A 57,671-nucleotide genomic window follows, 5' to 3' on the forward strand; every position below is an offset into this window, starting at 1 on the left:
ATCGGAAGACCTCGACGTCTATCCGCGCAGCGACTCGCCGTGTCCTGGAATCACCGATCTACACTCTCAATTACGAAGAGCCATCAAAACTTTACGAGCGCGACAGGTCTCAGACAGAAAGTCACTATCGTTCCAAGAACCACTAAAATCTCAGCCATCAATCTGGTGGCTTGCCCCTGTGTCGGCAACGAGACCGGCGTCTTCAGAAAATCCTCGGCCAGCTTCTTCAGTCCCTGACGGGCAGGAGACGACCCAGAGTCGGTGCCCGAATCTGGTCTGCAACTGGTTCGAAACCGATTCAATTGTCGGATCTGCGCACTTCTGTGGCAGGGACGAATCGGCAGACCCAGTGGAATTCCGCAACTACGAAAGCCCACTCCTGCCCTCGTCTGCCACGCGGTTCAAAGTGCTGTCGATGTCTCTGACGGCCTTCGTGAGATCTTTGATCGAGCTTCGTACGTGATGAAGCGATCCGTCAGGTGCATCTCTGGACAATCTGATCTGAGAGATATCGATCTCGATCTCCATAGCAGGCAATGCACCGAACGGGCCGTCGGCATCGACTCTCAGGGTACGGAGCTGCGGAGCCTCACTGGCCAACAGTTCATGGCCGTTGCCGAGCTGCCACCGAATCGTCCTTCCGGGCGCAAGGGACTTCAAACCCTCGGAAAGGACCTCCTGAGTCCTCAACACCTTCTCGGCATGAGACTCGCTGCTCGGCAACTGCGGGTCCACAGTGATTCTGACGTTCTGTGCGACCGTGGGCCCACTGTTTCCCACGACGAGCTGCATCGCAGTCCCCTGCTGCATGTCAGGCTGAATATCCGCCCACACATATGGCTGTGCTGCGTCGCGAGCAATCTCTCGCTGCAGCTGCGTCTGTTCCCGAGCAGCCGCGACTTGCTCCATTTGGACTGCAGTCTGGGCGGCGGCGGATGCCGCCTGTTTGGCAGCAGTCCTCGCAGCCCAAGCCGTGAAAAGCAGGGAACCGGCCGAAATCGCTAGGGCAATGATGGAGACGACGATCATGGACCGATCGTCTCAGCGACCACTGACACGGCCTACGTAGTCTGCCGGCGACCAGCTCGCTCGGCGAACGCATCGATGGCTGCAAGGATCTCGTCGCTGCGCCAGAACGGGCCCCGCTTGTGCTCTGCCTTCGATGTCACGATCCCGGCATCGGCCAGCGCTTTCAAGGGCGGATAGATATTCGGCTGAGCGACCCCCAACGCCTCTGCTGCAGCGGCTGAATTCAGCACCGGCTGCTCAACGAGGACATCGAGAAGTCGCCAAGCATTCGAGTTTCGCCTGACCGTGAGCTTCGAGTCCCAACCTCGCCGAATCCTCTGCAGGTCCGACACCAGTTGAGTGCTGTTGTCGACTGCTCTGAACGTCGCGTCCACGAAGATCCGAATGATGGGATCGACGTTGCCTTTGCGATACTCGGTCAATGCTCGATGGTACCGAGCGACATCCGCCAGAAGCCCTGCGGACACTGGAACAGCGACGTTTCTGGTGATCCCTCTTCGCCGCAGCATCGCCTGCACTATCGCCCGCCCGGTTCGTCCGTTGCCGTCCGTGAAAGGGTGGATGGTTTCGAACTGCGCGTGCGCGATCGCTGTCACCACCATAGGTGGAATGTCCACTCGCGCGCAGAAGGTCGACAGATCCTCGAGGAGGTCGGCAACCCGCTCGGAGTGCGGCGGCACGAACTCCGCACCCACCGGAGTGTCCGAACGACTGCCGATCCACACCTGTTCGGTCCTGAACTCGCCTGGAGTATGTCGCTCCTGAGGCGCCATCAGCACGCGGTGAATCCTCAGAATCGATTCTGCCGAGACTTCTCCTGAGTCACGCAGAGCAGAGACCAGCGCCCGAGTGTTCGCCACGATCAGTTCGGCATTGCTGCCAGGGCGAGCGCCGAGCTCCGCAGAGAATATTGCGCGTGCACTCGCTGTGAGGTTCTCGATCTGGGACGACGACGCCGCCTCCGAGCGCAGCAGCACGGGTGCGAACCCTGCGAAGTGTGATCCGAGTTCGGCGTCTAGACGACTCAGCTCCCGAGTCGCCTCTTCGGCATCTGCCGCCAACTCAGGATTCACCTTCGGCATAAGGTCCGAGATCAGCGGTGGAACCGAGGCCTCGTATCTCCGAATTCCCCCGCCGATCGTCGCAGCAGGACCGAACCCAGCACGCGACACCCAATCTCGGAACTCGGAACCGAGAGCAGGCCATGATGGAACGTCGTTGCCGCCTGTCGCGGTCGTCCCGGAGTCCATAAACACCACCCTTGAAAGTTATGAGTTGTGTAAGTTTCTCATAAAATCGGAAGGTGTTGTTTATGAGTTCTGCGCGCAGTTGACTCGGCCGCTCCTGAGTCCGCGCCTGCGGTGCAACGGAGGCGCGAATCGCCCCGCAGCCGTCCCCTACTTCACCACCAGCACCGGGCACGTCGCTTCGAGGATGACGCGCTGGACGCTCGAGCCGAGCAGCAGCTTCATCACCGCCGAGCGCCGCCTGGTCGAGAGGACGATGAGTTCAGCCGCCCACTCCTCGGCGAGATCGAGGACCTGGGAGGCGACGTCCGCCTCGGCGCGGAGGACTTCGAACTCGACGCCCGCCTCGGCGAGCTGACCGACCATGGCCGCGGTCTGGGCCGGGTCATGGTCGAGCGGACCCGCGGGACTGTCGGAGGCGAAGACGACGACCCGCAGCGCCGCGTCCTCGAAACGGGCCATGCGCAGCGCGGTGTCGAGCACGGCCGGAGGCGCATCGAGGCGCAGGGCAAGGACGACGGTGCGCTCCGCCTCGGCGAGGTTCTCCGAGGCTGCCACCTGCGGGGACGGCACGGGACGACGGTCACGCGGTGAGGAGTAGAGATCGGTCATGACGGACGCCCCCTATCCGATCGCGATGACGCCGATGAGGACGCCGACGGTGAGCATGACGAGCGAGACGAGCAGCGCCCGCCACAGCACCTTCTTGTGGTGGTCGCCCAGATCGACGCCGGCGAGGGAGACGAGCAGGAGGATCGCCGGGACCAGCGGGGACTGCATGTGCACGGGCTGGCCGGTGATCGAAGCACGGGCCATGTCGGCGGCGGAGATGCCGTAGTGCGCGGCGGTCTCCGTGAGCACCGGCAGGATCCCGAAGTAGAACGCATCGTTGCTCATGAAGAACGTCATCGGGATCGAGAGCAGACCGGTGATGACGGCCATGTACGGCCCCATCGACGACGGGATGACGTCGACGAGCCACGCGGCCATCGCATCGACCATGCCCGTGCCGCTCATGATGCCCGTGAGGACGCCCGCGGCCATGACCATGGCGACGACAGCGATGATCGCCGAGGCATGGGAGGCCAGCTCCGCCTGCTGATCCTTGATCTTCGGGAAGTTGACCATGAGGGCTACGACCATCGCGATCATGAACAGGTACGGCAGTGGCAGCACGTCGAGGACGAGCATGACCATGACGACAAGGGTGAGGGCGAGGTTGAACCAGAAGAGCTTCGGCCGCAGAGTCGGGCGGTTGGGGTCGAGTGCGGTGTCGGTCAGGGAGGATCCCGCCGAGGCGGCCGCAGGGTCCTCATCGGCACCGTCATCGGGTCCGCCGACGGAGGTCTGCGCACCGGCGCCGCCGGAGCCGGCGCCGGTGCCGGTGCCGGTCGAGCCAATTCCGGTGCCCGTCGAGCCGGCGCCGGAAGCAGTCCGCGCCACGGCACCGACGAGTTCGCGCCGCTTCCCGAAGCCCTTCGTGCGGTCCTCGACCCATGCGACCCCGTTCTTCGCCAGCCGGCGGCGTTCGGAGAGGCCGAGGAAGTACGCGAAGACGAAGCACACGAGCAGGCCCGCGGCGAGCGCGGGAACCATGGGCGCGAAGATCTCGTTCGCATCGATCTGCAGCGCCGAGGAGGCCCTCGCCGTCGGCCCGCCCCACGGGACGATGTTGAGCGTGCCGTTGATGAGACCGGCCACGCAGGTGAGCACCACCGGGGACATCTCGAGGCGCTGATAGATCGGCAGCATCGCGGCGGTGACGACGATGAACGTCGTCGACCCGTCGCCGTCGAGGGAGACGGCACCGGTGAGCAGCGCGGTGCCGAGGACGACCTTGACCGGGTCGTTGCCGGCGACCCGGAGGATGAATTCGACGAGCTTGTCGAAGAGTCCGACGTCGATCATGATGCCGAAGTAGATGATCGCGAACAGCAGCAGCGCCGCCGTCGAGGACATCGAGGCGATCGCCTCCATGACCATGTCGCCGATGCCGAGACCGGCCCCGGCGAAGAGACCGAAGATGGTCGGAACGATGATGAGCGCGAGGATCGGCGAGAGTCGCTTGGTCATGATCAGCGTCATGAAGACGACGATCATCGCGAAGCCGAGGATGACGAGCACGGACTTCTCCTTCGAAGACGTTTGTGATGCGCGATACACACATGTGAGGCGGGATACACGCTAGGCCCCGCACTGCCGTCGGCGCGCGTTTGTGTGCACTGATCGCGTTCTGCCCGTTCTGCCACTTTTGCTCATTCTGCTCATCACTGGCTACTGTGGAGACGTGTTCCGCTCGTCTCGAGCCTTCTCCCGCCGTGTCCTGCTCAGCCAGCTCGCGGTCATCATCGTGACCTTGGCCCTGGTCACCGGGGTGTTCGCGTGGATGGCGGCGCGCACCGTGACCGATGTCAGCGAGACCGAAGCGCTGGCCACCGCCCGTGCCCTCGCCTCCTCACCGGAGGTCCGCCGCGGCTCGACGATCGCCTCGGAGTCCCCCGAACCGATGCCGCCCGCCGAGGTGACCGACCCCCTGCGCGTCGTCGCCGACGAACTCAGGCGCCGGTCGGGCATCGAGTTCGTCGTCATCACCGACGACCAGGGGATCCGGCTCACTCACCCCAATCCCGCGCTCATCGGCAAGAAGGTCTCCACCTCCCCCGATGTGGCGCTCTCCGGTCGTGAGGAGGTCAGCCAGGAGGTGGGAACCCTCGGCAGCACGGTGCGGGCGAAGGTACCCGTCTACTCGTCCACCGGCGACGGCTCCGTCGTCGGCGAGGTGTCCGTGGGCATCCACACCTCCGTGCTCAACGCCGACCTCCGCCGCGAGTTCATCGCCCTCGGGTCCGTCGCCGTCCTCGCCCTCGGCATCGGGATCCTCGCCTCGATCGCGCTCGGCCGCAGGCTGCGCCGCGAGACCCTGGGCATCGGCCCCGAGGAGCTCGCGGAGATGGCCCGCGATCAGGGTGCGGTCCTCCGCGGACTCGACGACGGGGTCCTCGGCTTCGACTCCGACGGGCAGCTGACCCTGAGCAATGCCGCCGCGAAGGATCTCCTCGCCGAGGCGGCCCGCACCGACTCGACCGACCCCACGGCCGCACGGCGGCAGACGGCGATCGACGACATCCCCGAATCGATCCGCACGATGATGGCCGAAGCGCCCGAGCGTGGGGCCCTGCGCCGCCGGGTGAGCGTCGGTGACCGGATCCTGCTCGCCACGGCCGTGCGGGTGCGCCGCGACGGGGTGTCTGTCGGCGGTGTCGTCACACTGCGCGACGAGACGACGATGCTCACGATGGCCCGCCAGCTCGAATCGGTGACGACGATGGCCGAGGCCCTGCGCGCCCAACGCCACGAGTTCGCCAACCGCCTCCACACCGTGCTCGGCCTCGTCGGCACCGGAGCGACCGAGGAGGCGAGCACCTACCTCGAGTCGATCCTCGGCACCGGTCCCCTCGCCGCACCCGTCGAAGGCATCGAGGCGATCACCGACCCGTACCTGCGGGCCCTGCTCGAGGCGAAGGGAACGACCGCCGCCGAGGCGGGAGTGACCCTGAGGATCGCCCCCGACTCCCTCGTCGTCGGCAGCGTGCGCGACCCCGAGGACGTCACCCTCGTCCTCGGCAACCTCATCGACAACGCCGTGCGCGCCGTCGTCCGTCGTCGCCTCGACACCCGCGGAGGGCCCGAAGGCCACGAGGGAATCGACGCCGCCGAGGTCGTCGAGGTCTCCCTGCTCAGCTCGGGGCCCGAACTCCACGCGCTCGTCACCGACACCGGCGCCGGCATCGCCGCCGCCGATGCCGAGCGGATCTTCGACGAGGGCTTCAGCGGTGAGCAGGCGAATTCGGCCGCCAACGGTGAAGGCGCCGACGAAGCGAGCACGGGCGGAGGCGATGGCACAGAATCGGACTCGGACTCAGGCGCAGCTTCGGCTGCCGGCGCGGACCCCGTCCATGGTCACGGCCTCGGTCTCGCCCTGTGCCGGCGGGTCGCCCACCGACACGGGGGCCGGGTGTGGCTGAACAGCGGTCACGACCCCGAGCTCGGCGGAGCGAGCTTCGGCGTCCTCCTCCCCGACGTCATCGACGACACGACCCCGATGAACGCACCGGATCGCACCACCCGAGAGGAAGGAGAGCACTGATGGTCAATGTGCTCGTGCTCGACGACGATTTCTACGTCGGCCAGATCCACTGCAAGTACGTCAACGACGTGCCCGGCTTCCGGGCGCTCGATCCGGTCCAGGACCTGCGCACGGCCCGAACGATCCTCGCCGAGGAGGACGTCGACCTGCTGCTCGCCGACTACGTCCTGCCCGAGGGCACCGGCGTCGACCTCATCCGCGAGACGAACGTCGATGCCGCGGTGCTCTCCGCCGTATCCGATCCGCACATCGTCCGTTCGGCGCTCCGCGCGGGGGCGCTGACCTACATCGTCAAGCCGTTCACCGCCGAGCACCTCCACGGCTTCCTCCGCCGCTACGCCCGCTACCGGCGCTACTGGGAGAAGGAGAAGGTGGCGCAGGCCGACCTCGACCGACTGCTGCGCAGCCTCCACGACGTCTCTTCCCCCGGCACCGGATCGGCACCGGCGTCGGGGTCGACGACGACGGCGCGCATCCTCGACGCCCTGTCCGCGGCGAAGCAGCCCATGACTGCGGTGGAGATCGCCGAGGCGGTCGGTGCCTCCCGCGCGACCGCGCAGCGGCACCTCGCGAAGCTCGCCGAATCCCGGGCCGTCACCGTCACCCTGCAGTACGGGAGCACGGGACGCCCCGAGCACCTCTATCAGACCGGCTGAGACCCGCCTTCGCGAGGGGCCGGGCTCAGCTGCGGCTCAGCGTCCGAGGTCCTCGATCGACGCCCGGTCCTCGCGGTTGAAGCGGCTGAGCTGGGTGACGTGGCCCGGTTCGAGTTCGGCGATCGTCGAGACCTGGAGCAGCTTCATCGTCCGCTCGATCTGATCGCGGAGGATCTCGATCGTCCGGTCGACGCCTTCGCGTCCGCCGGCCATGAGGCCGTAGAGGTAGGCACGGCCGATGAGCGTGAAGTCAGCGCCGAGGGCGAGCGAGGCGACGATGTCGGCGCCGTTGCGGATGCCCGTGTCGAGGATGATCTCGACGTCGCCGCCGACCTCGCGGGCCACCGAGGGGAGTAGCTCGAAGGGCACGGGGGCCCGGTCGAGCTGGCGTCCGCCGTGGTTGGACAGGACGATCGCGTCGACGCCGAGGTCGGCGAGCCTCTTCGCATCGTCGAGGGTCTGGACGCCCTTGACCGCGAACTTCCCCGGCCACATCTTCCTGATCGTCGCGAGGTCGTCGAAGTCGATCGTCGGATCCATCGCGGAGTTGATGAGCTCGCCGACGGTGCCCCCGGTCTCCGAGAGCGAGGCGAATTCGAGCTTCGCCGTGGTGAGGAAGTCCCACCACCACCAAGGGCGCGGGATCGCGTTGAGCACGGTCTTGGCGCTGAGCTGCGGCGGGATCGAGAAGCCGTTGCGGCTGTCGCGCAGGCGCGCCCCTCCCACGGGAGTGTCGACGGTGAAGAAGAGGGAGTCGAAGCCGGCTTCCGCGGCGCGTTCGACGAGTCCGTAGGAGACCTCCCGCTCACGCATGACGTAGAGCTGGAACCAGTTCCGACCGTAGGGGTTCGCGGCCTTGACGTCCTCGATCGCGGTCGTTCCCAGCGTCGAGAGCGTGAAGGGGATGCCCGCCGCACCGGCCGCCGAGGCCCCGGCGATCTCACCCTCGGTCTGCATGAGCCTGGTGAAGCCGGTCGGGGCGATGCCGAAGGGCATCGACGAGCTGCCGCCGAGGATCTGCGTCGTCGTATCGACATGGGAGACGTCGTTGAGGATGGAGGGGTGGAATTCGATGTCCTCGAACGCCTGGACGGAGCGGGTCATCGAGATCTCGCCCTCGGCCGCGCCGTCGGTGTAGTCGAATGCCGCAGCCGGGGTCCGCCGCTTCGCGATCCGACGCAGGTCCTCGATCGTCAGCGCCGATTCGAGGCGGCGCTTCTTGGGATCGAGTTCGAGCTTCTTGAACTTCATCAGCTCGAAGATCTCCGCGGGCTTCGGGATCTGCCTTCTCACCATGGATGTGACTCCTTGCTCATCGGTGCGGCTGTGCACAGCTGTGGGTCTGTGGGGCTGCGGGTCCCCCTCGGTCGAATCCAGCCCGATCGTTCGGTACTGTATGACATCTATGAGGTCAGACCATTAATCTGAGCATAGGACCGCACCGAGACCGCGTCAAGGCTTCGCCGCAGATCGCGGCGGCAGGAGCAGTGCCGCGGGAGAGATCATGCGTCGGCAGGAACGACGCCGCGGGAGGACCACCGCCGCGGTCGGACGAGAAGAGGACAGACATGAGCGAGAACGCAGACAGCACCGGAACTGCCGCGCACGCTGCCCGCACGAGCACGGCCGCAGACTCTGCCGCGGCACGCCCCGAGTGGACGCCGGTGAGCCGACCGAGCACGCATGAGCTCGTCATCGAGGCGATCGAGGAGCAGATCATGTCCGGTACGCTCACCGTCGGCGATCCCCTGCCGGCCGAACGGGAGCTCGCCTCGAAGCTCGGGGTCAGCCGCGCGAGCGTACGGGAGGCCCTGCGGGTGCTCGAGAGCCTCGGCGTCATCCGCTCGAGCGGCGGATCGGGACGCGGCGCCGGCACGTTCATCGCCTCCCTGCCCAGCGAAGCCCTCACCCGCGTCCTCCGCCTCCACGTGGCGCTCGCGAACTTCAGCGTCGGCGAGGTCATCGAGTCGCGCGTCCAGCTCGAGCGCTCGAGTGCGGCACTCGCCTCGGCGCGGGTCACCGAGGACGCCCTCGCCCAGCTCAACGCCTCGCTGGCGATCATGGACACCCCCGGCATCAGCCTCGAGGTCTTCAACGACGCCGACACGGCCTTCCACGTCGCGATCGCCCAAGCCACCGGCAATCAGCTCTTCTCCGACCTCACGGGTGCTATCCGGAACTCCCTGCGCCGCCCGATCCTCGCAGCCTTCCGCGACGTCGACGATCCCGCCGCGCTCATGGCCGCCCTGCAGAAACAGCACCACGCGATCCGGGATGCGATCGCCGCCGGCGACGGAGCGCGGGCAGCTCAGCTGACCGAGGAGCACATCCACACCGCCGCCGAGGCACTGCCCGCACTCACCGACCTCTGAGACCGTCGCCGAGGCGCAGTCCCGACGGCGGACTGTCTCGCCGGCACGATCCGGCCAGGCACCGCCAGGCAGGCACCGCCCGGCCGGGCAGCCACCGACCGGCCGGGCAGCCACCGGCCGGGCTGGGAGTTCACTCGGCTGCGTGACGTCCGGTCACCTCGGCGGTCTCCTCCTCGATCCTTAACTCCTCGGCCTCCTGCTTCCTGGCCCTCTTCTCCGCTCGGCGGGCGGCACCCCGCTCCTTGCGCCGTTCGACGAGGAGGTAGAGGGTGGGCACGAGGATGAGGGTGAGCACGGTCGAGGAGGTCAGACCGCCGATGACGACGACCGCGAGCGGCTGGGAGATGAAGACTCCCCCGCCGGTGAGGCCGAGCGACATCGGCACGAGGGCGAACACCGTCGCCGCGGCCGTCATGAGGATCGGACGCAGGCGCAGGCGGGTGCCGTGGACGATCGCGTCGTCGAGTCCCATGCCGTGGTCGCGGAGTTTGTTGATGAGGTCGATGAGCACGATCGCGTTGGTCACGACGATGCCGATGAGCATGAGCAGACCGATGAGCGAGGGGATGCCCAGCGGAATGCCGGTGGCCAGCAGGAGCAGGACCGCACCGGTCGCAGCGAAGGGGATCGACACGAGCAGGATGAGCGGCTGCACGAAGCTGCGGAACGTCGCGATCATGACGAGGAAGACGAGCGCGATCGCCACGAGCATCGCCCAGCCGAGCTGGGAGAACGACTCGGCCTGTTCGGCACTGGCACCGCCGACGTCGAAGCTCACACCTGAAGGCAGATCCATCGACCCCGTCAGCTGTGAGGCGGCGGCGGTGACGGCGTTGAGCTGACCTTCGGCCGGGGTCGCGAACACCGTGACCTGACGTTTGCCGTCCTCGCGGGTGATCGTCGCCGGGGTCTTCGTCTCCTTGACCTCGGCGACCTCGTCGACCGTGATCGGTTCGCCCTTGAGGTCGGGGATCGCCTCCTGCTCATCGGCGAGGCGCTCGTCCTCGGCCTGCGTCCGACGCTGCTCGGACTGGCCGTCGATGAGGTCGTCGATGGCCTGGTTGGCCTCGCGCAGACCCTTCTCCGCGGCGGCGACTCCTTCTTCGGCCTGATCGATCGCATCCTGACGCATCTGCCCGGGGCTCTTCGGCGGAGGCGGGTTCTGCACGTCGCGCAGCGCCTGCCTGGCCTCTTCGAGCTGGTCGGCGGCATTGTCGCGGGCCTCGCGGGCGGACTTGAGCGCATCGGCCGCCTCGTCGTCGGCCTTGCGCTTGGCCTTCGCGGTCCGCCGGTCGGTCTCCTCCTTGATCCGGTCGGTCGCGTCCTCCTGCGCATTCTTCGTCTGCACCTCGGTGACGGGCAGTTCGAGCGCCCGGATCTCATCGGGGGTCGCGTCGGGGTTCGTGGGCGCGATGAAGATGTCGCGCTCCTTGCCCTCGAGGGTGACCTTGCCCGCCTCGGTGCCGCGCAGCGCCGCACCGATCGCCTGACCGAGCTCGGCCTGGCTGTAGCCGTAGTCGGCGGCCTTCTTCCGATCGACGTCGACCTGGATGATCGGCTGGTCGGAGGCGAGGTCGTTGCGGGCGTTCGTCACCCCCGTCGTCTCGCCCATCTTCGCCGTCACCGCATCCGCGGCCTTCCGCAGGGCGCCGAGGTCGGAGCCGGAGAGTTTGATCTCGACGTCCTCGTTGCCGCCGCTGCCGGCTCCCTGGACCTCGATCTCCCCGGCATCCTCACCGAGGCCCTCGAGCTGGCTGCGGATCCGGGTGATCGCGGCCGCCCCGTCGGAGTCCTCGGCGAGGGTGACGTTGAAGCTGTTCTCCGCTCCCGATTCGGGGCCGTTGATCGTCGAGGAGTACGTGTCGACCTCCCCGTCGGCGCCGAGGATCTCTTCGACCTTCTTCGCAGCGTTGTCACTGGCCTCCAGCGATGCGCCCGCGGGCAGAGTCTGGGAGATGTAGAGCGAGTTCTGTGCGGCCGAACCGAGCAGGTCGGTCTTGAGGAAGCTCGCGAGCATCATCGTGACGATGAAGACGACCACGGAGAACGCGATGGTCCGCCACGGGTGGCGCAGGGCCGCGAGGATCGCAGGCAGTCCCCGCTGCTGGAGCCGGTCGATCCGGTCCGAAGCCTCGCCGTCGCCGGGCATGGGCCGCGGCGCGGGCACGACCTGCGCTTCGGGCAGGGGCTCCTTGCCCTTCTCCGCCCGCTTCGCGTTCTTCTTCTCGATCTTCGCCTGACGACGTTCGGCACGCTTGGCCGACTTCGCCTCCTGCCGCTCGATCCACGCCTCGTAGCGCTCATCGGCGGCGAGCTGCCGTTTGGGTGAGAGCGGCTTCGGGCTGCGACGCAGCACCCAGTAGCTGAAGACGGGCACGATGGTCAGCGCGACGACGAGCGAGGCGAGCAGGGCGAGGGTGACGGTGACGGAGAAGGGCCGGAAGAGCTGACCGGCGATGCCGTCGACGAAGGCGATGGGGAGGAAGACGGCCACGGTCGTCAGCGTCGAGGCGGTGATCGCCCCGGCCACCTGACGCACCGAGGCGACGATGTCCTCGACCGTGAGCTCGCTCGTGCCCTGCCGTCTGCGGATGTTCTCGATGACGACGATCGAGTCGTCGACGACGCGGCCGACGGCGATCGTCAGGGCTCCGAGGGTGAGGATGTTGAGCGTGTAGTCGCCGACCATGAGCCCGATCATCGCGATGAGCAGCGACATCGGGATCGAGATCGCCGCGACGATCGTCGACCGGAACGAGCCGAGGAAGGCGAGGATGACGAGGACGGCGAAGAGAAGACCGAGTCCGCCTTCGACGGAGAGGTCCTTGATCGACTTCTCGATCTCCGGGGCCTGGTCGAAGATCGTCGTGAATTCGACATCGGATCCGAGGCTCGACTTCGAGGCCGCGAGCACCTCGCCCACCTTGTTCGAGACCTCGACGACGTTGTCGTCCTGGCCCTTGACCACCGAGACCGTGACGGCGTCCTTGCCGCCGGCCCGGGAGATCGAGGTCTTCTCGATCGCATCGAGGGAGACATCGGCGACGTCCTTCAGCAGCACCGTGCCATCGGCGGTCCGCAGCGGGGTGTTCTCGATCTGCTCGACGGCATCGACCGGGGTGCCGACCTCCACGGCCATCGAGGTGTCGCCGGTCGAACTCTGCCCGGCGGGCACGACCGTGCCTGCGGCTTTGAGCTCATCGGGCACCGAGGTCGTCACGACGCCTTTGTCGTTGACGTCCTTGGCCCGGAAGGCGATGTTGACCCGCTGCTCGGTCTGACCGGTGACGTCGACGCTGGCCACGCCTTCGACGGCTTGGAGTTTGGGCACGAGGTCGGCTTCGAGCCGGTCGCCCAGCGTCTGGGGATCGCTGCCGGAGACGGCGACCATGACGACGGGGAAGTCGTCGATCTGCTGGGACAGCACCTCGACCTCGGCGCCCTCGGGGAGGTTCGCCTTCGCCCCGTCGACCGCGGTGCGCACGGTGTCCGTCATCTTCTCGGAGTCCTTGCCGAACGGCCAGGTCACCGAGGCGGTCATCATTCCCGCCGAGGTGGTCGTCTGCACCGATTCGAGGTCGCCGACGGAGTCGAGCGCAGTCTCGAGCGGCTTCGTCACCGTCTCCTCGACGACGTCGGGCGAGGCGCCGGGGATGGTCGCCTGCACGGTGGTGCCGGGCAGGTCGACCGAGGGCATCGTCTCCTGGTTGAGCGAGGTGGTGGCGACGACGCCGAAGACGGCGATCACGAGGGTGAGGAGTCCGACGATGATGCGGTTCTTCAGACTCATCCTGGTCAGCTGGGACACGGGTTCCTCCGGGTCTGAGCGTCGACGGGGCGTCGACGGTCTTCGGGCGCACGGGATCGCGACCGAGGGTCAGTGGTCGTAGTCGGCTGCCGCAGCGAGAGCTGCGGCCGCAGATCAGTCTTTCAGTCCGAACGGTTTCGCGCGTCCCCCGAAGGTTGTGCTTCGCCTCCCCCATACGGGGGATATTCAGCGGCTTTACGGGGGATGCTCATGGTTCGATCCTAGAGACGGTCGGGCAGGTCCACAGGGGTGTTATCCCCCGTCTTCGACCTGCGGAAATGCTCCTGGTCCGGGAGTGGGGGACTCCGGATGCAGGGTTGGGGATGCGGGGATGGGAGGGGACGGATGCGAGGACGGAGCGGCGGGGTCGGTTGCCGGACATCGGGGCCTGTGACGCAGTTCTGCGGCATCGGGTCGTCCGCGGCAGTTCTGCCGAGTCGGGGGCGGCCGGGGGCGCGGAGTGCGGAGTCTCATCCCATCTCCTCCCAACGGATCGGGTGGTTGGGTCCGAGGACGAGGTGGGAGTGGGGTTCGGTGCCCCAGATCGCGGAGATCTCCCGTCTCAGCGTCTCGAGCACGGCTCCGACGTCGGTGACGGCGCCCTGGTGAAGGGCCTCGACGACGATGAGGCCGCGCTGCGTGCTCGCCCTCACCGCCGCGTGGGCGCCCTGACGGTTGGTCCACCGCCTCGAGTGCACGCGACCGGCGTCGTCGGCGAAGACCACCTCGCCGGGAGCAGGATGCTCGACGCTGCCGCCGAAGGTCACGTGCTCCTCGTCGCCGACGGCTTCACGGATGTGCATGTCACCGGCGACGAAGTCGCGGTCGAAGACGCCGACGGGGATCGCGTACCTGGCGGAGACGTGATTGCACAGGTCGATGAGCGGGTGGATCCGCGGCAGGTGCCCGTCCTTGCCGAGCCGGCGCAGCAGGGCCTCCGACGCGCAGCGGTACTGGGTGGGTTTGAGGCCCATCGCGGCGAAGCCGCGGCGCCAGGCGCGGATCTCGGGCAGATCGCTGACCGAGCGGGATTCGAGCCTCCGGCATGCGGCCTCCCGGTGGGGTCGGAGGCGGTCACCAACCTCGGCGGAGGCGTCGATGCCGTGGGCGTAGAGGATGCCGGCGACGAGAGTCGGATGGGTCTGCCAGATCTCACTGGAGTGGACGACGAGCATGGTCAGCGGGCCTTTCTCTCCGGTTGACGGGGACACTGCCCATCGTCGAGGGCACGAGCGGACGCGCACCGGTCCAACGGCGGACGGAGAATGCGGACCAAGTTCAGATCCATCCGTGCTCCTCGGCGAGGATGACGGCCTGCTGCCGCGTGGACACGGAGAGCTTCGCGAGGATCGCGGAGATGTGGTTGCGCACGGTGCCCGGCGCCAACGACAGCGACCGGGCTATCTGACCCGTCGTCTCACCCCGGCGGCCTGCCCGCAGGACGTCGAGCTCACGGCTCGTCAGCGGCGGCCGGTCGACGCTCAGCGCGTCGGCGGCGACCTCGGGGTCGATGTAGCGGGCACCGCCTGCCACCTGGCGGATGATCTCGGCGACCTCCTCGGCGCCGCGGGTCTTGGGCAGGAATCCGGCGACGCCCGCCGCCAGCGCCCGCCGGAGCACCCCGGGCCGGGCGTGCCGGGTGACGATGACGCACCGGGTGGGCACGGTCCGACGCAGCCGAGCAGCGACGTCGACGCCGTCGAGGCCCGGCATCTCGAAGTCGAGCAGGCACACATCCGGACGCAGGGCGACGGCCTCGGTCAGCGCCTGCTGCCCGTCGGCGCACTGGGCGATGATCTCGATGTCGGGTTCGAGGCTGAGAAGGGCGGCGAGCGCGGAGCGGATCATCCCCTCGTCGTCGGCGAGCAGCACGCGGATCACGGGCGAGCTCCCCGGGGCGGGGCCGGAATGGTGACGACGACGGTGAAGTCCTCACCGCGGAGCACCTCGACCGTGCCGCCGACGGCGAGAATGCGCTGCCGGATGCCCTCGATCCCGGATCCGGAGCCCTCCTCGGCACCCGGCCTGCGGTCGTTGACGATCTCGTAGCGCCACCCCTCGGGCCTGCGGGTCAGGGCGATCCGGGCCCGGGTGCCGCCGCCGTGGCGGATGGCGTTCGTCGCGGTCTCGCGGATGACGGGACCGAGGTCGTCGACGGGGGCGAGGTCGACGTCGGAGTCGTGGCGCAGGTCGACGCTCATCCCGGCTGCGGTGAGCAGGTCGCGGACGTTGGCGAGTTCGTCGCTGAGCAGGACGGACCGGAACCGGGCTGCGAGGTCACGGGTGCCCTGCCGGGCCTCATCGACGCTGAGGCGGGCGGCGTGGAGCTGTTCGCGGGCGGCCACGGGATCGGTGTCGCCGAGGCGGTCGGCGAGTTCGAGCTGGAGGGCGATGATCTGGAGGTGGTGGCCGTGGAGGTCGTGGACGTCGGCGGCCACGCGCAGCCGCTCCTGTGTGGCGGCGAGCTTCGCCTCGGAGGCACGCGCCCGGTCGAGGACGACGACGACGTCCCACCACCACAGAGAGCTCGCGGTGGCGACGGGCAGGAGGACCGTGAGGAGGAGGACCCACCGGTCGTCGCCGGCGATGCTCACCCCCTGGACCGCGTCGAAGACCGCGAGGCACACGAGCACGATGACGGCGATCGCGGCGAGGCGCAGCTTCGCCGCGGTCCGCCAGCTGACGAGGACGAAGGACTGGACGACGGGCAGCAGTCCGAGCAGGCAGCTGCCGGCGGCGATCCCGAGGGCGGCCCCGCAGGCCAGGGCGATCCCGAGGCCGATCCAGGTGCGTGTCGAGGGTGGGGTTCCGGTGCTCGTGGGAGCGAGGTCGGGGCGCGCCGAGGTGGGGGCAGCGAGGGATGGGTCGGAGGGGGCGGCGGCGGGGGTTTCGCTGCGGCGGTGGGAGGCCAGCAGCCACGCCGTCGAGAGCACCCACACGAGTCCGGCGGTTCCGAGGATCGCCGTCGTCGAATCGGCGGTGCCCGACTTCGCCGACACGATCACCCAGCCGGTGACGACGAGGACCTCGTAGACGATCACTCCGATGACCGTGTACCACCAGGTGGCAGAGATGCCTCTGGCCAACTGGCGTGCGCCGCGTGAGGGGTCCGCGGCACCGGGGAAAGTGCTCATGCGCCCCACCCTAAGCCCGTGACTTTTGTCATCGGACTAACCTGCGGAACGCATCCGATTCGATGACGTCGGGTCGTGGCCGATCCCGCGGTGACGCACTCGACCACGTCCGGGGCGAGGCCCGAGCCGGCGTGCGCGGCATCCGGGCGTCCGGGACACGCTGCGTCCCGAACACACTGTGGAAGGAAGTGACATGGTCATCATGGCGATGGTGGCCTCCCTGCGAGAGGCGACGATCGCAGGGAGCACGCTCCCGCACGACCTCGGCTCCGTCTGGGAGCACGACCTCGGCTCCGTCTGGGAGCACGACCTCGGCTCCGTCTGGGAGCACGACCTCGGCTCCGTCTGGGATGATGCCTCCATGAAGGGTTCGGATTTCCTCTCCCTCGATCCCGCCGCCGCACCGGTGCGCGGCCGGACCGACTGGCTGGCCGACCGGCTCCGCGAAGCCATCGCCGAGGGCGCACTCACCCCCGGAGTCCGCCTGCCCGCGACGAGGGATCTCGCCTCCGAGCTCGCGTTCTCCCGCGGCACCGTCGTCGAAGCGTATCGGCGACTCACCGAGGAGGGACTGCTGTCGACGAACCGGGGCGGGGGCACGGTCGTCGAGGCCCACCTCGGCGCCGGGACCCCGCTGCAACCGGGCCCGGGTCGGAGGACACGCCCTGGATCGGGGACGAGCGGAGGACCAGGGACGAGCGCCAGCTCGGGGACGGGCCCAGCGCCGACGGGAGCACCGGGCACGGCTCCCCCGGCAGGACACCTCCTCGACATCTCGAAGGGCGCCCCCGATCTCAGCGCCTTCCCCCGGGCCGCGTGGCTGCGCGCGGAGAGGGCGGTGCTCACCGGGGCCTCTCCCGAGGACCTCGGCTACGCCGACCCGCAGGGGGTGCCCGAACTGCGGGAGGCCCTCGCCGGCTGGTTGGCCCGCAGTCGCGGTCTCACAGTCGGTCCCGAGCGGATCATCATCACAGCCGGGGTCACCGGCGCCCTCAGCCTCCTGGCCCAGGTGATGCGGGAGCGCGGGGTGAGCGAATGCGCTGTCGAGGACCCCGGTGCCGAGGGCAACCGCCGCATCCTCGGCTTCTGGCTCGACCGCCTCCACCCGGTTCCCGTCGACGCCGAGGGCATGGACGTGGCTGCTCTGACCGCGTCCGACGCCCGCCTGGCGCTCGTGACCCCGGCCCATCAGTTCCCCACCGGGGTCACCCTCTCCCCTGACCGTCGCCGCGACCTCATCGCCTGGGCTGAGAGCACCGAGGGCCTCGTCGTCGAAGACGACTACGACTCGGAGTACCGCTACGACCGTGCTCCCGTGCGGGCGATGCACGCGAGCGCGACGGAGCGGATCGTCCACATCTCGAGCCTGTCGAAGGTCATCGCCCCGGCGCTGCGGCTCGGGTGGATGATCGCCCCGAGGCATCTCCACGACGATCTGGTCCGCAGGCGCTGGGCCACCGACCTCGGATCCCCCGCGCTCCCGCAGCTCACGCTCGCCGAGCTCATCACCTCCGGAGTCCTCGAACGACAGCTGCGCAGTCTGCGCAGGCGCCACCGCGACCGCCGCGACGCCGCCGTCGCGGCGATCGGACGCTGGCTGCCGGGCTCCCGCATCGAGGGCATCGCCGCCGGTCTCCATCTTCACGTCGGTCTCCCCGCCGAGGTCGACGACGCCGAGGTGTCCGCCCGTGCCAGGGAGCGCGGCATCGCCGTCCAACCGCTCTCGGCCCTGCGGTTCTCCCCCGGGTCCCCGGGGCTGATCATCGGCTACGGTCCGCATTCCCCGGCGACGCTCGAGCAGGCGATCAGGACGCTCGGGGAGATCGTCTCAGGTTGAGACCGGACCCTCGGGCGATGGGTCACGCTGCGTCAGCCGCACCGTTCACTGCTGGGTGAGCGCGAGCATGGCGGCGAGGCCGACGAAGGTGAGCGCGAAGCCGATGTCGATGCCCCGCATGACGGCCGGCCGTCCGATGACGAAGCGCCGCAGCCAGCCGGCCGCGAAGCCGTAGACGGCGAAGACGGCGAAGGTCAGCCCCATGAAGATCAGTCCGAGCCCGGCCATGAGACCAAGGGTGTCGGAGCCCGTGGGGTCGACGAACATCGGCAGGAAGACGAGGAAGAAGAGGGTGAGCTTGGGATTGAGCAGGTTGACGAGCACGGCCTGACGGATGATCCTGAGCGGCGACTCCTGCCGCTGGACGAGGTCGACGGCGATCGCCGAGGCGGGGGCACCAGACCCCCTCCACATTCCCCACGCGACGTAGAGCAGGTAGGCGACGCCGAGCCATTTGAGGACCTGGAATGCGATGGGACTCGCCGCGAGCAGCGCTGCTGCGCCGGTGAGCGCGAGGATCAGGTGGGGCAGTATTCCCAGCGCGCACCCGAGGGCCGCGATGAGGCCGGCGCGCGGTCCGCGGGAGAGTGCGGCGGCGATCGTGAACAGGGCGCCGGTGCCCGGCGTTGCGGTGGCGATGATCGAGGTCACCCAGAACTCCATACTCATATGTCCAGCGTGCGCGCCCGTTGGACCGGCGAGAAGTGCCAAACCCAGTGGTGTCAGATGGACCAAATCTGCGATGCCGAGAGAGGCAGACCGGCGGCGAACAGCGGTGGTGGGCAGCGGAGCAGCGGTCATCGTCCCCGCTGGCGGCCACCGCCCCTCTGACGGCGAATAAGCACGGTCGAAACCGACGCATGTCCCTCGGCCGCTGGCCTACGGTCGGTGCCCGAGGAGAGTGATATGGCCACGAAGTATTCGCACGAGCGCATCGAAGCGATGACCGAGGAGGTCCTCGCCGTCGCAGACGCACTCGGCGTGCCGTTCCTCGCGCCGCATCCCGGGCGTCCCGGAACGGGACCGGCCGGTGTCACGACGGCCGGCGAGGACGAAGCCGCAGCCCAGGACCTCGTCACCGCTCTGCTCGAGGCGAGCGCCGAGTGGGGCACCACGACCGGGTGCCGCGCCGTCGGACCGTTCGGGACCTTCCTCGCCGGCATGGTCTCGGGCCCCGAATGCTGCGGCCTCGCAGCCGTCTCCGACCTTGTGCACGCACTCGAACGTGACGACCATCCGGCCGCGGTCAGCTCCGGGCCGGAGACTCTCCACCGTCGGGCCGGGTGAGGACCTCTTCGACCCGGGCAAGCGCCTCGGCGATCGAGGTGTCCGGGGAATCCGCACGGAGCCGGCCGGCGAGGAAGGCCGCGACGACGGGACTGACCGTGGAGTCCGAATGCTTGATGTGGGAGGCGAACTCGAGGACGGCCGCGACATCGGCCTCCGAGATCGCCAGCTCTGCACCGGCGAGCTCTGTTCCGGCGAGCTCGCGCACCCTCATCACCTCGGCGGGAACCGGACGACGGGCTGAGCGTACGCCTTCGGTATCCGCCGCGCTGCCGACGGCTGCTCCGTCTTCCCCCGCGAAACCGCCCACGGCTGCTCCGTCTGCCTCGCCGAGCCTCCGGGCGATCCGCTCGTACTCCTCCCGGGTGTCGAAGTCGACGACCTCACCCGGATCGATGTCGACCGGGGTCACTTCGAGCCCGTCGAAGAGGAGCCGGACCGCCCGGTCCTTCGTCTCCCCGATGTCGTCGAGGCGGTCGATGAGCAGCGAGGTCGGCCATGCGGCGCAGAGGAACTGCAGCTTGCCGCGGTCGTCGCTGCCCGCGGCGGGCAGCCCGGACTCCGTGCTCGCGGTCACGAGATCACGCAGATGCGCGGCCGGGATGAGGGGCATGTCGCCGGCGAGGATCACCGTGGTCTCCGCCTCACCCATCGCCCGAACCACCGCATCGATGCCGGCCAGCGGCCCGGAGAACTCCGGGACCTCGCGCACGCTTCGCACTGATCCGGCCTCTGCGTCGGTGAGCCCGTCGGTGGGGCCGGCGAACCATACCTCCGCCTCGGGCAGCGCCGCACGGACGGTGGTGAGGATGCGTGAGATCACCGTCTGCTCGCCGAGGCGGACGCCGGGCTTGTGGACGCCGCCGAACCGTGAGGATCGGCCGCCGCTGAGAATCATCACCGTGATCGACATGGCATGATCATACGCCTTTCTACATTTCGTAGAAGAAGGATGCGGGACGCCTCTGCGGACGCCGGGGAACCACCTCGGCGGGCACCGAATAAACACGGTCGAAACGGCTCCGCGCGCGCGATGACTCTGATGACATCGGAGGCGGAGGACCCCTACCTCGAGAAGGACTCACGATGACTCAGCCCCATCCCCACCCCATGGCCGGACCACCGGCCGCAACGACGCGCGCGCAGCGGACCAAAGCGCTGGTCTTCGCCACCCTCGGGTTCACCGTGACCTTCTGGGCCTGGTCGCTCATCAGCCCGCTCGGCCCTCGCTTCGTCGAGGAGAAGCTCACCGACGACGCAGCCCTCATCGTCGCGATCCCCGTCCTCGTCGGCTCGCTGGGACGGATCCTCGTCGGCGCCCTCACCGACCGCCTCGGCGGCCGCCTGATGATGCCGTTCATCGCGATGATCACCGTCGTCCCGGTGCTCTTCGTCGGCTTCATCGGGCAGTACAACTACACCACCCTCATCATCGGCGGCTTCTTCCTCGGCGTCGCCGGCACGAGCTTCGCCGTCGGCGTCCCCTACGTCAACCGCTGGTTCCCCAAGGAGTCCCGCGGCTCCGCGATCGGCGTCTACGGCATGGGCATGATCGGCACCGCGATCTCCGCATTCACCACCGTGCCCCTGCACAACATCTCCCCGCAGCTGCCGTTCATCGTCGCCGCCGTCGTCCTCGTCGTCTACGCGATCCTCGCCTACACGATGATGCGCAACCCGCCGGACTGGCAGCCCGTGCGCCAGAGCCTCATCGCCACGCTCGGTCGGACCCTGTCGATCAAGCTGACGTGGCAGGCGGCCTACCTCTACGCCCTCGCCTTCGGCGGCTATGTCGCGTTCTCCGTCTACCTGCCGACGTTCCTCACCAACGCCTACGAGCTCGAACCCGCCGACGCCTCCCTGCGGATGGCCGGCTTCGTCATCGTCGCCGTCCTCGCCCGCCCCCTCGGCGGCATGCTCTCCGACCGGATCGGCGCGGTCAAGACCCTCGGTGTGGCCTACTCGCTCATCGCGATCTGCGCGATCGCCCTGTCCTTCGACCCGCAGCACATCGTCGTCTACACCACCGAGTTCATCCTCATGTCCGCCGGTCTCGGCCTCGGCTCGGGAGCGACCTTCGCCCTCATCGCCCAGCGCTCCGACCCCGCCCGGGTCGGCTCGATCACCGGGTTCGTCGGCGCCGCCGGTGGCCTCGGCGGCTTCGTCCCCCCGATCCTCCTGGGCGCCATGTGGTCAGCGACCCAGAGCTACTCCCTGGGTCTGCTCCTCCTCGCCGGCTTCACCGTCCTCGCCCTCCTCGTCACCCTCTGGGTCGGCACGGTCCCCGCCTCCGACCCCACCCCCGAAACCGCGCACCCGGACACCAAGGAGACACGGTCATGACCCCCGAGCACAGGCCGCAGACCGGCACCGACAACTCGCTCATGGATGCGCTCATCGGCAGCCGGAAGCTCTTCACCCCCAGGGCCGCGGTGTCCGCGGACAAGCGCGAGATCCACCTCAAGGGCGGCCGCCAGGGCGACTCCTTCTACCGCAACCGCTGGGCGCACGACAAGGTGGTGCGCTCGACCCACGGCGTCAACTGCACGGGTTCGTGCTCGTGGCACGTCTACGTCAAGGACGGCCTCATCACGTGGGAGTCCCAGGCCACGGACTACCCGAGCCCGGGACCCGACATGCCCGAGTACGAACCACGCGGCTGCCCGCGCGGAGCCTCGTTCTCGTGGTACACCTACTCGCCCACCCGGGTCCGCTACCCCTACGTCCGCGGCGCCCTGCTGCGGCTCTTCCGGGAGGCGAAGGCGAGCCACGGCGGCGACCCCGTGCTCGCCTGGCAGTCGATCGTCGAGGACCCGGAGAAGGCCCGCCGCTACAAGTCCGTGCGCGGCAAGGGCGGACTCGTGCGCGCCACCTGGGAGGAGGCCGTCGAGATCGTCGCCGCCGCCTACGTCTACACCGTCAAGCACGTCGGACCCGACCGGGCGACCGGCTTCTCCCCGATACCGGCGATGAGCCCCGTCTCGTTCTCCTCCGGCGCCCGCTTCCACCAGCTCATCGGCGGCTCGATGCTCTCCTTCTACGACTGGTACGCCGACCTGCCGCCCGCCTCTCCGCAGGTCTTCGGCGACCAGACCGACGTGCCCGAGTCCGGTGACTGGTGGAACTCCTCCTACCTCATGATGTGGGGCTCGAACGTTCCGCTCACCCGCACCCCCGACGCGCACTGGATGGCCGAAGCCCGCTATCACGGGCAGAAGGTCATCGCGATCGCCCCCGACTACGCCGAGAACGTCAAGTTCGCCGACGAATGGCTCGCCCCGGCCACCGGCACCGACGGCGCCCTGGCGATGGCGATGGGCCACGTCATCCTCAAGGAGTTCTTCGTCGAGGAGACCACGGACTACTTCGACGGCTACGTCCGCACGTACACCGACCTGCCCTTCATCGTCGAACTCGAGAAGCGTGAGGACGGCACGTTCGTCCCCGGGCGCTTCGTCACCGCGACCGACCTCGGACCGGAGATCACCGCCGAGGCGGACACCGAGCACGCCGACTTCAAACCCGCTGTCTGGGACCTCGCCACCGACGGTCCCGTCGTGCCCAACGGCACCCTCGGCCACCGCTTCTCCGCCGACGGCGAGGGTCGGTGGAACCTCGACCTCGGCGACATCTCCCCCGCCCTGTCCCTGCGCGAGACCCAGACCGCCGAGGCAGGGGCCACCTCGGCGGGCGCCGAGGCCGTCGAGATCCGTCTCCCCCGCTTCGACACCGCCGGCCAGGGCGAGCGCGACGAAGTGGTCCGCGGGGTGCCCGTCCGCCGCCTCGGCGACCGGATCGTCACCACCGTCTTCGACCTCCTGCTCGCCGAGTACGGGGTTGGTCGGGACGGCCTGCCCGGGCAGTGGCCGGTGAGCTACGAAGACCCGGAGAGCCCCTACACCCCGGCCTGGCAGGAGGAGATCACAGGGGTGCCGTGGCAGGCGGCGGCGCGCATCGCCCGGGAGTTCGCGACGAACGCCCGCGACTCCAAGGGCCGGTCGATGATCATCATGGGCGCGGGCACGAACCACTGGTTCCACTCCGACCAGACCTACCGGACGTTCCTCACCCTGACCACCCTGTGCGGCACGCAGGGCGTCAACGGCGGCGGCTGGGCCCACTACGTCGGGCAGGAGAAGATCCGCCCCTTCACCGGCTGGCTGCATCTGGCCAACGCGCTTGACTGGGCCCGGCCGCCGCGGCAGATGACGCAGACGACGTACTGGTACATGCACACCGATCAGTGGCGCTACGACCAGTTCGGCGCCGACATGCTCTCCGCCCGCGCCGGGCAGGGGAAGTTCGCGGGCATGTCGACGGCCGACGCCGTCGCCCAGGCCACCCGGCTCGGCTGGCAGCCGTACTACCCGACGTTCGACGTCAATCCCCTCGACCTCACCGAGGCGGCCGCCGAGGCCGGGAAGTCGAGCGTCGACCACCTCGTCGACGAACTCAAGGACGGCCGCGTGCGCTTCGCCGTCGAGGACCCGGATGCGGAGAACAACTACCCGCGCATCTGGTCGATGTGGCGGGCGAACACCCTGGGCTCCTCGGCGAAGGGTGACCAGTACTTTCTCAAGCACCTCCTCGGCGTGGACAACTCCGTCAGCGCCGAGGAGACGCCCGAGCATCTGCGGCCCCGCGACGTCGACTGGCGGGAGAAGGCACCGCAGGGCAAGATCGACCTGCTGCTCACCCTCGACTTCCGGATGACGACGACGACCCTGCACTCCGACGTCATCCTGCCGGCGGCGACCTGGTACGAGAAGCACGACCTGTCGACGACGGACATGCACCCGTTCGTCAACACGTTCAACCCGGCGATCTCCACGCCCTGGCAGTCGCGGACGGACTGGGAGACGTGGGCGACGATCGCGAAGAAGTTCTCCGAACTCGCCCGCACCCACCTGGGCACCCGCCGCGACATCGTCGCAGTCCCCCTCCAGCACGACACCCCCGATGCGCTCAATACCCCGCACGGGAGGGTCAGGGATTGGAAGTTCGGCGAATGCGAGCCGATCCCGGGGGTGACGATGCCCAAGCTCGTCGAAGTCGAACGCGACTACACGGCCATCCACGAGAAGTTCACGACGATCGGTCCCCTGCTCGAATCCCAGGGCATGACCACCCGTGGCATCCGCTACGAGGTCGACCACCACGTCGAACGCCTGCGGCGGATCAACGGGGTCGAGACGAAGGGCGTGGGCAAGGGGCAGCCGCGCCTCGACACGGACCGGCGGGCAGCGGACTACATCCTCGGGCTCTCCGGCACGACCAACGGACTGCTGGCCACCGAGGGGTTCACCACTCTCGAGCGGCGCACCGGGCGCCGGCTCGCCGACCTGTCCGCCGAACACGAGGGCAAGCAGGTCTCCTTCGAGGACGCCAAGGCCGCCCCCGTACCGGTAATCACCTCACCGGAATGGTCCGGGTCCGAGTCCGGCGGGCGCCGGTACTCGCCGTTCACGATCAACGTCGAACGGCTCAAGCCGTGGCACACCCTGACCGGGCGCTACCACTTCTACATCGACCACGACTGGTTCCACGAGATGGGCGACATGCTGCCCGCGTTCCGTCCGCCCCTGGACATGAACGCCCTCTTCGGGGAGCCGCGGGTCGGCGATTCCGACGGCACGTCGATCGCCGTGCGCTACCTCACCCCGCACAACAAGTGGGCGATCCACTCGATGTACCAGGAGAACTTCTTCATGATGTCCCTGGGCCGCGGCGGGCAGACGATCTGGCTGAGCGTCGAGGACGCCGAGGCGGTGGGCATCGCCGACAACGACTGGATCGAGGCGATCAACCGCAACGGCGTCGTCGCCGCCCGCGCCGTGGTCTCCCACCGGATGCCGAAGGGAACGGCGTTCATGCACCACGCGCAGGAGCGCACGGTCAACGTCCCCCTGACGGAGACGACGGGTCAGCGCGGAGGCATCCACAACTCGCTCACTCGGATCATGATCAAGCCCACCCACCTCGTCGGCGGGTACGGGCAGCTCGCCTTCGCCTTCAACTACTACGGCCCGACCGGCAACCAGCGCGACGAGGTCACCGTGATCCGCCGCCGCTTCGACCAGAACGTGGAGTACTGATGCACACGATGACGATGGGGAGTGATCAGCGATGAGGATCATGGCGCAGATGGCGATGGTGATGAACCTCGACAAGTGCATCGGCTGCCACACGTGTTCGGTCACCTGCAAGCAGGCGTGGACGAACCGCAAGGGCACCGAGTACGTGTGGTTCAACAACGTCGAGACCCGGCCCGGACAGGGCTACCCGCGCGGGTACGAGGACCAGGAGAAGTGGGAGGGCGGCTGGGCGCTCAGCCGCAGCGGCCGGCTCCGGCTCAAGGCCGGCGGGAAGCTGAAGAAGCTCGCGAACATCTTCTCCAACCCGAAGCTGCCGGGCATCGAGGACTACTACGAGCCGTGGAGCTACGAGTACGACAACCTGCTCTCCTCCCCCGAGCAGCGGAACATCCCCACGGCCCCGCCGAAGTCCCTGCTCACCGGGGAGCGCCTCGACATCAAGTGGTCGGGCAACTGGGACGACGACCTCGGCGGGACGTATGCCAAAGGCGATCTCGACCCGATGCTCAGGTCGATCTCGGACAAGGTCAAGCTCGAGTTCGAAGAGACCTTCATGTTCTACCTGCCCCGGATCTGCGAGCACTGCCTCAACCCCTCCTGCGTGGCCTCGTGCCCGTCGGGGGCGATCTACAAGCGCGAGGAGGACGGCATCGTCCTCGTCGACCAGGACTCGTGCCGCGGCTGGCGCATGTGCATCTCCGGCTGCCCGTACAAGAAGATCTACTTCAACCACCGCACGGGCAAGGCCGAGAAGTGCACGTTCTGCTACCCGCGGATCGAGAACGGCGAACCCACGGTGTGCGCGGAGACCTGCGTCGGCCGCCTGCGCTACATCGGCCTCGTCTTCTACGACGCCGACGCCGTCACCGCGGCCGCCTCGGTGCCCGATGAGAAGGACCTCTTCGCCGCGCAGAAGGACCTCATCCTCGATCCGTTCGACCCCGATGTCATGAACGCCGCCGAACGCGCAGGCATCCCGCACGACTGGATCATGGCCGCCCAGCGCTCCCCGGTGTACAAGCTCATCAAGGAGTTCGACCTCGCCCTGCCGCTGCACCCGGAGTACCGGACGATGCCGATGGTCTGGTACATCCCGCCGCTCTCGCCCGTCGTCGATGTCGTCAAGGATTCCGGCTACGACGCGGAGAACGCCGTCAACCTCTTCGCCGCCATCGACGAGCTGCGGATCCCCATCGAGTATCTGGCGAACCTCTTCACCGCCGGGGACACGGACGCCGTCGCCGATGTGCTGCGCCGGATGGCTGCAATGCGGGCGTTCATGCGCGACATCAACCTCGGCGCCGAACCCGATGAGCGCATCCCGCACGCCGTGGGCATGACCCCGGAGGCGATGGAGGACATGTACCGCCTGCTTGCGATCGCGAAGTACGGCGAGCGCTACGTCATCCCCGCCGGGCACTCCGAGCAGGCGCACAGCCTCGAGGGGATCGGCTCCGACTGCCCGCTCAACGCCGAGGGCGGACCGGGCATGGCCGACATCCCCGACATCGACAGTCCCGGGTTCTCAGGCACCTCGGGACTCGAGGATCCGCTGGCCGAACGCGGTGCCGAGGCGCCCGAGCGCTCGCGTCTGCGGGGACGGGTCAACCTGCTCAACTGGAACGGGAAGGGCCGTCCCGACGGCCTCTTCCCCTCGCCCGAGAAACCGCAGGGAGCCTGAGATGTACCGACCGCTCGCCTTCCTGAAGAAGTGGAGAACGCGCGCCGACGAATACGCCGACGGCGGTGAGGGCACGGCCGACGGGCTCGACGAAGCGGGACTGCGCACCGTGTGCGCGGTCGTCTCGTGGCTCATCGACTACCCCGATGAGCAGCTCATGGACCGGCTGCCGCAGATCCGGGCGCTGTTGGCCGCCGCCGATCTGCCCGACGGGATCCGGCAGGACCTCCAGGCCACCCTCGACCACCTCTACGAGGACGACGTCTACCGGCTGAGCGCGGACTACGTCGAGACCTTCGACACCCGGCGCCGCGGCTGCCTGTTCCTCACCTACTTCACCAACGGGGACACGCGTCGCCGCGGTCAGGCGCTGCTCGAGATCAAGGAGATCTACCGTGCGGCCGGCCTCGACATGGACGATGCGCAGCTGCCGGACCACCTCACGTGCGTGCTCGAATTCGCCGCCGGACACGACCTGCGTTCCGGGATCCGGATCCTGCTGGCCAACCGGGCGGGTCTCGAGCTGCTGCGGCTGCACCTGACCGAGATCGATTCGCCGTGGGCGGGCGCGCTGCGCGCCCTGTGCGCGATCCTCCCGCCGCTCGAATCCGACGACGTCCACGCCGTGGAGCGGCTGGCCGCCGAGGGGCCCGCCGAGGAGACGGTGGGCCTCGACGGACTCGGCGGGTACGGGGACGACCCGACCGCCTCGGCGCCGCCGACGATGATGCCCACCGGCACCTGCGGACCGGTGCCCGGCCCGGGACCGGACGAGTCGGACGGGTCTGGGCGGAACTCCGGCCCGGTCGGCGCCGCCCCACCCGATGCCTCACTCATTCCGCTCACCGACGTGACAGGAGATCGCTCATGAGCACGCCCACCGTCCTCGACACGATTCTGTGGCTGATCATCCCGTATCTCGCCCTCGCCGTCTTCATCCTCGGGCACATCTGGCGCTTCCGCCGCGACCGCTTCGGGTGGACGAGCCGGTCGAGCCAGATCTACGAGTCGAAGCTGCTGCGCATCGGCTCCCCGCTCTTCCACTACGGGATCATCTTCGTCTTCCTCGGCCACGTCATCGGACTCGGCATCCCGAAGACGTGGACGGCAGCCGTCGGCATCTCCGACCACGTCTACCACTTCATGGCGATCAGCATCGGCCTCGGCGCGGCAGCGGCGACCGTCGGCGGGCTCGGTCTGCTCCTCTATCGCAGACGGACGAACACTCGCGTCTTCGGGGCGACGACGCGCATGGACAAGCTCATGTACCTCATGCTCACGATCGTCATCCTCGCCGGCGTGTACTCGACGATCGTCGACTCCGCGATGGGCGGCTACGACTACCGCGAAGGCGTGTCCCGGTGGTTCCGCCAGTTCTGGATGTTCCAGCCCGACGTCATGCTCATGGCGCAGGCCCCACTGGGATTCCAGGTCCACGTCATGGCAGCGATCCTCCTCTTCGCGATCTGGCCCTTCACCCGACTCGTCCACGTCTTCGCCGTGCCGCTCGGGTACCTGGCCAGGCCCTACATCGTCTACCGCACGAAGGACCGGGACAGGCAGCCGGAGAAGCGCGGCTGGGAGCGCATCGACTACTGAGCAGTCTTGAAACAAGTTCACTTGTTCTCGGTTCGGGGTCGGCGACGGAAATCGTAGGGGCGCCTCGGTGCGGGTGGGCGATACTGGTGGGGCAGCCGCAGCACCGGAGATCCGAGAAGGAGCAGCCAGAATGACGAAGTTCGATGTGGTCGAGGCGTCCATCGCGACCCTGCGCCAGGCACTCGAGGACGGGGAGACCACCTCGGCGGAACTCGTCGATGCCTACCTCGAGCGCATCGCCGCCTTCGACGGCCCCGAGACCGAGACGAAACTCAACTCCGTCATCGTCGCCAACCCCGAGGCCCGCGCCGAGGCGGTCGCCTCCGATCAACGGCGTGCCCGCGGTGAGACGCTGGGTCCCCTCGACGGGATCCCGTACACCGCGAAGGACAGCTACATGGTCTCCGGGCTCACCGTGGCCTCGGGTTCCCCGGCCTTCGCCGACCTCGTCGCGCAGAAGGACGCGTTCACGATCGAGAGGCTGCGTGCGGGCGGGGCGATCTGCCTGGGCCTGACGAACATGCCGCCCATGGCCAACGGCGGCATGCAGCGCGGACTCTACGGCCGCGCCGAGAGCCCCTACAACGCCGACTGGCTGACCAGCGCCTTCGCCTCCGGATCCTCGAACGGTTCGGGCACGGCGACGACGGCGAGCTTCGGGGCGTTCGGCCTCGGCGAGGAGACCTGGTCGTCCGGCCGGGCACCCGCTTCGCACAACGCCCTCATCGCCTACACCCCCTCGCGCGGGGTGATCTCGGTGCGCGGGAACTGGCCGCTCGTGCCGACGATGGACGTCGTCGTCCCCCACACGCGCTCGATGGCCGACCTCGCCGAGGTCCTCGACGTCATCGTCGCCGACGACACCGAGACCCGCGGCGACTTCTGGCGGGTCCAGCCGTGGGTGGAGATCCCCGCAGCCTCGCAGGTGCGCCCCGACTCATACTCCGCGCTGCTGCCCGCCGACAGCGAGGCTGCGCGGGGCGTGCTCGCGGGCAAGCGCCTCGGCGTGCCGAAGATGTACATCAACGCCGACCCGGAGGCAGGCACCAACCCCGAAGGCGGGATCGGCGGGCCCACCGGGCAGCGCGTCGAGACCCGGGATTCGGTCATCGCCCTGTGGGAGGCAGCCCGCCGCGATCTCGAGGCCGCCGGCGCCGAGGTCGTCGAGACCGACTTCCCCGTCGTGAGCAACTATGAGGGCGACCGTCCCGGGGCCCCGACGATCGGCACCCGCGGCTTCGTGAGCCCCGAGTACCTCGAGAAGGAGATCGTCGACCTCTCGGCATGGTCATGGGACGACTTCCTGGCAGCCAACGGCGACCCGACCCTCAGCAGCCTCACCGAGGTCGACGGCGCCCTGATCTTCCCGCAGCCCGAAGGCGCCCTGCCCGACCGGTACACGGGCTTCGACGACGACATCGCCGAGTACCCGGAGCATGTGCGCACCCACCCCTACGCCGCGATGACGGACATTCCGCTCCTCGAGTCGGGGGTGCGCGGACTCGAGGAGACCAGGCGCGTCGACCTCGAGGAGTGGATGGACGACAACGGCCTCGACGCCGTCGTGTTCCCGGCCATGGCCGACGTCGGCCCCGCGGACATGGACGTCGACGAGGCTTCGGCCGACCTCGGCTGGCGCAACGGCACGTGGGTCGCCAACGGCAACCTCGTGCCGCGGCATCTCGGAATCCCGTCGGTGACCGTGCCGATGGGCACGATGGCCGACACCGGCATTCCCGTGGGCCTGACGATCGCAGGGCGCGGCTGGGACGACTCGGCCCTCATCGCGCTGGCCGCGGCCTTCGAAGCCACCGGCGAACGCCGCGAGGTCCCCCCGCGCACTCCGCGCGTCTGAGCGCAGCGGCTCCGTGTCGCTGGCCGTGCGCTGCCCACCCGCGGCCCCTGACATTCGGACGCTCAATGTCGATTCTGGACTCGAAAATCGACACCGAGCGTCCTTTAGTCGCGGGCGTCGCGCACACTCCACCAGCTGTGCACCTTCGCGACCAACGCGCTGCGCGACCCTAGTCGCCGAGGCTCTGCTCGCCAGCACCCCGTTTCGAGGACGCTGAGTGTCGATTCCGGGCTCGAGAATCGACACTCAGCGTCCATTAGTCGTGGGCGCCACGCCGCCGCCCGCGCACCCTGTCCCTCCGCGCTGTGCTCCATCCCAGCCCCTCGGACCTCGCCGCGAGTCTGAAATCTTCGGGTGAACTGCGGTCGGGTCTGGCGCAGGAGGCGGCAGTGGTGGAACAGTGGGCTTCATGACTGATCTCACCGTTCTCGCCGACCGCGCCGCAGCTCTGCTCGATGCCCACCACCAGGCGAAACCCGTGGTTCTGCCGACAGTGTGGGACGCATGGTCGGCCACTGCGATGGTCGACGCCGGCTTCTCCGCGCTCACCATCGGATCCCATCCTCTCGCCGATTCGCTCGGCTTCGAAGACGGGGAGAACATGCGCCTGGCGGACGCCCTCGCCGGCATCGCGCGGATCACCGCGTCGGTCGACGTGCCCATCAGTGCGGACCTCGAATCCGGCTACGACACCCCCGCTCCCGATCTCATCGCCGGACTCCTCGACGCCGGCGCCGTGGGGCTCAACATCGAGGACACCGTCCACAGCGAAGGGCGACTGCGCAGCGCCGAGGAGCACGCCGAGTACATCGGCGACCTCCGCCGAGCCGCCGAGGCTCAGCGCGTCCACGTCGTCATCAACGCCCGCACCGACGTCTTCAAATCCCCTCAGGGATTCGACGACCCCACCGCCGAGGTGATCCGCCGTCTCCAGCTGTGCGCCGAGGCCGGCGCCGACTCCGTCTACCCCGTCGCGATGCCGGACACGGAGACCCTCAAGCGGGTCGTCGCCGAGGTGCCGCTGCCCCTCAACGTCACCGCCCGCCCCGTCGAGGGCGCGATCCCCGACGGACTCGGACTCACCCAGCTGACGGAGATCGGCGTCAAGCGAGTCTCCTTCGGCCCGCTCCTCCAGGCGGCCATGCGCCCGCAGTTCGCCGAGCTCACGCAGAGCTGGCGCTGACAACCACCTCGGCGAGGGGAACCAACCACATCCCCGTCGCCGCCCCAGAGTGCACCACCCCTTCAACCCCATACAGCACCACAACGAGGAGATGCTATGCCTGAGAATGCCCGTGAAGGTCAGCCCGTCTGGATCGACTACGTCTGCCAGGACTTCGACGCGATGAAGAACTTCTACACGGAGATCTTCGGCTGGGAGATCGTCGACCAGGGACCCGATTTCGGCCACTATCACATGGTCCGCAAGGACGGCGTCGACGTCGGCGGCTTCATGCGTGCGATGAACATGGACGGGACCCCGAGTCCTGAGATGCCCACCGCGTGGTCGCTCTATCTCAACACGAAGGACATCGCCCACACGTATGCGAAGGCCATCAGCGATGGTGCCGCCGAGGTGGTCGGACCGATGCCGGTCGGCCCGCTCGGTCAGATGGCCGTCGTCGTCGATCCCACGGGTGCCGCGGTCGGCATGTGGCAGGCGGGCGAGTTCACCGGGTTCGAGACCCCGCTCGTGCCCGGCACACCCGTCTGGTTCGAGCTCATGACGACGAACTACGACGCCGCGTGCGAGTTCTACGTCGACGCCTTCGACTTCAACCTCGTCGAAATGGAGGGCCAGGACATCAAGTACGCGACGAACGGCGGCAATGAGATGGCCGTGGCCGGCATCTGCGACGGAAGCCAGTGGGTGCCGAACTCGTACTGGCGCACGTATTTCAACGTCGCCGATGTCGATGCGACGGCGGCGCAGATCGTCGAGCTCGGCGGGGCGGTGCTCGATGGCCCGATGGATTCGGAGTTCGGTCGCGTGGCCACCGTCACCGATCCCGAAGGCGCGACGTTCCAGCTTCACCAGGACCTCTGAGTCACGTTCTTCAGGCCGAGATCGACGATGACCGACCTTCCGGGTCCCGATGCTGGTGGCACACCCGTCGCGGCGTCCCGCCCAGACCGTTCGCTCGCACGCGAACGCTGGGCGGGTCTGCGGCGACGCTGCCTCAGCCTCGGGACCGGGGAGTTGGTTGCGGCCGCCGTCTTCGCCCTCTTCTTCGGGTTCGGGCTCAGTCCGGTTGCCTACGCCAATGAGGTCGAAGCCCTGTGGTTCGCGTTGGGACCGCTGCTCTTCATCCTCGTGCAGGCGGGGATCTACTGGCTGATCGTGCGCTCTCGCGTTCCACATCCTCTGCCGCCCGGGGTGGCGGCGGTCTACCGCGTCCTGCGCGTGCTCAACCCGTTCGTCCTCGCGGCAGGAGCTGTCGGCGTCGCGCTCAGCCTCGACGGACCGACCCCGGCGATCGTGCTCTTCGCTGCGATCTGGCTCTTCGGGGTCATCGAGTACGTCAACTACTTCATCGTCCGGCTCGCCTACCCGGTCTCGAGCTGGCTGACCGAGGTCGGCCGATGGAGCACTCCGCGACTCGTCCGCGACATCCGCATCCCCCGCGGCTGAGGCTCATCCGCCTCATTCCGGGCCCGACGTCTCACCCCCTCATGGCGAGCGCGAACGGCAGCACCGCGCTCGCACCGGCCTGTCGCAGCTGCCGGGCGGCGATCGCCATCGTCCACCGTGAGACGATCTCGTCGTCGACGAGGAGGACGGACCTGCCGGCGACCGCCTCGGCGACCTCCTGGGGAACGACGAACGCATCGTGGAGGTCCTTGACGCGGAACGCGCTGTTGACATCGGGTGTGCCGTGGTCGTGGACCTGGAGCAGCTCTCCGCCGTCGATGAGCCGACCGGCGGCGGCGAGGTTCGCCGCGAGCGAGCGCACGGTCACCGGGCGGCGCGCGCTCGGGATCGAGACGACGACTTCGGGACGCTGCGACCAGTCCCACCCGCCGAGCACCTCGAGGCACCACTTGCCGATCTGGGCGGGCACCTCGGCGTCGGGGGCATCGGCTGCGAGGAACTCCCGCAGCACCTGCCCCTGTCCGAGGTCGCTGAGGCGGGCGATGACGCGTCCTTCCTCGGCGAGCTCCTCGGCGGGGATCCGACCTTTGAGGGTCACCCCGATGTTCGCCATGCCGCTGGGCCAGGTGCTGCGCGCTTCGATGGGCAGTCCGATCCGGTGGAGCGTCCCGGCGGTCTCACGTCGGCGCTCCTCGGAGATCTCCGCCGACCACCACTGACCGGCGCAGTTGTCGCATCGTCCGCACGGCCGCGGGTCGGGGTCGTCGAGCTGGCGGATGAGGAACTCCATCCGGCACGCCCCGGTCGATTCGTAGTCGAGCATCGCCTGCGCCTCGGCGGCGCGCACCTCGGCGACCTTCTCGTAGCGCTCACGGTCGTAGGTCCAGCCGCGCCCCGTCGAGACGTACCCGCCGCGGACCTTCTCCACGGCCTCCTCGACCTCAAGGGTCTTGAGCAGCAGCTGCAGGCGGGTCCGCTTCGTGCCCACGAGCGTCTCCAAGCGGGCGACGGACAGGGGTCCGTCCGCCTCGGCGAGGGCAGTGAGCACGGCATCGGCGTCGGCCTGGCTCGGCATCGACGCGGTGGCGAAGTACTCCCAGATCTCCGCATCCTCGGACCCGGGCAGGAGGAGCACGTCGGCGGAGGCCGTGGCGCGACCGGCACGGCCGACCTGCTGGTAGTAGGCGACGGCCGAGGACGGGGCGCCGACGTGGACGACGAAGCCGAGGTCCGGTTTGTCGAAGCCCATGCCCAGCGCCGAGGTGGCCACGAGTGCCTTGAGCCGGTTGTCCTTGAGCTGCTGTTCGAGTTCGGCCCGTTCCTCGGCGTCGGTGCGGCCGGTGTAGGCACGGACCTCGTGGCCCTGGTCGCGCAGGATCCGCGTGATGTCCTCGGCGGCGCTGACCGTGAGCGTGTAGACGATGCCCGAACCCGTGAAGTCGCCGAGGTGGGAGCTCAGCCACGCGATCCGCGCGCCCGGGTCGAGGCCGGGCTGGACGCCGAGGCGCAGGGAGTCGCGGGCGAGTTCGCCGCGGACGACGGTGGTGTGCTGCCCGAGCTGTTCGGCGACGTCGTCGACGACGCGGGTGTTCGCCGTCGCCGTGGTCGCGAGCACCGGAGTGTCGGTGGGCAGTTCGGCGAGGATGTGGCCGATGCGCCGGTAGTCGGGCCGGAAGTCGTGCCCCCAGTCGGAGATGCAGTGGGCTTCGTCGACGACGATGAGGCCGAGGATGCGCATGAGGTGCGGGAGCACCTCGTCGCGGAACTGCGGGTTGTTCAGCCGTTCCGGGGACACGAGGAGGACGTCGATGCTGCCCGAACGCAGGTCGTTAAGCACCCCGTCCCATTCGGTGACGTTGGAGGAGTTGAGTGTGGCCGCGCGGACTCCGGCGCGGGACGCGGCGTCGATCTGGTCGCGCATGAGGGCGAGCAGCGGGGAGATGATGAGGCTGGGTCCGGCGCCGGCGGCGCGCAGCAGCCGGGTCGCGACGAAGTAGACCGCGGATTTGCCCCAGCCGGTGCGTTGGACGACGAGCACCCGCTTCCTGCCTTCGACGAGGTCGCGGATCGCCTCGAGCTGGCCGTCCCGGAAGCGGGCGTCCGGGTTGTTCGTCAGCTCCGCCAGGACGGTCTGTGCGTGGGCGTCGAAGTCGGTGAGCAGGGAGTTCTCCGTCATGCGCCCAGTCTAGGCGGGGGCACTGACACGGCCGTGGCCACCGCCTCGGCGAGATCAGCGCAGGGCGACGCTGACGCCGAGGGAGGCGAGGACTCCGAACACGACGCCCCAGAGGATGATCGAGATGATCTGCCAGAAGGCCACGACATTGCGGTTGGCTCCGAAGCTCACCATGGCCATCGAGGTGATCTGCGAGGGCAGCACGGTCTGGCCGAGGAGGGAGACGCCGGGGACGCCGAACCTGTCGAACATCCTCTTCAGCCGCTCCCGCCGGTGCGAGATCGGCTTCTCCTTGCCCTTCGTCGCCTTGTCGCGGATGGCTCCGGCGCCGTAGACGAAGGCGAGCATCGAGATGGTGTTGCCGATGACGGCGACGAGGACCGCGACGACAGGATTGAGGCCGATGGCCACGCCGATCGCCGACCCGAAGTACGACTCGACGAAGGGGATGGCCGAGACGATCATCACGCCCAGCCACTGCAGCCAGTCGGGGAAGGAATCGGCGAAGGACTGAATGCTCTCGATCATGATGCGGCTCCACTCTCTTGGATGCGGGTCTCCGGGATGCAGACCTCGGGATTGCGGGGTCGGTATGGTTTCTAGTACAGCGTACTAGTACACTGTACTATACACAATGGGTACAGTGACTGCTCGGAGAGGAGAACCGATGTCCCGGCGCGATGAGATCATCGATGCGGCGATCCGCCTCGCGGAGTCGTCCGCTCCCGGCGAGGCGACGCTGAGCGTTCGTGCGATCGCCAAGGAGGCGGGCATCGGGGCCTCGACCCTGCGGCACTACTTCCCCACTCAGAACGCGCTCTACCAGGAGGTCGCACGGCGGTCGATGCAGACCGTCGTCCAGGACTTCTCGATCGCGGATTCGAGCATCGACCCGGCCGAGCGCCTCTACGAGGTCTGCGCGCAGTTCCTCATCAACGACGAACTCAAGGACATCCAGCTCGAGACATGGTTCAAGATGCACCTCAATGCGCTCGGACCCAATCCGCGCGAAGGCTCCCATTCCCTGCTCGAGCATGCCCATGAGATCACGTACGACAGCCTCCACCGCTGGCTGGGTATCCTCGCCGAGGAGGGTCACCTCGACCCCGCCGAGGTGGCCCCCAGTGCGACGCTCCTCTTCACCGCGATCGACGGCATGGCCCTGCACTCGATCATCACGCCCGAACGCATGACCGTCGATGACGTCCACGCCAACGTGAAGTGGCTGATCGGGAAGATCCTCGCCTGAGGAGACCCCTCCCTCGCCGAGGCGGGCGCCGGCCGCCCCAGTCCGGCCTCCGCCCGGTCGGCAGCGTGTCAATCCTTACCGAGACATCCGACCCTCACCGCATGTGTTCGGCGGCCCGGCCGAGCGCCTCGGTGAGGCGGGCGAGCTTGTCAGAGGCGAGCGTCCAATGGTGCCAGTAGAGGGGGACGTCGACGGCGGGGTCGGCGGTGATCGGCACGAGGTCGGCGTCGATGCCCTCGAGCTGCATGACGGGGATCATCCCCCATCCGACGCCCGCGGCGACGGCGGCGGCGAACTCCGCTGAGCTCGGCACGACCGACATCGGCGGGACCGTCGCGATGCCGCGGCGCGCAAGGAAGTTCAGCTGGAGGTCGTCGTCCCGGCCGAAGTTGACCATGGGCAGGGTCGCCAGGTCCACCTCGGCGGGGGTGGGGGATTCCGGGTCGAACCCGAATTTCGCGAGCAATTCCCGGGTGGCGACGGCGAGGTAGCGCATCGATCCGAGGTGCCGGACCTGGGTGCCGTATCCGCTCACCTCCGCCGAGGTGATCGTCCCGAGGACCTCGCCGGAGGTCAGCAGCGGCACGGCCTTGTCCTGGTCGACGACGTCGAGGCGGATGACGACGTCGTCCCAGTCGGCCACCTCGGCGAAGACGGGACGGAACCACGTGGCCAGGGAATCGGCGTTGACCCCGATCCGCAGCACCGTCGGCTCACGCCGGACCCCGGGGTCTCGGAGTGCGCCCTCGGGTGCGTCGGCGGCGATGCCGTGGAGGCGGTCCATGGCCTCGGATTCGAGGAGCTCGACCTGGCGGGCGTAGCGGAGGACGGCGGTGCCCGCCTCGGTGACGGTGATGGGGTTGGTGCGGCGGATGAGGACCTGCCCGAGCCGGGATTCGAGGGCGCGGATGCGTTGGCTCGCCGCCGAGGCGGTGATGCCGAGGACGAATCCCGCACCCTCCACTGTGCCTTCGTCGACGGCGGCGGCGAACGCGCGGACGTGTTCGAGGTTCATAAAGATATTCTGCATCAGGTGAAGATCCTTTTGTTTTTCTTTACATATGGATCGTCCTAACCTGAATGCATGATCACCCACCTCATCAGCGGACTCCTCGCCGGCTGGTCGCTCATCATCGCCGTCGGCCCGCAGAATGCGCTCGTGCTCCGGCAGGGGATCCGGCGCGAACACCTCGGCGTGGTGCTCACGATCTGCATCGTCGCCGACGTCCTGCTCATCGGGGCAGGTGCGGTGGGGATCGGCGCAATCGTCCTCCTCGCCCCGTGGGCGCTCGAGGTCCTCCGCTGGCTGGGTGTGGCCTACCTGCTGTGGTTCGCGTGGACGAGCCTGCGGTCGGCGAAGGAGGCGAGCGGACTGCGCGCCGACACCGAACAGCGCGGCCTGCGTTCGATCATCGCAACGACGCTGGCCCTGACGTTCCTCAATCCCGGGGTCTACCTCGACACCGTCGTCATGCTCGGCAATCTCGCCAACCAGCAGGGTCCCGGCGGAGTGCTGCCGTTCACGCTCGGGGCGATGCTCGGATCGGTCACGTGGTTCCTCGGCATCGGCCTCGGCGCGCGCTCGCTGTCGGGCTACCTCGCACGGCCCCGCGTGTGGCAGGTCCTCGACGTCGTCATCGCCGTCGTCCTCATCATCCTCGCCGTGCGGCTGGCGCTCGGGTAGGGGCGGGCGTTCCGGGGTTGGCTCTGCCTCGCCGAGGCGGGGCGAGTTCGCTTCCGAGGAGGATACGATGCGAACTGGCGCCGCTTTTCGAACCGGATCCTCCCCTGTGGGGCGGCCGACTCGGCCGAATCGACTTGCGTGTCAGGGGACCGCGCTAGCCTCTGTGCCATGGATCCCAGAGTCAGCCTCCCGCTCAGGTCGGTCGCGGCACACGCCCACTCCCCGCCGGAGCTGCCCGCCTGGTTGGCGTCGATTCCGGCTGTGCGCGATCTGCTCGGCGGGTTCGAGTTCGAGGCGACGACGGTCCTCGTCGGCGAGAACGGGTCGGGCAAGTCGACGATCATCGAAGCGATCGCCACGGCTCTCGAACTCCCGCACGGCGGCGGCACGGCGTGGGAGGTGCGTGACCACGCCGAAGAGGCTCCCGAGCTCGGCGATCACCTGCAGATCGTCAAGGGTGCGACGACCAATCGCTCCGGCTTCTTCCTCAGGGCCGAGACGATGCACGAGAGCATGGTCCACCTGCTCGAGATCGGCGCGGAACGAGGACACCGACTCGTCCACAAGTCCCACGGAGAGATGTTCGTCGACATGCTCACCGGAGTGTTCACCGATTTCGGTCTGTGGATCCTCGACGAGCCGGAGAGCGCACTGTCGTTCACGGCGTCGCTCACCCTTCTTCAGCTCATCCGCGAGCGGGAACGCGCAGGGCTGCAGACGGTCATGGCGACCCACTCCCCCGTGCTCGCGAGCGCCGAGGGGGCTCGCGTCGTCGAGCTCGGTGAGTGGGGAATCCGGGATTCGACGTGGGACGACCTCGAGATGGTCGCGCACTGGCGTCGCTTCCTCGACGACCCTCGGCGCTACACCCGGTACTTCGACGAGGGGTGATGCCGCGACCACCGAGGCGATGCTCCGCCGCGAAGGGCACCCACCGGGGCGGCGTGGAGCGTCAGCCGGCTGGGCATGTGGCCCAGTGGGGCAGATGGACCAGCGAGGCCGGTGGCCCGGCAGAGCTGCTGACCCGGCTAAACAGGCGACCCAATGGGCTTCCGACCCAGCGGGGCAGGCGGATCAGCCGGACAAGTGGCTGGGCGAGACAGCCAGCGCGACAGCTGCTGTTCAGCAGCGGTCGGGCGCATGGTCCCGCACCGACTCATAGCGAGAGGCTCGGGTGGAGCTGGGTGAGGGTGACCATGCGCTTGCGGCTGCATACGAGCACCGTGGCAAGGAGGCAGATGACCGTCATGAACAGCAGCACCACCGCGGACTGCACCGCGATGAACAGGTCACCACCGGCGATGAGCGTGCGCAGTCCCGTCACCGCGTAGGTCATCGGCAGGAACGGCGAGATCACCTGGAAGATCACCGGCGCCGTCTCGACCGGGTAGGTCCCGCCCGCCGAGGCGATCTGGATCATCAGCAGCACGAGTGCGATGAGCCTGCCGACTCCCCCGAGCGCCGCGACGCACAGCTGGTGCACCGAATGGAAGCAGGCCGCGACGAGGATCGAGAACACGAGGGTGCCGAACCATGCTCCCGCGGAGAAGTCGAGGGCGAACCACAGCACCCCGTAGAGGATGGCGACCTGCGCGATGCCGAAGAGGAGACCCGGCACATAGCCGGCCCATGCGATCCGGTTCGACTTCGCCGTCGAGGCGAGCGCCCGGTACGGGATGGCGTTGAGCACCATGTAGGTGATCATGCCGCCGATCCACAGGGCCAATGAGATGAAGAACGCGGCGAGCCCTTCGCCGTAGGTGCTCACGGCGTTGTTCTTCACCTTCTCCGCATCGACGGGGACGGCGACGACGTCGGAGCGCTTCTCGCGGTCCTCTTTGTCGTACGTCGGAATCTGCTCGGCACCCTTGGTCAGGCCGTCGGCGAGCTCTCCCGACCCGTCGTCGAGCTTGCCCGCTCCCTTGTCGAGGTCCGTGGCGCCCTTGGCCAGCTGCGAGGACCCGTCCTTGAGCTGCCCGACGCCGTCCTTCGCCTTCGCGGTGCCGTCCTTGAGGGCGACCGCGCCGTCGTGGAGGTCGCCTGCGCCCTTCGCGAGGTCACCTGCCCCCTTGTCGAGCTTGACGAGACCCGAATGGAGGTCGCTCGCGCCATCGGCGACCTGCTGTGCACCGTCGTCGAGCTGTCCGATCTTCATGTCGGCGTCGCGGATCTTCTTCATCACTCCGTCGACGGCGTCCTTGACCGGCTTCTCGAGCCCGCGGGCGTCATCGGCGGCGGTCGTGGCCCGATCGTGTGCGGAGTCGAGGTCGTCACCCAAGGTGCCGACCTCCTCGGCGAGCTTGTCAACGTTGGGATCGTCAGGATAGTCCTTCTGCAGCTGCTTGATCCGATCCTCGATGTCGCCGCTGACCGTGGTCCGTGCGGAGTCGAAGTCGCTGGCCGCGTCGTCGAGCTTGGGCCGAGCGCTCTCGACGAGGTCGTCGGCCTTGCCCTTGAGATCCTCGGCCTTGTCGGTCGCGTCGTCGGCGACACCGCGGAGCTGGCTTGTGCCATCGGCCACCTGACCGGCACCCTTCTCGAGCTTCTTCGCCCCCGATTCGGCATCGCCGGTGCCCTTCGCGAGAGTGTTCGCACCGGTCTCGAGGTCGCCTGCGCCCTTCGCGAGCTTCCCGGCCCCGTCGTCGAGGTCGCCGATGCCCTTCTGCAGGTCCCCCACACCCTTGTCGAGGTCGTGCGCGCCCTTGGCGAGCTTGCCCGAACCGTCATGGAGTTCCACGGCACCATCGTGGAGGTCGTTCGCCCCGTCGGCGGCCTTGGCCATCGAGGACTGGATGTCGTTGAAGCCGACGTAGACCTGGGAGACGTATTCCGAGGTCGTCGTCTCGTTCAGCCCGGCCTTGATCTGGGCGAGGACAGTGCCGGAGAGCTGTCCGACGATGAAGCTGTGTGCGTCGTCGGTGCGCAGCTCGAGCCCGGCCTGTTCCGGATCGTCGCCGCCGGTGGAGACGAGCTGCTTCGAGAAGTCCGAGGGGATCTCGAGGATCGCGAAGTACTTGCCGTCGGCGAGGCCGTCCTTGGCCTCCTGCGCCGAGGTCTCCTGCCAGTCGAATCCGCCTTCGCCCTTCGGGGTGATCTTGTCGACGAGCTCATCGCCGGCGTTGAGTCGCTCCCCGTCGGAGTTCGGCTTCTCCGCCCCGGTGTCCTCGTTGACCACGGCCGCCTGCAGACGGTCGAGGTGACTGGTGGGGTCCCAGTTCGAGGCGAGGTAGAGGCCGCCGTAGATCGCCGGGATGACGGCGACGACGATCATCGCCAGGCGCGTGATCGTGTGCCGTTTGAACCGTGTGAGTTCGAGCCAGGGGAGAGAGAACATCGGTTTCCACCTTCACGGGAATCTGAGTGACGGAGGTCGATCGCGGACGAGGGCCCGCGGAATCGAGAGGATCAGGGGGTCAGGTTGAGTTCGGTCACCGAGGTGGGTCGCACTTCGGTCTTCAACTGTGCGAATGCGAGGTCGATCTCTGAGGAGTCCTCGCACGTGACGATGAGGGTGAGGGGTCTGCGCGGGTGACGGTCGCGGCGCAGCTCCTGGTAGATGAGGAGCGCGGCCCACGCGCGGGCGCGGTCCTCGCGTTCGCGGAGGAAGTCGATGTTGTCGACGACGACGATCGGCTTCTGCGCGAGCGTCGCGAGGCCGAATTCGAGGAGGAACTTCTGCAGCTCGCTGAGGTCGGAGACGAACGTGTCGCCGTCGGCGTCGACGAGGAAGTCCGCGCTCTTGGCGTCGCTGGTGGTGAAGGTGTCCGACGGGAGGCGGTCGATCACCTTGGTGGCGGTGTCGAAGGTCGACCGGATGAGGTCGATGACCTCGCGCAGGGATGTCTTCGAGACCCACGGCTTGTACCAGGGCTGGAGCATGATGAGGCGTTCGGCGATGTGCTGGGCGACGGTGAAGTCGTTCTCAAGATCCGTCAGTCCTGCCACATGGCCGATCGAGACGGTCTCGCGAACGGCTCTCGCCTGCTTGCGGATGTCGAGGTCGAAGACGTGACCCTCGCCGGAATCGACGCGCATCCGTCCGGCGATCGAGAGGAGCAGCGAGGTCTTGCCCGATCCGGCGGCCCCGCGGATGATCGCCAGCGCCCCCGATTCGACGGTGAGGTCGATGTCGGAGAAGACCGGTCCCCTGCTGCCCGACATCCCCCAGTCGCGCAGCGTCACTGCGGCGTCGGCGGTGTCGTCGGTCGTGTCCTCGGTTCCACCGGCGAGCGTGTGCGAATCGCTCTGCATTGTCCTGCTCCCTCACCTCGTCGCGGGCACCGCCCCGTTGTCGCCGATGTCCGTGTGAGTCGATGTTCCATCGCTGCCGCATGCGTGCTCGCACCTGTCGGAACGCCGACCGGACGAGCACTCGTTCTTCTGCACATTACGGCAAACATGCGGCCTTGTTGCCGCGGCGGGCCCCTCCCGCCAAGTTACCAATAGGTAACTATACGGTTGGAAACTGGGAATCCGCCAGGGCCGGCGGGCAGATGTCTGCAATCCCACAGTCTGCTCGGTCAGGGCTCGAGTCTGCTCGGCCCGGGCTCGGGGACGAGAGAGAAGCAGGGCACTGCGCGAGGGCAGCACCTCTGGACACAGCGAAGCGGGGGGGGGGGGNGAAGCGACGGCCTTCCGGCTTGGACGGCATGAGCATGAGCACAATGAGGATGATGCTGCCGACGAACGGGATCAGACTGAGGAAGAAGAACGGACCGGCGAGGTTCGCATCGTGCAGGCGACGCCAGGTGAGAGCCAAGGTCGGCACGAGGAAGGCGAGGGCGATGATGAGCAGGAGGATTCCGCCGATCATCGCCAGTGCCGCACCGCCCGGCGAGGGGTCGGCCGCGGGGGTGCCATAGGGCGTGTACGACTGCGACGCGACAGTCGCCGTCACCATCGACAGGCCGATCGAGTAGAGGATCCCCGGCACGAGCATGATGAGAGCCTGGAACAGCGCGACCCACCAGTACTCGCTGCGCGAGGCGCGGCCGGTGAAGACCGAGAACTTTTTGAAGAAGCGGCGGACGGCCTGGCCGAACGATGCTCCGTAGAGGGGACGGGAAAGGTCATCGGGGCTCTTCGCACCGTCGAGGTCCGAACCGAAGACGGCGCCGGGGCCGACGCCGGCACCGGCGCCGTAGGCGTTGTTCGCGTCGTAAGACATGATGGCTTCCTTTTCGAGGGGAGGATCCACCCGGCCGGAAGTGACCGGATGGGTGGTCTGCTGACACCATTCTTGCATCCAGCACACAGGATTGACACATAGACATGTTCCCGTCCTGGAACAGACATCCGGCTCCTCGCGACGGCGCACACGCCGATGCGCGCGGCGATCGCACCCTCAGGCGGGAACGACGACCACAATGCCGGTACCCGCAACCCCGCCCCGAGACTCACCCCTCGACTCCGCAGACTCTCCCCTCACCTCCTCGGACAGACGGCGGCGGTCCCGCAGAGACCTCGTCGGAATGAATATCCGGACGAGGTGTCCGCCGAACCGATGCCCCTGGTCAGGACCGATACTCCTGGTCGAGACCAATGCCCCCCGGTCAACACCAAGTCACGACTGGTTCAGGACTGACCCGTCGCCCTCGGTCCAGGGAACCGTGCGCTCACGCATCTCCGCCGGTTATGGCGTAGGCCTCGTCGACCGGGGATTCCTCGAGGTGGCCGTCGATGCGCTTCAGCGACTTCCAGCCCAGCGCAAGGACGACGATGGAGAGGACGACAGCTCCGGCGCCGAAGACGTACGGCGCGCCGGCGCCGATGCTCACAGACACGGTGCCTGCGACGATCGGGGCCATGGCTCCGCCGATGAACCGCACACCCGAGTAGGCACCGGAGGCGACGGGCCGAGGCAGCTCGCTGACCTCCATCGCGGATTCGGTGAACACGGTGTTGAGGATGCCGAGCACGAGGCCGGCGGCGATGACGCAGACGATGAGCCCGACGAACGAGTCCACCAGGAACGCCATCGCGACGAGCAGCGCGGCCATGACGACGAGAACCATGATGAGCGTGGTCCGCCGCTTGAAGTGCTTGGTCAGCAGCGGGGCACCGAACACCGAGGTGATCGCCAGGCAGATTCCCCAGCCGAAGAAGACGTAGCCGAGTCCCATCGCCCCGAAGTTCTCGATCCCCATCCGCTCGGCGGCCGCCTCAACGGGGAAGGGGCTGTAGGCGAGGAGGATGAAGAATGCGAAGTTGTAGAGGAGGGCGGAGGCGGCCATGACGGCGATGCCGGGGTGGGCCAGAGCGCGGAAGGTGGCTCCGATGTGGACCGGATCGCCGTCGTCCCTGATCGCCGAGCCTTCGGACTTCGGATTCGGCAGCAGGGTGACGATGGCGATGAAGCCGATCGCCATGAGGGCGGTGGTGCCGAAGAACGGTCCGCGCCACGAGATCCCGCCGAGCAGTCCGCCGATGAGCGGTCCGGTCGCGATGCCGAGGCCCAGGGCCGCCTCGTAGAGGATGATCGCCTTGTCAGCTCCTCCGGCCGCCGCACCGACGACCGCCGCCAGCGCCGTGGACAGGAACAGCGCGTTGCCGAGTCCCCACCCGGCGCGGAAGCCGATGATCTGGTCGACGCTGCCGGAGAGACCGGCGAGCGCCGAGAACGCGATGATGAGCACGAGCCCGATGAGCAGAGTGGTCTTCGTTCCGATCCGCGAGGAGGCGAAGCTCGTGAAGAACATGACGCCGCCGGTGATGAGCAGGTAGCTCGTGAAGAGCAGCATCGACTGGGCCGGCGTGGCCTCGAGCTCTCGCGAGATCGCAGGCAGGATGGGATCGACGAGGCCGATGCCCATGAAGGCGATGACGCAGGCGAAGATGACCGCCCACACCGCCTTCGGCTGTCTGAGAATGGACCCTTCGTTCACGTCCTGGGAATCACCGTGTGTCACGCTCATCTTCTCTCCTGCTTGCCCTTTCCGTTGTCGGTGGTGTCTGTGGTCGATGCGGCCTCGCCGTCGGTGAGCTCGTCCGTGATCGTGCCGGGAAGAACGGGCACGCCGTCATCCCCCGGGGTCCCGAACGCCTCATTGTCGACGCCCTCGTCCCGGTCGACCGGGTGCTCGTTGTGGAGGTACTCGCCGACGAGTCCGAGCGCGCGATGGACACGCAGTCGATCCTCGGCGCTGAGACCCTCGAAGTAGGGCACCATCTGCTCGGTCATGATCGTCCGGTACTTCGCCAGCCTCACCCGACCGAGGTCGGTGAGCGAGAACTGGGATGCTCGGCGATCGGTCGGGCTGGTCTCGCGGACGACGAGTCCCTCGTCTTCGAGCCGGGCGAGCAGCTTCGTCGCCGCCGGCTGCGAAGAGAGATAACCCTGCGCGAAATGACCGACGCGAACGGGCTGGTACTGCTCGACCACCGCGAGTGCTCGGAGGGTGACGAGCTCGCTCTCATTGCCGATCAGTCTCCGAAACGCCCTGGTCAGACGCGTGGAGACGACGACGAGAGCACGCACGAGCTTTTTCGGGTCCACATCTTCCATAACTCGTTTATATACCTCGGTTATACATATGCGCAACCAGGACTCGCTCATGCCGGCGCCGAGAGGCTCCGGCCGTCGGCCGTGTGCGCCACCCGTCGGCCATGCGCGCCGCCCGTCGTCCGCGCACGGTCGAGTCACCCGCTATCACGCCTTCACCCCACCGCCCGCCCATCCCATGTGACGGACGTCATGGTCGGCGGCTGAGACCGCGTGCTAGCCTGATCCCAACATGTTCCGGGGACGGTGAAATTCCGTGCCGGCGGTGACAGTCCGCGACCCGAGCGCAGAAATGCGATCGGCTGACTCGGTGAGATTCCGAGACCGACAGTAAGAGTCTGGATGGGAGGAACATGGCGACCGCGGTCGTCGTGCCTGCGTCTTCCGACGCACCAGTCCGACACCCGTGGACCGCGATGGCTGCACCCGCACGCTCCTCCCTCCCGGCACCTGACCGGGAGGTTTTTCTATGCGTGCGACGTCCGAGGAATCGGCGACGTCCGAGGAGACGGCGGCGATGGCTGCCGCGCTTGCCGCTGCCCGTGACGGTCACAGAGGCGCGAATCCCCTGGTCGGAGCCACCGTCCTTGCCCCCGACGGACGCACCGTCACCGGCCGCCACCTCGGCGCCGGCACCCCTCATGCCGAGGTCGATGCGATCGCCGCCGCCCGCCGGAACGGATTCGACCTCACCGCCTCCACGCTCTTCGTCACCCTTGAACCCTGCGCCCACACCGGCCGGACGGGTCCGTGCACGCAGGCGATCCTCGACGCCGGCATCCCCGATGTCGTCTTCGCCCTCCCCGACACGACCGCGCTGGCCGGCGGCGGTGGGCAGATCCTCGCCGAGGCGGGCGTCCGGGTGCGCTCGGGGCTCGGCGCTGCCGAGTCGGCCCGGCTCAACGCCCGGTGGCGGACCGCCGTCGGGAGCGGGCGCCCCTTCGTCACGGCGAAGATCGCGCAGAGCCTCGACGGGAAGGTCGCCGCCGCCGATCGCACGAGCCGGTGGATCACCTCGGCGGCCTCCCGGGAGCACTCGCACCGCCTGCGCGGCACGGTCGATGCGATCCTCGTCGGCACCGGCACGGTGGCCGCCGACGATCCCCACCTGAGCGCGCGCGACGCGGACGGCGAGCTCCTCGACTCGCAGCCGATCCCCGTGGTCATGGGGATCAGCGAGCCGCCCGCCGACTCGCACCTGGCCGCTGACCCCACCACAGTCCACCTGCGCACCCACGATGTCGACGCGGCCCTGCGCGAGCTTCACGACCGCGGAGTCCGCCACCTCCTCGTCGAGGGCGGACCCCAGGTGCTCGGGGCGTTCTTCACCGCCGACGCCGTCGACGAGGTCCTCTGCTATCAGGCTCCCGTCCTCCTCGGCGATGGTCTGCCAAGCGTCGCCGGCCTGAACGTCTCCACCCTCGCCGAGGCGGTCTCCCTCGTCCCCGACGACACCGCGATCCCAGCGGTGTCCGCGCTCGGACCCGACGTCCTCCTCCACTTCGCCACGGGAGCGTCGCAATGACGACGCTCAGCCACCCATTCGCCTCACCTCACCGCACACCATCACAGGAGGAACCCGTGTTCACCGGAATCATCGAAGGCATCGGCCAGGTCGTCGACCTCGAGGCACGTGAGGATTCGGCCGTGCTCACCCTCGACGCGGGCGACATCGTCGCCGACCTCGAGCAGGGCGGGTCACTGGCCGTCAACGGCGTGTGCCTCACCTCGATCGTCGCCGAGGCGGAGAGTGACGTTGCTGGTGGCGCGGCGGGTGACCTGCCTGCCTCCGGCCGGTTCGTCGCCGAGATCATGGGCGAGACCCTCCGGCTGACCGGCGTCGGGGCCCTGACCTCAGGCGATGAGGTCAACCTCGAACGGTGCACCCCGGCCTCCGGCCGCCTCGACGGCCACGTCGTCCAAGGTCACGTCGACGGGCTCGGCAGCATCATCTCCCGCATCGACCATCCCGAGTGGACGACGCTGCGCATCGGCATCCCCGCCGGCCTCGCCCCCTTCACGGCGGTCAAGGGCTCCATCGCCCTCAACGGCGTCTCGCTCACCGTGACCGCGGTGTCCGACCCGCCCGAGGTCGCAGGCCACCCGGCCACCGCCGAGGCATGGGTCGAGGTCGGGCTCATCCCCGCGACCTTGGCGCATACGACGTTCGGGGGCAGCGGCCTCGGCGATCCCGTCAATGTCGAGGTCGACGTCATCGCGAAGTACACGGCCCGCCTCCTCGCCTTCGCCCCACCCGCCGTCGCGGCCACCACCGCACCCACTGCCACCCCATCCACCACCGACAACCGAGGAGTCGATCATGACTGAGACCTCACCCACCACGGCAGCCCTCGCGACGGACCCCGCCGCCGAGAGGCTCACGGCCCGCCTCGACACGATCGACCGGGCCGTGGCCGAGATCGCCGCGGGCCGGCCCATCGTCGTCGTCGACGACGAGGACCGCGAGAACGAAGGCGACCTCATCATCGCCGCCGAATTCGCCGACGCCGAGACGATGGGCTTCATCGTCCGCCACAGCTCGGGCGTCGTGTGCGCACCGATGACCGCCGACCGGGCCGCCGCCCTCGACCTGCCGCCCATGGTCGCAGCGAACGAGGACCCCAAGGGCACCGCGTACACGATCAGCTGCGACGCCGTCGGAGTGACGACGGGCATCAGCGCCGCCGAACGCGCCCTCACCGGTCGCATCCTCGCTGCCGAGCGCCCGGACCCTGCCGCGATCACGCGCCCCGGGCACGTCTTCCCCCTGATCGCCAAGGACGGCGGTGTGCGCGAGCGTCCCGGCCACACCGAGGCCGGGGTGGAGTTCGCGCGCCTCGCCGGTGCCCGACCGGTGGCGATGATCGCCGAGGTGGTCCACGACGACGGATCGATGATGCGCTTCGACGCCCTGCGCGACTTCGTCGATGAACACGATCTCGTCATGGTCTCGATCGAACAGCTCATCGCCCACGTCGAAGACGCCGACCGCCAGGAGGAGGAAGCCTCCTCGACTCCGGGCTCGGCGGCACCCGCTGCGCCTGCGCGGCTGCCGACCCCCGTCTCCGAGGCGAGTGCGGACCCCTCCGACGAAGTGCCGCTGCCGACGAAGTACGGCGGCTTCAATGCCCGCGCCTTCACGGTCGACGGGCATGACCACCTCGGCGTCTATCGGGGTGTGGAGTCGTCGACGGCTCCGCTCGTGCGCGTCCACTCGGAGTGCCTGACCGGGGACGTCTTCGGTTCGCACCGCTGCGACTGCGGGGAGCAGCTCGATCGGGCGATGCACCTGATCGCCGAGGAGGGAGGCGCGATCATCTACCTCACCGGGCACGAAGGCCGCGGCATCGGTCTGAGCAACAAGATCCGTGCGTACGCCCTCCAGGACACGGGCCTCGATACGGTCGACGCGAACCTGCGACTCGGGCTCAGCGATGATGCCCGCGACTACCGGGCCGCCGCTGCGATCCTCACGGAGATGGGCCTGACCCGGATCCGCCTGCTGACGAACAATCCCGCGAAGACGCAGGCGCTGGAGAACCTCGGGATCACCGTCGAGGCGGTCGTGCCGCTGGAGGTTCCGTCGCGGCCGGAGAACGCGCGGTATCTCGCGACCAAGCAGACGCGCATGCACCACACGCTGCATCTGGCCTGCTGAGAAGCACGCCTCCACCACGCACCACACCATCACCACCCACTGCACCACGACGCATCATCAAGGAGACTCACTCATGGCCCACTCCGGCGCACCCGACATCACCCTGGCAGAAGGCGACTTCACTGTCGCGATCGTCGCCGCCTCCTGGCACACCGAGGTCATGGAAGGCCTCATCGACGGCGCCCAGCGCGCGGCCGCCGACGCCGGAGCCCGCACGACGCTCATCCGCGTCCCCGGCAGTTTCGAACTCTCCGTCGCCGCGGCCCGCGTCGCCGAGCACTTCGACGCCGTCGTCGCCCTCGGCGTCGTCATCCGCGGGGGCACACCCCACTTCGACTACGTGTGCTCGGCGGCCACGGACGGACTCAACCGTGTTGCCATCGACTCCGGCCGCCCCGTCGGCTTCGGGCTGCTCACCTGCGACAACGAAGAGCAGGCGCGCGACCGTGCGGGCCTCGAGGGCTCCCGCGAGGACAAGGGCCACGAGGCGATGACGGCGGCCCTGGCGACCGCCTCGGCGCTGGCGCCCTACCCGCTCTGAGCCCGACGCCCGCGGTCACCAGTGGTCGGCACCCGCAGTCACCAGTAGCCGGCACCGGTAGTCAGCACTGCCCGGCACCGGGTGCGGACAGAATTCTGGACCCTGAGTGTCGATTCAAGCGCTTCGAATCGACACTCAGAGTCCAGAATCCGCGTCTCAGGCGAGGTGCGCGCCTCCTGCGGGGGTACGCGCGGTGCGCGGGGTGCACGCCTCCCGCGAGGTGCGCGGGGTGCGCGCCTCCTGCGGGGCACGCCGAGTGCGCGGGTACCGCCTCGGCCGGCCTCAGAACAGCTGGCGGACGTTCGTGCGGGCGAGGTCGATGAGCTCATCGCCCTTGCCCGAGAGCACCGTGCGGATCGCGTAGAGTGCGAAGCCCTTGGCCTGTTCGGCGGTGATCGACGGCGGCATCGAGAGCTCCTGGCGTTCGGTCGTGACGTCGAGGACGGCGGCCCCGTCGTGGTTGAGGAACTCGGTGACGACCGCCGGCAGGTCCTTCGACTTCTCGACGCGGAAGCCCTTGATGCCGACCGCCTCGGCGATGGTGGCGAAGTTCGGGTTCTCGAGGTCCGTGCCGAAGGTGACGAACCCGGCGGCCTTCATCTCGAGCTCGACGAAGTTGAGCGAGGAGTTGTTGTAGACGACGACCTTGACCGGCAGATCGTTCTGGGTGAGCGTGATGAGCTCGCCGAGGAGCATCGCCAGTCCCCCGTCGCCGGCGAGCGCGATGACCTGCCGCCCCGGATAAGCGGCCTGGGCGCCGACGCTCTGGGACAGCGCATTGGCCATCGAGCCGTGGCTGAATGACCCGATGAGGCGGCGCCGCCCGTTCATCGTCAGATACCGCGCCGCCCACACGACGGGTGAGCCGACGTCGGGGATGAACACCGCGTCGTCGGTGGCCGCCTCGTCGATGAGCTTCGTCAGGTACTGCGGGTGGATCGTCCGCTTCGACGGGGTCGCGAGTTCGTCAAGGTCCTTGCGGGTCTTCGCGTAGTGCTTCGTCGCCGACTTGAGGAACGAGCTGCTGCGCCCGGTGCGGATGAGCGGGAGCAGCGCGTTGACGGTGTCGGCGACCGTGCCGGCGAGCGCGATGTCGACCTTGGTGCGCTTGCCGATCTGCGAACCGCGGACGTCGACCTGGATGACCGTCGCCTCGTCGGGATAGAACTGCTGGTAGGGCAGGTCGGTGCCGAGCATGAGCAGCGTGTCGCACGACTTGAGCGCATGGTAGCCCGACGAGAACCCGAGCAGACCCGTCATCCCGACGTCGAAGGGGTTGTCGTATTCGACGAACTCCTTGCCGCGCATCGTGTGGACGATCGGGGCCTGGAGGGCGTCGGCGATGGCGATGAGCTCGGAGTGGGCGCCCTCGGTGCCGGCTCCCGCGAGGATCGCGACCTTCCTGCTCTCGTTCAGCGCTGCGGCCGCGTCGGCGATGAGCGGTTCGGCGGGGATGACGCGGGAGGGGAAGAAAGAGATCTTCTCCGCCTCGGCGTGGATGTCGGCGAGGCCCACGTCGCCGGGGATGACGAGCACGGCGACGCCGCGCTTCTCGACGGCCTCCCGCATCGCGATGCGCAGCAGACGCGGCATCTGCGAGGGGTGGGCGACGTGTTCGACGTAGACGCTGCACTCGCGGAAGATCTCCGTCGGGTGCGTCTCCTGGAAGTAGTTCGACCCGATCTCCTCGCTGGGGATGTGCGCGGCGATCGCCAGCACGGGCACGCGGGAGCGCTGGGCATCGTAGAGGCCGTTGATGAGGTGGAGGTTACCGGGTCCGCAGCTGCCCGCGCACACCGCGAGCTCTCCGGTCAGGGCCGCTTCACCGCTGGCGGCGAAGGCCGCGCCCTCCTCGTGGCGGACATGGACCCATTCGAGTTCGGGGTTGACCCGCAGGGCGTCGGTGAAGCCGTTGAGCGAGTCACCGGGGATTCCGTAGACCCGCTTGACTCCGCTCTCGACGAGGGTGTCGACGATGTTCCTGGCGACGGTGGGCATAGTGCTCCTTCGGTCGGACACGGCCACCGGAGCCCTGGTCTGCGCCCCGGTGAGAGGCATGGACTGCTGCTGTCAGTCTAGACCTGAGCATTGCCGCCGAAGGTGTGAGTGCGGCGACACCTCGAGTGCCGGAGCCGGGGCCGCCGAGGCGGTCGTCAGCGCAGCTGTCGGCCGCGAGCCGCACTTCCCGCCGAGGCGGTCGTCAGCTCACGACCGCGTGTGCCCGGTGCTCGGCGATCGACTTCTTCTCATCCCGGTTGATGATCGCGAGGAAGACGACCGCGAGGAGGCAGAGGGCGATGAGGAGCGCGAAGGTGAGGTCCCACCCGAAGTTGTGGACGACCAGTCCGACTCCGCTCGAGGCCATCGTCGCGCCGAGGACGTAGCCGAACAGGCCCGTGAAGCCGGCCGCGGTTCCGGCTACGTTCCGCGGGGACAGATCGAGCGCCTGCAGTCCGATGAGCATGACGGGACCGTAGATGAGGCCGCCGATCACCGTCACCGTCGCGAGCGGGATCCAGAGGGGAACATCGGCGGGGGCCAGCCAGTACACGGCGGTCGCGGCGGCCACCGCGATCATGAAGACGATGCCCGTGATCGAGCGGTTGCCGCGGAAGATCTTGTCGGAGAGCCAGCCGCAGAGGATCGTGCCGACGATGCCGGCGAGCTCGAACAGCGAGAAGCCGGCGATGCCCCCGGTCAGGCTGGCATTGCGCACCTCGGAGAGATAGACGGGTGTCCAGGTGAGGATCCCGTAGCGCAGCGCATACACGCAGACGTTGGCCAGGGCGAGGAGGACCATCGTCCGATTGCGCAGCACGTACTTCTCGATCGTCTGCCACGTGCTAAGCGTTTCGGCCTCGTGTGCGTCGGCTTCGACCTTGGCCGGGTCGTCCCTGTACTTCTCGATCGGAGGCAGTCCCTGCGATTCGGGGGTGTCGCGGATCATGAGGAAGGCGAAGAGGGCGACGGCGAGGGCGACGAGCGCCGGCAGCCAGAAGACGGACCGCCAGTCGTCACCGGTGAGCTGGAGGCCGAGTGCGGCGAGGACGCCGACGAAGAACCCGCCGACGTTGTGGGCGACATTCCAGATCGAGGTCTTGATGCCCCGCTCGCTCGTGGAGAACCAGTGGACGAGGACGCGTCCGCTGGGCGGCCAGCCCATGCCCTGCACCCAGCCGTTGACGAACATCACGATCGCGAACATCGCGATCGACGACGACAGCCAGGGCACGCCGGCGATGAGCAGGTTCGCCACCGCCGAGAGTGCCAGGCCGATCGGGAGGAACAGGCGGGCGTTAGAACGGTCGGAGACGATCCCGGAGAAGAACTTCGAGAACCCGTAGGCGATGAGTGCCGCGTTGGCGATGATCCCCAGTCCGACGGGGTTCATCCGGCCCTCGTCGATGAGCAGGCTGCCCACCAGGGGGACGTTGTTGCGGATGAGGTAGAACCCCGCATAGCCGACGAAGATGCCGATGAACACCTGCGCCCGCAGTCGGGGGTACCGTCGCGCCACCTCGTCATCGGGCAGCCGCGGTGCCGGGCTCGGCGCTGCGAGCCATCCCAGACCGGACCTCAGTCGCTCTCCCACAGGTTCCCCTTCTGTTCACATTCAGGACACCTAATGTTCACAGTCAACCCAGAGGAATTCAAACGGGATCCACCGGGTCAAGGCGGGAATGGGGCAGAGGTCACAGTCGCGCGGAGGGCCTGACCGGCGACTCGGTCAAACTCGCCGTACGGTGCACGTGTAAAGCAGTTTGACGCGTACGCCTGACATGTAAAATTTTTCCCACTTTTTTTACACGTCCATCCTGCTCAATGCGCTGACTCTGCTGGAGTCGCAGGCAAGCTCGGAGATCGAGAACATCGTCACGACGACGGACGAACTGTTCCAGCTGGCGTCGGTCGAAAGCGTCCGAGCCAACCCCGCGACGAAAGAGACATTGCGGTACCGATCTGCCCTCTACCTCGGTGTCGGAGAGCTTCGTTTCCGTCCGATCTCTGCGGCGATGGCGGCCCGGATCTGCTCCGGTGTCAACGGACATGAGACCACTGTGAGGGAGTTGCCCAGCACGTTCATCGGCGACCCTGCAACTCGCACTGTGCGTTACACGCCGCCCAGCGGCCGCGAGGTCATCACCGAGAAGCTGGTCGAGTGGGAGTCCTACATTCACGGTCAGCAGGCCCTTGATCCGCTTGTCGTCATGGCAGTCGCGCACTACCAGTTCGAAGCGATTCATCCTTTCCCCGATGGCAACGGCCGCGCCGGACGAATCCTCAACATCCTCATGCTCATCGACGCAGGTCTGCTGAAAAAACCTGTGCTGTATCTGTCCCGGTACATCATCGAGAACAAGAACGAATACTACCGACTGCTGCTCAATGTCACGAAGGACTCCGATTGGCAGAGCTGGCTTCTCTTCATGCTCAAAGGAGTCCGATCGACCGCCGAACTGACGCTGAACCTCATCGACGACATCCAACAGTTGCAGATGGAGTTCAGGACCGAGATACGTGAGAACTCAGTCGTACGGTCGGACACCGATCTACTCGATCTTCTCTTCGAACGCCCGTACCTGCGCACCGCCGACGTCGTCGATCGCTGCAACGTCTCCCGTCCGACAGCCAGCAAATGGCTCAACGACCTGGTGGAACGGAACCAGCTGAGAACAGTCAAAGCGGGGCGAGAGCGGCTGTTCATCAATTGGCGGCTGCTTCAGCTTCCGTCGCGGCCCCCTTCAGAACGCCTGAGCGACTAGGAGACGATCACCCGTGTTCGGCCAGGCCGGGCCCGGCCTGTGCCTGCAGAGCCGTCAGGGCGGTGGCCCAGGGGATGCGCTCCTGTTCGAGGCGGACATTGCCCTCCGCCCGGATCCGAGCGAGCGCCCGGTTCTCGGTTCCGTTCAGACCGCTCAGTCGGCCGGTGTGCGGGCGGGGTTCGGTCACCCACAGGTCCCGATGGTCAAGGAGTGTCGTTTCGTCCATGAGCACCGAGGCGGCGGCCGGCAGATGCGCGCGCAGCCGGGCGAGGATCGCGAAGCCGTGGCTGTCGAGATCACCCCAGTAGATCACCCGGGCAGACGCGACCCAGCCGAGTTCGGCGACGGCGTCGACGGCGTAGCCGGAGCCGTGGATGACGACCGCGCCCGCCCAGGCGGGCATCGCGAGCACGGATTCGAGGTTCTCGAAGACGAAGACGACCTCGGGTGAGAGGTCGAGTGCGGCAAGCTCCGTGACAGGGGCGGTGACGTCGCCGAGACCGTGCGGAGCCAGGTGTTCGTCGAGGATGCGCATCCGGATCCGGGCTTCGGCGTCGAGGACGTCGAGCGCAGCGGGGCACCCGGCGGCCGTGAGGAGGGCGGTGACGAGGCTGCGGTGGCCTTCGAACCATTTCGAGTCGACGCCGCGGATCGGCAGCTGGCGCGGGCGCAGGCGGCCCACGGGGTGGGCACGCAGCCAGTCGACGACGTCGATGAGCGTGGTGAAGGCCTCATCGTCGAGGCCGAGGATCCGTTTGCCGTGTGCGCGGATCGCCGAGGCGAGCGCCTCGGTCTCCCCGAATCCCGAGCGCATGGTCGCGGCCCGATCGCGCAGGCACCGCCACCGGCGGGCCGGGTCGCCACCGACGAAACCGGCGACCGCCTCGGCGTCGGTCAGCCTCAGCCGGACGGGAACCTGCTGGCGCCCGACCCGCGCCCAGGACCGTTCGGCCCAGTCGACGCGCACGCCGTCGGTGGTGGATGACTCGGTGCTCGACGATCCGGTGCTTGGGGATTCGGGTGCGGCGATCGCACGCCAGCTTGCCGCCCAGTCGGCGGCCGCTCGCTGATCGGCGAGCACCTGGGCCTCTGTCGGCGGGTGGAGGGCGATGTCGATGCCGGCCGCTTCGGCGGGCCGTGCCGCCCAAGCGGCCATGCTCGCGGTCAGCTTCGTGCGGGCCTTCGCGCGCGCCTCGGCGACGGTGAGCATCGTCATCGGTCTCTCACCGTCCCGCGCTCACACGGTCTCCGGACGGGCATCGCCTGGTCACCCGGCCTCGGGACTCTCGGCCGCCGCAGCGCTCTCGGCCGCGGCAGCATCGTCCGTCTCGTCCCACACCATCGTCGCCGTCAGCGTCTTCTGCCGGCTGGGATTCTCGATCGACGTCGCCGCGCCGACGTAGGGTTCGATCGTCTGGAGGAGCTTCTGCGGGGTGGCGAGCACCATGTGGAAGCCGAACTCGATGAAGATGTCGAGCGCCATGCGGGTGTAGCGGGTGTCGGCCTTGTCGAAGGCCTCGTCGAGGATGATCGTGCCGTACTTCGAGATTGCCTCGTCGGGGTCGGCGAGCTGGTAGCGCAGGGCTGCGGCGAGGCAGAAGATGACGAGTTTCTGCTGCTGACCGCCCGACATCGCGGCCCCGGAATCGTAGGTGGCGTGGGCGCGGCCGTGGTCGTCGATCTCCTCGGCGAGGAAGCTGACGTGCAGGCGGGTGTCGAGGCACTGGGTGCGCCACACGCGGTCGACGTGCTCGCTCGAGGCGAAGCGGCGCATCACCTCGGCGAGAGTGGAGTACTTCTGTTCCGCAGTGTCCATGTCGTCGTCGGCCCAACTGCCGCCGGCGATCGTGCGGAGGTCTGAGATGAAGGCGTTGACGGTCTCCGACCTGCGGGTCTTGACCTTGAGCCGAAGGTAGCGGTCCTCGTCGAACTGGGAGCGCAGGAGCGAGGAGTTGATGGGCGCGACCCGGTCCTCGATCTCGTGCGGGGCAGCGTAGATCTCGTTGAGGAGTTCGCCGATGAGGTCGCGGGAGCGTTCGCGCAGGAGGTCGCGGAAACGGGTCTCGTGGTCGGGCAGACCGTGAGCGAGGATCTCGTCGAGCATCGCGATGTAGTCGTGCCGGTCGGCGACCTCGGCGGTGAGCTGCGAGGTCACCGAGGGCCAGGCGGCCTTGAACTCCGCGGCGAGGCGGGTCACGGTCCGTCCGGCTTCGCTCGAGGCGGCCTGGGCGCGGTCCTTCTCCGCCTGCAGGGACTGCGAGACCTGTTGGCCCACCTCGGCGAGCGCCTCACGGCGGATGCTGCGCTGGACCTTGCGGAAGCGGGCGTCGAGGGCCTCGGCGAGCTCAGGGGCCACCTCGGCGATGCGGCCGGCCTCGACGTCCTCGGTGAGACGTTCGATGGCGGCGCGCAGGGTCGTGATCTCCTCATTCGCCCGGCGCAGGGCGTAGTCGGCGTCCCGTGATGCGGCTTCGGCGGCCTCCTTGGCGGCTTTGGCTTCGCGTTCGGCGCCGATCGCGCGCTGGAGGTCGCCGTCGGCGTCTTCGAGTTCGCTCAGCTGCTTCTCGAGGGCGGCGATGGCCGCCTCGGCGCCGGCCCGGTCGACGTCACGCCAGGACTGTTCGCGGATGCCGGCGAGGATGCCCTTGCGACGGTTGGCCTGCGCGGCCTCCGCGGTGGCGGCGCGGACGATCTCCTCGGCGTCGGCGAGCTCGGCCTGAGCCTCGCGGAGGGCGTCGATGAGGGCTTCGAGTTTGGCT

General features: G+C 68.2%; 45 protein-coding genes, 1 pseudogene and 1 riboswitch (1 of these 47 running past the window's edge). Of the genes and pseudogenes, 23 read left to right on the top strand and 23 right to left on the bottom strand.

Annotation, left to right across the window (positions count from 1 at the left end; all coding sequences use genetic code 11):
• Positions 1-363 precede the first annotated feature (363 nt).
• The 4 genes from AAHA49_RS14930 to AAHA49_RS14945 all read right to left on the bottom strand — a co-directional run bounded on the left by AAHA49_RS14930 (position 364) and on the right by AAHA49_RS14945 (position 4,400).
• Positions 364-1,029, bottom strand: a complete 666-nt coding sequence (locus AAHA49_RS14930) for a hypothetical protein (RefSeq protein WP_339392483.1) — start codon at positions 1,027-1,029, stop codon at positions 364-366.
• Between the two features lie 32 nt (positions 1,030-1,061).
• Positions 1,062-2,111, bottom strand: a complete 1,050-nt coding sequence (locus tag AAHA49_RS14935; RefSeq protein WP_339392484.1) for a Fic family protein — start codon at positions 2,109-2,111, stop codon at positions 1,062-1,064.
• 315 nt (positions 2,112-2,426) lie between these two features.
• Positions 2,427-2,888 carry a universal stress protein gene (locus tag AAHA49_RS14940; protein ID WP_339392485.1) on the bottom strand — a complete coding sequence of 154 codons (462 nt, stop codon included), beginning with the start codon at positions 2,886-2,888 and terminating at the stop codon, positions 2,427-2,429.
• A 12-nt stretch (positions 2,889-2,900) separates the two neighbouring features.
• Complete coding sequence (locus AAHA49_RS14945; protein WP_339392486.1) at positions 2,901-4,400, bottom strand: CitMHS family transporter; 1,500 nt, start codon at positions 4,398-4,400, stop codon at positions 2,901-2,903.
• A gap of 163 nt (positions 4,401-4,563) precedes the next feature.
• Between AAHA49_RS14945 and AAHA49_RS14950 the strand changes: the two genes are divergently transcribed.
• A complete protein-coding gene (locus AAHA49_RS14950; protein WP_342038835.1) occupies positions 4,564-6,423 on the top strand; it encodes an ATP-binding protein in 1,860 nt (619 codons plus the stop codon).
• Positions 6,423-7,079, top strand: coding sequence for a response regulator transcription factor (locus AAHA49_RS14955; protein WP_339392488.1), 657 nt, complete (start codon positions 6,423-6,425; stop codon positions 7,077-7,079). Before AAHA49_RS14950 ends, AAHA49_RS14955 begins: the two co-directional genes overlap by 1 nt.
• 36 nt (positions 7,080-7,115) lie before the next feature.
• Here the strand turns inward: AAHA49_RS14955 and AAHA49_RS14960 are convergent, their stop codons facing one another.
• Positions 7,116-8,375, bottom strand: a complete 1,260-nt coding sequence (locus AAHA49_RS14960) for an alpha-hydroxy acid oxidase (RefSeq protein ID WP_342038836.1) — start codon at positions 8,373-8,375, stop codon at positions 7,116-7,118.
• Positions 8,376-8,647: 272 nt separating this feature from the next.
• Here AAHA49_RS14960 and AAHA49_RS14965 point away from each other — a divergent pair, with 272 nt between their 5' ends.
• Positions 8,648-9,451: a FadR/GntR family transcriptional regulator gene (locus tag AAHA49_RS14965; protein WP_342038837.1), complete on the top strand. Its 804-nt coding sequence runs from the start codon at positions 8,648-8,650 to the stop codon at positions 9,449-9,451.
• A gap of 130 nt (positions 9,452-9,581) precedes the next feature.
• Here AAHA49_RS14965 and AAHA49_RS14970 read toward each other — a convergent pair whose 3' ends face one another.
• The 4 genes from AAHA49_RS14970 to AAHA49_RS14985 all read right to left on the bottom strand — a co-directional run bounded on the left by AAHA49_RS14970 (position 9,582) and on the right by AAHA49_RS14985 (position 16,393).
• Positions 9,582-13,241 (bottom strand): efflux RND transporter permease subunit, encoded by a 3,660-nt coding sequence (locus AAHA49_RS14970; protein ID WP_425286525.1) that lies wholly within the window; start codon positions 13,239-13,241, stop codon positions 9,582-9,584.
• Positions 13,242-13,729: 488 nt separating this feature from the next.
• Positions 13,730-14,470 carry a B3/B4 domain-containing protein gene (locus AAHA49_RS14975; RefSeq protein WP_342038839.1) on the bottom strand — a complete coding sequence of 247 codons (741 nt, stop codon included), beginning with the start codon at positions 14,468-14,470 and terminating at the stop codon, positions 13,730-13,732.
• Positions 14,471-14,537: 67 nt separating this feature from the next.
• Complete coding sequence (locus tag AAHA49_RS14980; RefSeq protein WP_342038840.1) at positions 14,538-15,140, bottom strand: response regulator; 603 nt, start codon at positions 15,138-15,140, stop codon at positions 14,538-14,540.
• A complete protein-coding gene (locus AAHA49_RS14985) occupies positions 15,137-16,393 on the bottom strand; it encodes a sensor histidine kinase (protein ID WP_342038841.1) in 1,257 nt (418 codons plus the stop codon). The genes AAHA49_RS14980 and AAHA49_RS14985 overlap by 4 nt, the downstream gene beginning before the upstream one ends.
• 193 nt (positions 16,394-16,586) lie before the next feature.
• On the opposite strand from AAHA49_RS14985, the gene pdxR reads away from it, so the two are divergent.
• Positions 16,587-18,230: a MocR-like pyridoxine biosynthesis transcription factor PdxR gene (gene pdxR / locus AAHA49_RS14990; protein WP_342038842.1), complete on the top strand. Its 1,644-nt coding sequence runs from the start codon at positions 16,587-16,589 to the stop codon at positions 18,228-18,230.
• A gap of 45 nt (positions 18,231-18,275) precedes the next feature.
• Here pdxR and AAHA49_RS14995 read toward each other — a convergent pair whose 3' ends face one another.
• Positions 18,276-18,899: a LysE family translocator gene (locus AAHA49_RS14995; protein WP_342038843.1), complete on the bottom strand. Its 624-nt coding sequence runs from the start codon at positions 18,897-18,899 to the stop codon at positions 18,276-18,278.
• Positions 18,900-19,136: 237 nt separating this feature from the next.
• Here AAHA49_RS14995 and AAHA49_RS15000 point away from each other — a divergent pair, with 237 nt between their 5' ends.
• The gene (locus AAHA49_RS15000; protein WP_342038844.1) at positions 19,137-19,517 is read left to right on the top strand and encodes a hypothetical protein; all 381 of its coding nucleotides are present in this window, start codon (positions 19,137-19,139) and stop codon (positions 19,515-19,517) included.
• Here the strand turns inward: AAHA49_RS15000 and AAHA49_RS15005 are convergent.
• A complete protein-coding gene (locus tag AAHA49_RS15005; protein ID WP_342038845.1) occupies positions 19,477-20,430 on the bottom strand; it encodes a molybdenum cofactor guanylyltransferase in 954 nt (317 codons plus the stop codon). The genes AAHA49_RS15000 and AAHA49_RS15005 overlap by 41 nt on opposite strands.
• Before the next feature lie 173 nt (positions 20,431-20,603).
• Between AAHA49_RS15005 and AAHA49_RS15010 the strand changes: the two genes are divergently transcribed.
• The 9 genes from AAHA49_RS15010 to AAHA49_RS15050 all read left to right on the top strand — a co-directional run bounded on the left by AAHA49_RS15010 (position 20,604) and on the right by AAHA49_RS15050 (position 33,379).
• A complete protein-coding gene (locus tag AAHA49_RS15010; protein ID WP_342038846.1) occupies positions 20,604-21,860 on the top strand; it encodes an MFS transporter in 1,257 nt (418 codons plus the stop codon).
• Positions 21,857-25,612, top strand: coding sequence for a nitrate reductase subunit alpha (locus tag AAHA49_RS15015; protein WP_342038847.1), 3,756 nt, complete (start codon positions 21,857-21,859; stop codon positions 25,610-25,612). The genes AAHA49_RS15010 and AAHA49_RS15015 overlap by 4 nt, the downstream gene beginning before the upstream one ends.
• A gap of 31 nt (positions 25,613-25,643) precedes the next feature.
• Positions 25,644-27,293, top strand: a complete 1,650-nt coding sequence (narH, locus tag AAHA49_RS15020; RefSeq protein WP_342038848.1) for a nitrate reductase subunit beta — start codon at positions 25,644-25,646, stop codon at positions 27,291-27,293.
• A gap of 1 nt (position 27,294) precedes the next feature.
• A complete protein-coding gene (gene narJ, locus AAHA49_RS15025; RefSeq protein WP_342038849.1) occupies positions 27,295-28,164 on the top strand; it encodes a nitrate reductase molybdenum cofactor assembly chaperone in 870 nt (289 codons plus the stop codon).
• On the top strand, positions 28,161-28,892 hold the full coding sequence (narI, locus tag AAHA49_RS15030; RefSeq protein WP_342038850.1) for a respiratory nitrate reductase subunit gamma: 732 nt from the start codon (positions 28,161-28,163) through the stop codon (positions 28,890-28,892). Before narJ ends, narI begins: the two co-directional genes overlap by 4 nt.
• Positions 28,893-29,022: 130 nt before the next feature.
• Positions 29,023-30,747: an amidase gene (locus tag AAHA49_RS15035; RefSeq protein ID WP_342038851.1), complete on the top strand. Its 1,725-nt coding sequence runs from the start codon at positions 29,023-29,025 to the stop codon at positions 30,745-30,747.
• A 409-nt stretch (positions 30,748-31,156) separates the two neighbouring features.
• Positions 31,157-31,930, top strand: a complete 774-nt coding sequence (locus AAHA49_RS15040; protein WP_342038852.1) for an isocitrate lyase/PEP mutase family protein — start codon at positions 31,157-31,159, stop codon at positions 31,928-31,930.
• 96 nt (positions 31,931-32,026) lie between these two features.
• A complete protein-coding gene (locus tag AAHA49_RS15045; protein ID WP_342038853.1) occupies positions 32,027-32,794 on the top strand; it encodes a VOC family protein in 768 nt (255 codons plus the stop codon).
• Between the two features lie 27 nt (positions 32,795-32,821).
• Positions 32,822-33,379 (top strand): hypothetical protein, encoded by a 558-nt coding sequence (locus tag AAHA49_RS15050; protein WP_342038854.1) that lies wholly within the window; start codon positions 32,822-32,824, stop codon positions 33,377-33,379.
• A gap of 31 nt (positions 33,380-33,410) precedes the next feature.
• Here the strand turns inward: AAHA49_RS15050 and AAHA49_RS15055 are convergent, their stop codons facing one another.
• Together AAHA49_RS15055 and AAHA49_RS15060 are read right to left on the bottom strand one after the other, a co-directional pair.
• Positions 33,411-35,516, bottom strand: a complete 2,106-nt coding sequence (locus AAHA49_RS15055; protein WP_342038855.1) for a RecQ family ATP-dependent DNA helicase — start codon at positions 35,514-35,516, stop codon at positions 33,411-33,413.
• A gap of 54 nt (positions 35,517-35,570) precedes the next feature.
• Positions 35,571-36,044 carry a hypothetical protein gene (locus AAHA49_RS15060; RefSeq protein ID WP_342038856.1) on the bottom strand — a complete coding sequence of 158 codons (474 nt, stop codon included), beginning with the start codon at positions 36,042-36,044 and terminating at the stop codon, positions 35,571-35,573.
• 139 nt (positions 36,045-36,183) lie between these two features.
• Here AAHA49_RS15060 and AAHA49_RS15065 point away from each other — a divergent pair, with 139 nt between their 5' ends.
• On the top strand, positions 36,184-36,765 hold the full coding sequence (locus tag AAHA49_RS15065) for a TetR/AcrR family transcriptional regulator (protein ID WP_342038857.1): 582 nt from the start codon (positions 36,184-36,186) through the stop codon (positions 36,763-36,765).
• 94 nt (positions 36,766-36,859) lie between these two features.
• On the opposite strand, the gene AAHA49_RS15070 is transcribed toward AAHA49_RS15065, so the two are convergent.
• Positions 36,860-37,795 carry an ArgP/LysG family DNA-binding transcriptional regulator gene (locus tag AAHA49_RS15070; RefSeq protein WP_342038858.1) on the bottom strand — a complete coding sequence of 312 codons (936 nt, stop codon included), beginning with the start codon at positions 37,793-37,795 and terminating at the stop codon, positions 36,860-36,862.
• Between the two features lie 54 nt (positions 37,796-37,849).
• On the opposite strand from AAHA49_RS15070, the gene AAHA49_RS15075 reads away from it, so the two are divergent.
• Both AAHA49_RS15075 and AAHA49_RS15080 read left to right on the top strand, forming a co-directional pair.
• Positions 37,850-38,449: a LysE/ArgO family amino acid transporter gene (locus AAHA49_RS15075; RefSeq protein ID WP_342038859.1), complete on the top strand. Its 600-nt coding sequence runs from the start codon at positions 37,850-37,852 to the stop codon at positions 38,447-38,449.
• Between the two features lie 168 nt (positions 38,450-38,617).
• Entirely contained in the window at positions 38,618-39,340 is a 723-nt protein-coding gene (locus AAHA49_RS15080) for an AAA family ATPase (protein ID WP_342038860.1), read from the top strand.
• 265 nt (positions 39,341-39,605) lie between these two features.
• On the opposite strand, the gene AAHA49_RS15085 is transcribed toward AAHA49_RS15080, so the two are convergent.
• The 5 genes from AAHA49_RS15085 to AAHA49_RS15105 form a co-directional block, all read right to left on the bottom strand.
• Positions 39,606-41,783 (bottom strand): YhgE/Pip family protein, encoded by a 2,178-nt coding sequence (locus AAHA49_RS15085; protein ID WP_342038861.1) that lies wholly within the window; start codon positions 41,781-41,783, stop codon positions 39,606-39,608.
• A 71-nt stretch (positions 41,784-41,854) separates the two neighbouring features.
• Positions 41,855-42,700, bottom strand: coding sequence for an ATP-binding cassette domain-containing protein (locus tag AAHA49_RS15090; RefSeq protein ID WP_342038862.1), 846 nt, complete (start codon positions 42,698-42,700; stop codon positions 41,855-41,857).
• A 199-nt stretch (positions 42,701-42,899) separates the two neighbouring features.
• The gene (locus AAHA49_RS15095) at positions 42,900-43,694 is read right to left on the bottom strand and encodes a DUF805 domain-containing protein (RefSeq protein ID WP_425286526.1); all 795 of its coding nucleotides are present in this window, start codon (positions 43,692-43,694) and stop codon (positions 42,900-42,902) included.
• A gap of 370 nt (positions 43,695-44,064) precedes the next feature.
• Entirely contained in the window at positions 44,065-45,363 is a 1,299-nt protein-coding gene (locus tag AAHA49_RS15100) for an MFS transporter (protein WP_342038864.1), read from the bottom strand.
• The gene (locus AAHA49_RS15105; RefSeq protein WP_342038865.1) at positions 45,360-45,953 is read right to left on the bottom strand and encodes a MarR family winged helix-turn-helix transcriptional regulator; all 594 of its coding nucleotides are present in this window, start codon (positions 45,951-45,953) and stop codon (positions 45,360-45,362) included. The genes AAHA49_RS15100 and AAHA49_RS15105 overlap by 4 nt, the downstream gene beginning before the upstream one ends.
• A 226-nt stretch (positions 45,954-46,179) precedes the next feature.
• Positions 46,180-46,308, top strand: a riboswitch (FMN riboswitch).
• A 111-nt stretch (positions 46,309-46,419) separates the two neighbouring features.
• Here AAHA49_RS15105 and ribD point away from each other — a divergent pair.
• The 4 genes from ribD (at position 46,420) to ribH (ending at position 50,149) form a co-directional block, all read left to right on the top strand.
• On the top strand, positions 46,420-47,475 hold the full coding sequence (gene ribD, locus AAHA49_RS15110) for a bifunctional diaminohydroxyphosphoribosylaminopyrimidine deaminase/5-amino-6-(5-phosphoribosylamino)uracil reductase RibD (RefSeq protein ID WP_342038866.1): 1,056 nt from the start codon (positions 46,420-46,422) through the stop codon (positions 47,473-47,475).
• Between the two features lie 56 nt (positions 47,476-47,531).
• Entirely contained in the window at positions 47,532-48,278 is a 747-nt protein-coding gene (locus AAHA49_RS15115; protein WP_342038867.1) for a riboflavin synthase, read from the top strand.
• The gene (ribA, locus tag AAHA49_RS15120; RefSeq protein ID WP_342038868.1) at positions 48,271-49,608 is read left to right on the top strand and encodes a GTP cyclohydrolase II; all 1,338 of its coding nucleotides are present in this window, start codon (positions 48,271-48,273) and stop codon (positions 49,606-49,608) included. Before AAHA49_RS15115 ends, ribA begins: the two co-directional genes overlap by 8 nt.
• Positions 49,609-49,681: 73 nt before the next feature.
• A complete protein-coding gene (gene ribH, locus AAHA49_RS15125; RefSeq protein ID WP_342038869.1) occupies positions 49,682-50,149 on the top strand; it encodes a 6,7-dimethyl-8-ribityllumazine synthase in 468 nt (155 codons plus the stop codon).
• Positions 50,150-50,431: 282 nt separating this feature from the next.
• Here ribH and poxB read toward each other — a convergent pair whose 3' ends face one another.
• Entirely contained in the window at positions 50,432-52,147 is a 1,716-nt protein-coding gene (gene poxB / locus AAHA49_RS15130) for a ubiquinone-dependent pyruvate dehydrogenase (RefSeq protein WP_342038870.1), read from the bottom strand.
• 202 nt (positions 52,148-52,349) lie between these two features.
• Positions 52,350-53,741, bottom strand: coding sequence for an MFS transporter (locus tag AAHA49_RS15135; RefSeq protein ID WP_342038871.1), 1,392 nt, complete (start codon positions 53,739-53,741; stop codon positions 52,350-52,352).
• A gap of 223 nt (positions 53,742-53,964) precedes the next feature.
• Here AAHA49_RS15135 and AAHA49_RS17875 point away from each other — a divergent pair.
• Together AAHA49_RS17875 and AAHA49_RS15140 are read left to right on the top strand one after the other, a co-directional pair.
• Positions 53,965-54,117 (top strand): annotated as a pseudogene (locus AAHA49_RS17875) (Fic/DOC family N-terminal domain-containing protein); the annotation flags it as partial.
• Between the two features lie 45 nt (positions 54,118-54,162).
• A complete protein-coding gene (locus tag AAHA49_RS15140) occupies positions 54,163-54,912 on the top strand; it encodes a Fic family protein (RefSeq protein ID WP_342038872.1) in 750 nt (249 codons plus the stop codon).
• Between the two features lie 7 nt (positions 54,913-54,919).
• On the opposite strand, the gene AAHA49_RS15145 is transcribed toward AAHA49_RS15140, so the two are convergent.
• Together AAHA49_RS15145 and AAHA49_RS15150 are read right to left on the bottom strand one after the other, a co-directional pair.
• The gene (locus AAHA49_RS15145; RefSeq protein WP_342038873.1) at positions 54,920-56,128 is read right to left on the bottom strand and encodes a Wadjet anti-phage system protein JetD domain-containing protein; all 1,209 of its coding nucleotides are present in this window, start codon (positions 56,126-56,128) and stop codon (positions 54,920-54,922) included.
• A gap of 51 nt (positions 56,129-56,179) precedes the next feature.
• A protein-coding gene (locus AAHA49_RS15150) for an ATP-binding protein (RefSeq protein ID WP_342038874.1) crosses the window boundary here: on the bottom strand, positions 56,180-57,671 show its end. Its footprint extends 1,922 nt past the window's final position; only the last 1,492 of its 3,414 coding nucleotides appear in the window; its start codon lies beyond the right edge, outside the window — the gene reads right to left on this strand; it ends in the stop codon at positions 56,180-56,182.

Source organism: Brevibacterium ammoniilyticum, from assembly GCF_038429965.1.
Lineage (GTDB): Bacteria > Actinomycetota > Actinomycetes > Actinomycetales > Brevibacteriaceae > Brevibacterium > Brevibacterium ammoniilyticum.

What these genes read in the sequence shown, in the direction of transcription:
- AAHA49_RS14930 (WP_339392483.1), bottom strand. Translation starts at nt 1,029, where the DNA reads ATGATCGTCGTCTCCATCATTGCCCTAGCGATTTCGGCCGGTTCCCTG.
- AAHA49_RS14935 (WP_339392484.1), bottom strand. Translation starts at nt 2,111, where the DNA reads ATGCCGAAGGTGAATCCTGAGTTGGCGGCAGATGCCGAAGAGGCGACT.
- AAHA49_RS14940 (WP_339392485.1), bottom strand. Translation starts at nt 2,888, where the DNA reads ATGACCGATCTCTACTCCTCACCGCGTGACCGTCGTCCCGTGCCGTCC.
- AAHA49_RS14955 (WP_339392488.1), top strand. Translation starts at nt 6,423, where the DNA reads ATGGTCAATGTGCTCGTGCTCGACGACGATTTCTACGTCGGCCAGATC.
- AAHA49_RS14960 (WP_342038836.1), bottom strand. Translation starts at nt 8,375, where the DNA reads ATGGTGAGAAGGCAGATCCCGAAGCCCGCGGAGATCTTCGAGCTGATG.
- AAHA49_RS14965 (WP_342038837.1), top strand. Translation starts at nt 8,648, where the DNA reads ATGAGCGAGAACGCAGACAGCACCGGAACTGCCGCGCACGCTGCCCGC.
- AAHA49_RS14970 (WP_425286525.1), bottom strand. Translation starts at nt 13,241, where the DNA reads ATGAGTCTGAAGAACCGCATCATCGTCGGACTCCTCACCCTCGTGATC.
- AAHA49_RS14985 (WP_342038841.1), bottom strand. Translation starts at nt 16,393, where the DNA reads ATGAGCACTTTCCCCGGTGCCGCGGACCCCTCACGCGGCGCACGCCAG.
- pdxR (WP_342038842.1), top strand. Translation starts at nt 16,587, where the DNA reads ATGGTCATCATGGCGATGGTGGCCTCCCTGCGAGAGGCGACGATCGCA.
- AAHA49_RS14995 (WP_342038843.1), bottom strand. Translation starts at nt 18,899, where the DNA reads ATGAGTATGGAGTTCTGGGTGACCTCGATCATCGCCACCGCAACGCCG.
- AAHA49_RS15000 (WP_342038844.1), top strand. Translation starts at nt 19,137, where the DNA reads ATGGCCACGAAGTATTCGCACGAGCGCATCGAAGCGATGACCGAGGAG.
- AAHA49_RS15005 (WP_342038845.1), bottom strand. Translation starts at nt 20,430, where the DNA reads ATGTCGATCACGGTGATGATTCTCAGCGGCGGCCGATCCTCACGGTTC.
- AAHA49_RS15010 (WP_342038846.1), top strand. Translation starts at nt 20,604, where the DNA reads ATGACTCAGCCCCATCCCCACCCCATGGCCGGACCACCGGCCGCAACG.
- AAHA49_RS15015 (WP_342038847.1), top strand. Translation starts at nt 21,857, where the DNA reads ATGACCCCCGAGCACAGGCCGCAGACCGGCACCGACAACTCGCTCATG.
- narH (WP_342038848.1), top strand. Translation starts at nt 25,644, where the DNA reads ATGAGGATCATGGCGCAGATGGCGATGGTGATGAACCTCGACAAGTGC.
- narJ (WP_342038849.1), top strand. Translation starts at nt 27,295, where the DNA reads ATGTACCGACCGCTCGCCTTCCTGAAGAAGTGGAGAACGCGCGCCGAC.
- narI (WP_342038850.1), top strand. Translation starts at nt 28,161, where the DNA reads ATGAGCACGCCCACCGTCCTCGACACGATTCTGTGGCTGATCATCCCG.
- AAHA49_RS15035 (WP_342038851.1), top strand. Translation starts at nt 29,023, where the DNA reads ATGACGAAGTTCGATGTGGTCGAGGCGTCCATCGCGACCCTGCGCCAG.
- AAHA49_RS15040 (WP_342038852.1), top strand. Translation starts at nt 31,157, where the DNA reads ATGACTGATCTCACCGTTCTCGCCGACCGCGCCGCAGCTCTGCTCGAT.
- AAHA49_RS15045 (WP_342038853.1), top strand. Translation starts at nt 32,027, where the DNA reads ATGCCTGAGAATGCCCGTGAAGGTCAGCCCGTCTGGATCGACTACGTC.
- AAHA49_RS15050 (WP_342038854.1), top strand. Translation starts at nt 32,822, where the DNA reads ATGACCGACCTTCCGGGTCCCGATGCTGGTGGCACACCCGTCGCGGCG.
- AAHA49_RS15055 (WP_342038855.1), bottom strand. Translation starts at nt 35,516, where the DNA reads ATGACGGAGAACTCCCTGCTCACCGACTTCGACGCCCACGCACAGACC.
- AAHA49_RS15060 (WP_342038856.1), bottom strand. Translation starts at nt 36,044, where the DNA reads ATGATCGAGAGCATTCAGTCCTTCGCCGATTCCTTCCCCGACTGGCTG.
- AAHA49_RS15065 (WP_342038857.1), top strand. Translation starts at nt 36,184, where the DNA reads ATGTCCCGGCGCGATGAGATCATCGATGCGGCGATCCGCCTCGCGGAG.
- AAHA49_RS15070 (WP_342038858.1), bottom strand. Translation starts at nt 37,795, where the DNA reads ATGCAGAATATCTTTATGAACCTCGAACACGTCCGCGCGTTCGCCGCC.
- AAHA49_RS15075 (WP_342038859.1), top strand. Translation starts at nt 37,850, where the DNA reads ATGATCACCCACCTCATCAGCGGACTCCTCGCCGGCTGGTCGCTCATC.
- AAHA49_RS15080 (WP_342038860.1), top strand. Translation starts at nt 38,618, where the DNA reads ATGGATCCCAGAGTCAGCCTCCCGCTCAGGTCGGTCGCGGCACACGCC.
- AAHA49_RS15085 (WP_342038861.1), bottom strand. Translation starts at nt 41,783, where the DNA reads ATGTTCTCTCTCCCCTGGCTCGAACTCACACGGTTCAAACGGCACACG.
- AAHA49_RS15090 (WP_342038862.1), bottom strand. Translation starts at nt 42,700, where the DNA reads ATGCAGAGCGATTCGCACACGCTCGCCGGTGGAACCGAGGACACGACC.
- AAHA49_RS15100 (WP_342038864.1), bottom strand. Translation starts at nt 45,363, where the DNA reads ATGAGCGTGACACACGGTGATTCCCAGGACGTGAACGAAGGGTCCATT.
- AAHA49_RS15105 (WP_342038865.1), bottom strand. Translation starts at nt 45,953, where the DNA reads ATGGAAGATGTGGACCCGAAAAAGCTCGTGCGTGCTCTCGTCGTCGTC.
- ribD (WP_342038866.1), top strand. Translation starts at nt 46,420, where the DNA reads ATGCGTGCGACGTCCGAGGAATCGGCGACGTCCGAGGAGACGGCGGCG.
- ribA (WP_342038868.1), top strand. Translation starts at nt 48,271, where the DNA reads ATGACTGAGACCTCACCCACCACGGCAGCCCTCGCGACGGACCCCGCC.
- ribH (WP_342038869.1), top strand. Translation starts at nt 49,682, where the DNA reads ATGGCCCACTCCGGCGCACCCGACATCACCCTGGCAGAAGGCGACTTC.
- poxB (WP_342038870.1), bottom strand. Translation starts at nt 52,147, where the DNA reads ATGCCCACCGTCGCCAGGAACATCGTCGACACCCTCGTCGAGAGCGGA.
- AAHA49_RS15140 (WP_342038872.1), top strand. Translation starts at nt 54,163, where the DNA reads ATGGCGGCCCGGATCTGCTCCGGTGTCAACGGACATGAGACCACTGTG.
- AAHA49_RS15145 (WP_342038873.1), bottom strand. Translation starts at nt 56,128, where the DNA reads ATGACGATGCTCACCGTCGCCGAGGCGCGCGCGAAGGCCCGCACGAAG.